Here is a 57671-nt window from a genome sequence, read left to right as displayed (position 1 = left end):
CCGCCAGGTCGGCAACGAGATCGATGAGTTCGTCACCGAAGCCCTGCGCAACAACCTGCTGGGCCTGCCGCTCGATCTGCCCGCCATCAACCTGGCGCGTGGCCGCGATACCGGCGTTCCGTCCCTCAACGCGGCGCGGCGGGAGTTCTATGGGCCCACCGGCGACGCTGAGCTCAAGCCCTACACGAGCTGGGCTGATTTCGTGCAGCACATAAAGCACCCGGAATCGCTGATCAACTTCATCGCCGCCTACGGCACGCATTCGAGCATCACCGACGCCCTCACGCTGGCGGACAAGCGCGCGGCGGCCTCGCTGCTGGTGCTCGGCGGTGCGGGTGCGCCGGCCGATCGTCTGGACTTCCTCAACAGCACCGGCGCCTGGACCAGCACCGCGGGTACCGACGGCGTTTTGCACACGGCAGACGATGTGACCATCACCGGCCTGGATGCGGTCGACTTCTGGGTTGGCGGGCTGGCCGAGGAGAAGATGCCCTTTGGCGGCATGCTCGGCTCGACCTTCAACTTCGTCTTCGAGAACCAGATGGAGAAACTCCAGGACGGTGACCGCTTCTACTATCTGGAGCGCACCGCCTCGATGGACTTTGGCGCCGAGCTTGAGAACAACACGTTCGCCTCGCTGGTGATGGCCAATACCGATGCCACACACCTTTCGGCCAGGGTCTTCCTGACGCCGGCCTACATTCTGGAGGTCAACCAGGCAAACCAGTACAACCCCAGTGTGATTGCCGGACCCGACGGCATTGTCGGCACCGCCGACGATCTGCCGGCCAATGCCGATCCATTTGGTCCGTCGGACCACCCGATCGGCTCACCGCGCACTGACTTCCTCACGCCGCTGGTGATCCGCGACAATCCCGCCACGACGGGTCCGGACACCAACTACCTGCACTACACCGGCGCCGATACGGTGGTGCTGGGCGGTACGGCCGGCAACGACATCCTCATTGCCGGTGACTCGGACGACGACACGGTCTACGGCGATGCCGGTAACGACCGGATCGATGGCGGCTACGGCAACGACCAACTCTTTGGCGGTACCGGTGACGACATCATCACCGACATGGGGGGCGACGACGTCATCCACGGCGAGGACGGCAACGACGTCATCCAGGGCGGCAACGGCCTCAACCTGATCCTCGGCCAGGCCGGCCAGGACTTCATCATCACCGGCGAAGACGCAGCCGACTCCAGCGGTGGCCTGGGCAACGACTTCATCCTCGGCAGCAAGGCGAACGAGTTCGCGCGCGGCGGCGAAGGCGATGACTGGATCCAGGGCGGATCCGCCGATGGCGTTGCCGGTGACAACTTCGACCCCTTCGGCAACGATCCGATCAATGGCAACGACGTCTTCCTGGGCGATGGCGGACCGGACAACTTCGACGGGGAGGGCGGCGATGACATCATGGTCGGCAGCCCCAGCGAGGCGGACCGTTTCATCGGGTTCTCCGGGTACGACTGGGCGACCTACAAGGATGATCCGAGCGGCGTGACCATGGACCTCAACTCCAGGCTGCGCTTCTTCGATCAACCGGCGGTGCCCGGTTCCAACGCGTCGATCCTTGCCCGGCTGGACCTGGTGGAAGGGCTGTCGGGATCGGCCCATGCCGACTTCCTCAGCGGCGATGACTCCACTGCCGACTTGCTCGCCGTCGCTGGCGCCAAGGGCAGCGTGCTCACCAACTTCGACCTCATCAGCGGCCTGCGGGATCTGGTCGGCAGCGCAGGAAACGGCGCGGATGGCATCGCCGGCACGGCCGACGACAAGTTCGACGGGGGCAACATCCTCCTGGGTGGCGCCGGCAGCGACATCATCCAGGGCCGCGGCGGCGACGACCTGATTGACGGCGACAAGTGGCTCAACGTGCGCATCAGCGTGCGGCAGAACATCGATGGCACCGGGCCGCAAATCGCTACCTTCGACAGCCTGACGCCCCTGGTTCCGCTCATGGTGAACGGCACCTATAACCCTGGCCAGCTCCAGATCGTGCGCGAAATCCTGACCGCGACCGGTCCCGACTTCGACACGGCGCTGTTCTCCGGCAATCTGGCGGATTACACCGTGGTGGAAAACGTCAACGGCACCTTTACGGTCACCGACAGTGTCGCTGGCAGGGACGGGACCGACACCCTCAGCCATATCGAGCGGTTGCAGTTCTCCGATCAGGCGCTCGTGCTCGGCGGTTTGAACGCGGCGCCAGTCGGTTCGCTGAGGATCGACGATCCCACGCCCGCCGTCGGCCAGCGGCTGACGGTATCGGCGGCAGACATCACCGATGCCAACAATACCGCGACCGGCGGCGCGATCACCGGGCCCATCAGTTTCTTCTGGCAGTTTGAAGCGCGTCCGGGCTCGGGTGTCTTCGAAGACATCACCTTCTTTGCCGCCGGCGAGGTCGCGCGCGCGGAGGGCACGACCGTCACGGTGGGCTCGGAACTCAGGGTCCCACCACCGGCGACCCTCATTGGCGCCGTACCGGCTATCCCGGAACTCGTCGTGGCAGCCGGGCTGGCTCTGCGCGTCAGGGCGGTCTACAAGGACGCCAATGGCGTGCTGGAGGAGGTGTTCTCGGCGCCGACCGCCCCGATCTCGGCGGCCGGTACCGGCACCGTCAATGTCCTGCCGGTTGGCACGGTGCTGATCAGCGATACGACCCCGGCGAAAGGCTCGGTACTCACCGCTACGGATGCGTTCACCGACGCCAACGGGACCACGACCTCGGTGATTGCCCATCAGTGGCAGGTGGGGAGCGGCGCGATCTTTACCGACATCGCCGGCGCGACGGGCACGACCTTCACGCCCGACCAGGCACAAGTCGGCCAGCAACTGCGTGTCGTCGCCAGTTACACCGATGACCTCGGCACACTTGAACGAGTCACCTCGGCTGCAACCACAGTGGTCAGTGATGTGTTTGTCGGTACCGCCGGTGTCGACCTATGGACCGGCACGGCGGGCGACGACGTGGCCAGCGGAGGTGCTGGCAACGACATCCTGAACGCCTTGGGCGGCAACGACATCCTCAATGGCGACGCGGGCAACGACTTCCTCAATGGCGGTACGGGCAATGACCAGATGGCGGGTGGAACCGGCAACGATACCTACCGCGTCGATTCAGTCGGGGATGTGGTGACCGAGTTGACGGGCGAGGGTCAGGATTCGGTACAGACCACGCTGGGCAGTTACACTCTGGGCACCAATGTCGAGCATCTGATCTACCTCGGAGCCGCCAACTTCACCGGCAACGGCAACGCGTTGAACAACGTCATCACCGGTGGGGTGGGTAATGACATCCTCAACGGCGGTGACGGCAACGACACGTTGATCGGTGGTGTCGGTAACGACGTCCTCACTGGCGGTGCGGGTAATGACGCAATGGTCGGCGGAGCCGGCAATGATACCTTCCGCGTCGACTCGGCCGGGGACCTGGTGACCGAGGCGGCGGGTGGGGGAGCGGACTCCGTACTAACGACGCTGAACAGCTACGCGCTGGGTGCCAATGTCGAGCACATGCTCTTCACCGGAACCGGCAACTTCGTCGGTATCGGCAACGCGCTGAACAACGTCATCACCGGCGGGGTGGGGAATGACACCCTCAACGGCGGTGACGGCAACGACACCTTGCTCGGTGGAGCCGGCAACGACTTCATCATGGGCGGTGCGGGCAATGACCGGATGGTCGGTGGCGTCGGCAACGACACCTTCCGCGTCGATTCAATCGGGGACCTGGTGACCGAGGTGGCAGGTGAGGGTGCGGACTCCGTACAGACGACACTCAACAGCTACACGCTGGGTGCCAACGTCGAGCACATGATCTTCACCGGAACCGGCAACTTCACCGGCAACGGCAACGAGCTGGCCAACATCATCACCGCCGGGGTGGGTAATGACACCCTCAGCGGCGGTGACGGCAACGACACCTTGCTCGGTGGATCCGGCAACGACTTCACCATTGGTGGTGCGGGCAATGACCGGATGGTCGGTGGCGTCGGCAACGACACCTTCCACGTCAATTCGAGCGGAGACCAGTTGGTCGAGACGGCCGGCGAGGGTGAGGACTCTGTACAGACGACACTCAACAGCTACACCCTGGGTGCCAACGTCGAGCACATGATCTTCACCGGCGTCGGCAACTTCGTCGGCACCGGCAACGCGTCGAACAACGTCATCACCGGCGGGGTGGGTAATGACACCCTCATCGGCGGCGACGGCGGCGACACCTTGCTGGCCGGTGCAGGCAACGACATCCTCGATGGCGGTGCCGGCAACGACGCTATGACGGGTGGTGCCGGCAACGACACGATGAATGCCAGCGCTGGCGACGATGTCTTCGTGTTCGGAGCGGCCTTCGGCAACGACCGGATCATCGGCTTCGATACCGACGCGGCGGGTGGCCAGGATCTGCTCAATATTGCCTCGTTGAACATCACGGCTGCGACCTTTGGCAGCAGCGTCAACGTCGTCGATCTCGGTGCGGATACGTTGGTCAACTTCGGTGCTGACTCCATCACCCTGGTAGGTGTGGCCGACGCAACAACCGTTACGGCCTCGGACTTCATCCTGGCCTCTTGAGATCCTGACAAGTCCTGTTGCAGGGAATGAGAAAGGGAGGGCACTGGATGCCCTCCCTTTCTCATTTTTTAATTATAAGTTGGAGTAATACTTCGATTAATAAATAGAAAATTGACTAATCATGGTCCCGGAACGAAAAATCATCCCCAGACCGGCGCCGCCAGAGCGCTGCGGATTTGCCGTTTCCCTCCTGCCAGAAAAATAACCAAAGGAGCCCGACCCATGAAGCCTCAAGCTTCGTCCCAGCCGCGCCGTGCGGCAGCCGCCGCCTTTATTGGCACCATGATCGAGTGGTACGACTTTTACATCTACGCCACCGCCGCCGCACTGGTGTTCGGCGCGCTGTTCTTCCCCTCCGACGACAAACTGTTCAGCACTATGGCCGCTTTTGGCACCTTTGCCGTAGGCTTCTTCGCGCGGCCGTTGGGCGGGATCGTCTTCGGCCATATCGGTGACCGCATCGGCCGCAAGAAGTCGCTGATCATCACCTTGTTGATGATGGGCGTGGTCACGGTGTGCATCGGCTTGCTGCCGACCTACGCGCAAATCGGCGCGGCGGCGCCGGTACTCCTTATTTTGCTGCGCATCGTCCAGGGCATCGCCGTGGGTGGCGAGTGGGGCGGGGCGGTGTTGATGGCCGGCGAGCATGCGCCGAAAGGCCGGCGCAATTTCTTCGCCTCGTTTGCGCAACTGGGCAGCCCGGCGGGATTGATCCTGTCGCTGCTGGCCTTCAGCGCCGTCACCCGTCTGCCGGAAGAAGACCTGATGAGCTGGGGCTGGCGCTTGCCGTTCCTCGCCAGTTCGCTGTTGCTGCTGGTGGGCCTGGCGATTCGCCTGGGGGTGAATGAGTCGCCGGAGTTCCTCGCCAGCCGCGAGCAGGCCAGTAAAAACCAGCGCAAGGAACAGGCACCGGTCATGGAAGTCCTGCGTACCGCGTGGCGTCCGCTGTTGTTGTGCATCGGCGCCAACACCCTGGGGATCGCCGGGGTGTATTTCACCAACACCTTCATGATCGCCTACACCACCCAGCAACTCTCATTGCCGCGCTCGCTGATTCTGGAGTGCCTGTTCTTCGTCGCGATCATCCAGTTCTGCATTCAGCCGTTGGCGGCGTGGGTCGCCGAGAAGATCGGCGCGACCCGCTTCCTGTGCCTGGTGTCGCTGCTGGCCATGGCCTCGCCATACCCGATGTTCGTGCTGGTCAGTTCGGCCCAGGCGCCGCTGATCATCCTCGGCATTGCCCTGGCGGTGGTGTGCATGGCGTCGTTCTACGCGGTGATCGCCGGCTACGTCAGTGGCATGTTCGAGACCCGCGTGCGCTACACCGCGATTTCCCTGGCGTACCAGATTTGCGGCGCGGTGGCCGGTGGCCTGACGCCGCTGATCGGCACGATGCTGGCCCACCGGTTCGCCGGCCAGTGGTGGCCGATGGCGGTGTTCTACAGCCTGATCGCCGCGACTTCGCTGCTGTGTGTGCTGTCCCTCGCCCGTCGCCATGCCAGCGCTGAACGCCTGGAACTGGCCAAGGCCTGAACCGAATTTTCCTGGAGAAACTCATGTTGAAGATTAATGGCGAACGCCTCTGGGCGAGTCTGATGGCAATGGCCGAAATCGGCGCCACCGCCCGTGGCGGCAGCTGCCGCCTGGCCCTGAGCGATGAGGACAAGGCCGGTCGTGAACTCTTTGCCCACTGGTGCCTCGAAGCCGGCATGACCCTGAGCGTGGATGCCATCGGCAACCTGTTCGCCCGTCGCGCCGGCACTGACCCTGACGCGGCACCGGTGATGATGGGCAGCCACCTCGACACCCAGCCCGAAGGCGGGCGGTTCGATGGCGTGTACGGCGTGCTCGCCGGTCTGGAAGTGGTGCGCTGCCTGAACGATCTGGGGATCCAGACCCGCAAGCCGCTGGAAGTGGCGGTGTGGACCAACGAAGAAGGTGCACGCTTCACCCCGGCGATGTTCGGTTCGGCGGTGTTCACCGGCATCATGACGCTGGACGCCGCGCTGGCGGTGCGCGACATCGATGGCATCAGCGTCGCCGAGGCACTGCAGCGTACCGGTTATGCCGGCGAGCGCCCGTTGGGTGGCGCGGTGGATGCCTACTTTGAAGCGCACATCGAACAAGGGCCGATCCTCGAAGACAACGCCAAGAGCATCGGCGTCGTCAGCGGCGGCCAGGCGATTCGCTGGCTCGACGTGCGGGTCGAAGGCATGGCGGCCCACGCCGGCACCACGCCTATGCCGCTGCGCAAGGACGCCTTGTACGGCGTGGCGCAGATGATCCAGGCCATCGAAGCCCTGGCGACGGACTTCGCCCCCGAAGGCCTGACCACCGTTGGCGAATTGAGCATCAACAAGTCATCACGCAATACCATTCCGGGGCTGGTGAACTTCACCGTCGATCTGCGTCATCACCGTGACGAAACCATCGAGGCGATGGAGCAACAGGTCCGTGCGCGGTTTCAGGCGATAGCCGACAGTCGCGGTTTGAAACTGGCGATCACCCCGCACTGGATCAGCCCGGCCACGCCGTTCGACGCGGACTGCGTGGCGGCGGTGCAACAGGCCGTGGATGGGCTGGGCTACGCTCAGCAATCGATCGTCAGCGGCGCCGGGCATGACGCGATCCACCTGGCGCGGTTCTGCCCGACGGCGATGGTGTTCATCCCGTGCGTGGGCGGCTTGAGCCACAACGAAGCGGAAGACGTGTTGCCTGAAGATGTGCGGCAGGGCACGGATGTGTTGCTCAACGCCGTGCTGTCTCGTGCCGAAATCATTGAATAAACACAAATCCCATGTGGGAGCGAGCCTGCTCGCGATTGCGGTGGATCAGTCGCCAACAATGTTGAATGTGCTGGCCTCATCGCGAGCAAGCTCGCTCCCACACTGATAGGTATTCATTCCATGCGCAGTTTTTTCCACCCCGAACAATTGCTCCACCATCCACGCAGCTACTACTCCCGTGGCCAGATGCGCACGCCGCAGGAAGTGCCGGAGCGTGCGCAGCGCCTGGTGCAGGCGTCTCATGCCTTGGGTTTCAAGGTCGAGCAACCGGCCGACGCCGGGCTCGCTCCGCTCCTGGCGGTGCACGGCGCACCGTACCTGAGGTTTTTGCAGGAAGCCCATCAGCGCTGGAAAGAGATTCCCGAGGATTGGGGCGATGAGGTGATGTCGAACATCTTCGTCCGCGAACCGAATGCCCTGCGCGGGATACTCGCCCAGGCTGCACGTTATCTGGCCGATGGCAGTTGCCCGGTGGGCGAACAGACCTGGCGTTCGGCCTACTGGTCGGCGCAAAGCGCCATCGCCGGCGCCCGGGCGTTGCTCGATGGCGAGCCGGCAGCCTATGCCTTGTGCCGTCCACCGGGCCACCACGCCCGGGCCGAAGCGGCGGGTGGTTTCTGCTATGTGAACAACGCGGCCGTGGCGGCCCAGGTATTGCGCGAAGGGTTCGCACGGGTGGCGGTGCTCGACACCGACATGCACCATGGCCAGGGCATTCAGGAGATTTTCTACGACCGTGACGACGTGCTCTACGTTTCGGTGCACGGCGATCCGACCAACTTCTATCCGGGTGTCGCAGGCTTTGCCGAAGAACGCGGTGCCGGGGCGGGCGAGGGATTCAACCTCAACCTGCCGATGGCCCATGGCGCCAGCGAGGCCGACTTCCTCGAGCAACTGGATATAGCGCTGAAGGCGGTGACGGACTTCGGTGCCGAGGTGCTGGTGCTGTCCCTGGGCTTCGATATTTTCGAACTGGACCCGCAAAGCAAGGTGGCAGTGACCCGCGAAGGGTTTGCCGTGCTCGGCGAGCGCATTCGCAGCCTCGGATTGCCGTGCCTGATCGTGCAGGAGGGTGGGTATCACCTGGAGAGTCTGGAGGATAATGCGCGGGCGTTTTTTGTTGGGTCAGAGGTTTGGCAGCTTTGAGTTGTGGCGAGGGGGCTTGCCCCCGTTGGGTCGCGAAGCGGCCCTAAAACCAGCGACCTTATACTCACGGAAATACGACGTTCGTCGGTTTACGACTGCTGCGCAGCCGAACGGGGGCAAGCCCCCTCGCCACAGGACTTGCCATAGCCCTTACGTTAACGTAAAGATTGCGGCAGGGCGCCGACGTATGAAGGCGCAAGGGCGGACGACCCGGAGCGCTTGATGACGCTAATAAAAACAAACTCCCCCAAACTGCATCGCGAAGCCCGGCTGGCCCGGGAAAAGCTGCACCTGGAAGGCGAAGTGCCGGATGGCGTCCTGCGTGCGGAAATCGATGCCTCGTGGCGGCGCAGCCTGAGCCATGGCGTGCATTTCAATGCCAAGCACGAGCTGGCGCTGGAATCGAGCGCCAGCCTGGACCTGTTGCTGGCCAGCAATCGCCTGCTGATCGACGCCGCGTTGCCGGCCATCGATTACCTGGCCGAGCGTCAAGGCAAGGAAGGGCTGATCATCCTCGCCAACTCCGACGCCACCATCCTCGCCGTCGAAGGCCGCGCCGACCGTCTCAAGGGCAGCGGCCTGCAGGACATCACCCTCGGCGCCTGCTGGAGCGAAGCGGTCCGCGGCACCAACGCCCTCGGTACGGCACTGGTGGAAGCGCGGCCGACCCTGATCGATTGCGGCGAGCATTATCTGGATCGCCTCAGTGATTTTTCCTGCACCTCGGTGCCGATCCATTGCCCACAGGGCGACATCCTCGGCGTCCTCGACCTGACCCGCGAAGGCCCGCTCGGCCGCGCCCACGACAGCACCGCGTTGCTGGCCATGGCCGTCAGCCAGATCGAAAGCCGGGTGTTCAACGCCAGTTACCCGGACGAGATCGTCCTCGCCTTCCACAGCCGTCGCCAATACCTCGAATCCCCGTGGCAAGGCCTGCTGGCGGTGAGCCTTGGCGGGCAGATCCTCGCGGTCAGCGCCCAGGCTTGTCAGTTGCTCCACGCCGAGCGCTCGGCCCTGGTCGGTCGGCGTTGCGAGGAGTTTCTCGGCGTCGACGGTCTGCAATTGTTGGCACGCCTGCATCAGGGCGGCACCGGCAGCCTGCAGACCGCCAAGGGTGAATTCTTCTATAAAACCCTACGCGCACCGCAACGCTCGATCAACGTCGGCAGCCCGCCGCGCACGGTCGCGAAACCGGTCAAGGCGCAACCGGATCTGGAAGCGCTCGCCGGCAGCAACAGCCGTTACGCCCGAGCCTTGCGCATGGCCCGTCAAGGGTTGGCCAACGAACTGCCAGTCCTGTTATTGGGCGAAACCGGCACCGGCAAAGAGGTGATCGCCCGCGCCCTGCACATGGCCGGAGCGCGCTGCGACAAACCCTTCGTGGCGGTGAACTGCGCGGCCATTCCCGAAGGCCTGATCGAGTCCGAACTGTTCGGCTACCGCGAAGGCGCGTTCACCGGTTCACGCCGGGGCGGCATGGTCGGGCGCCTGCAACAGGCCCATGGCGGCACGCTGTTCCTCGATGAAATCGGCGACATGCCCCTGGCCTTGCAGGCCCGACTGTTGCGGGTGTTGCAGGATCGCAAGGTCGCGCCACTGGGCGCTGGTGAAGAGCAGGACATCGACGTCGCGCTGATCTGCGCCACCCACCGTGACCTCAAGCGTCTGGTGGAAGATAAACACTTTCGCGAGGACCTGTTCTACCGGGTCAACGGCATCAGCGTGATGCTCCCGGCCCTGCGTGAACGCGAGGATTTCGCCGCGCTGGTCAGCCGCCTGCTGGCGACACTGGGCGCACCCGCCGTGGTCCTGCACGATGATCTCGATCGCTTGCTCAGCGGCTATCACTGGCCGGGCAACATCCGCCAGCTGGAGATGGTCCTGCGCACCGCGCTGGCCATGCGCGAACCGGGTGAAACCGTGCTGACCCTCGACCACCTGCCCGACAGCATGCTCGACGAATTGACCGCCGGCGAACGGCCCCAGGCCGGCAGCATCCGGGAAAACGAACTGGAGCTGATCCGTCAGTCCCTGGACACGCATCAGGGCAACGTCTCGGCCGCCGCCGACGCCCTGGGCATCAGCCGCGCGACCCTGTATCGCAAGCTCAAACAGTTGCGCTCCTGATGCAACGCCTGATCGTTCGGCTGATCGACAGCCAGAACCCCGAGGCCTTGCAGGCGTCGCTGCGCTGGCTGTACAGCTTCGTGCGCCCCCATCGCCTGGCGATTGCCGGGCTGCTGGGCTTGTCGGTCTGCGCTTCGGCGCTGGTGCTGGTGCAGCCGTGGCTGACCAAGCTGTTGATCGACGACGGCCTGCTGGCGCGAAACTTCCCGATGCTGGTGCTGATCGCCGGGCTGATGATCGTTGCCGGGCTGTTGGGCACGGCGCTTTCGGGCATCAACCGCTACCTGCACACGCGCCTGTCCGGGCGCATGCTGTTTGCCTTGCGCGATGACCTGTACCGGCATCTGCAATCCCTGTCGCCGAGCTTTTACGGTCAGCGGCGCATCGGTGACCTGATGTCGCGCCTTGATGGCGACGTCGCGGAGATCCAGCGGTTCGCCGTGGACTCGTTGTTCTCGGCGGTGTCGAGCGTGATTGGCCTGGTGGTTGCCATCGCGATGCTGGTGACGCTGTCGTGGAAGCTCTCGCTGCTGGCCCTGGTACTGATCCCCCTCGATGTCCTCTGGCTGCGCTGGATGCGGCGCAAGGTCGAGCGCGATGTGCGGCAGTTGCGCGAGCGTTCGGCGGACATGTCGTCGTTCATGGTCGAGACCTTGCCGGTGATGAAATTCATCCAGTCCGCCGGCCAGCAACAGCGCGAAGCGCGGCGCCTGGAAACGCTGGGGCAGGGCTACATGAGCCAGTTGCTGCGCCTGCAAGTCACCGAGTTTTTCACCCAGGCCGTGCCGGGCACACTGACCTCGCTGTCCCGGGCCTGCGCCTTCCTGATCGGCGGATACTGGGTGGTGCAGGGCACCTGGCAACTCGGTGCGCTGATTGCGTTTTCCACCTACCTGGGGATGGCCGTGGGGCCGGTACAGAGCCTGCTCGGGCTCTACGTGGCGATTCAGCGGATGACCGTCAGCCTCGGCCGGGTCATGGAGTTGCGCGGCGAACAGCCGACCGTGTCGACGCCTGCCAGACCTCAGCCGATGCCCAATGGCGGCGATCTCTGGTTCGACAACGTGCACTTCGCCCACCCCGGTCGCCAATCGACCCTGCGCGGCATCGAAGCGCGGATTCCCTACGGTTTGAAAGTGGCCCTCAGCGGCGGTTCGGGCGTGGGTAAATCCACCCTGATCGACCTGCTGCAACGGCATCACGACCCGCAATCGGGACGGGTCCTGCTGGGCGACGTCGATGTGCGCGAGCTGGATCTGTTCCAGTTGCGTCGACGCATTGCCATCGTCAGCCAGGACATCGTGCTGTTTCGCGGCAGCCTCGCCGACAACCTGGCTTACGCGGTGCCGGACGCCAGCCGCGAAGCGATTGCCGAAGTGGCGCGCCTGGCGCAACTCGACAGCCTGATCGAGTCCTTGCCCGAGGGCCTCGACAGTCCGCTGGGCGAGCGCGGCCAGCAATTGTCCGGTGGGCAGAAGCAGCGCATCGCGATTGCCCGGGCGCTGTTGCAGGACCCTTTGATTCTGGTGCTCGATGAAGCGACCTCAGCGGTGGACGAAGCCACCGAGCGCGAAGTCATCGACGCCATCGACCGCTTGTTTGCCGCACGCACGCGCATCCTGATCAGCCATCGCCCTTCAACCCTGGCCGATGCCGATCTGCGTTTCGAATTGCTCGACGGCGTGCTGACCTCGAAAACGGTGCTGCATGAAACCTGAGTTGCGCGTGGGTGTGGTGGACAGCGGCCATTCGGCGGCGCAACGGGTGCAAGTGATCGCCGGTCGGCGCTTTTCATTGCTCGAAGACGGCCTGGCCGAGGGCGACTTGCGCGAGGATCCGCTGGGGCATGGCAGTGCGGTGATCGAGGCGATTGGCCGGCGTGCACCCTCGGCGCTGTTTTGCGTGGCCCAGGTGTTCGACCAGCGCGGTGTCACCAGTGCCTTGCAGATCGCCACGGCGATTGACTGGCTGGTGGCGCAGAACGTGCGGCTGATCAATCTGAGCCTCGGCCTGCGCCAGGATCGCAGCCTGTTGCGCGCGGCCTGCGCGGCGGCGGTGGCCCGGGGCGTGCTGTTGTGTGCGTCGAGTCCGGCCCAGGGCGAAGGGGTGTTTCCGGCCAACTATCCGCAGGTGTTGCGGGTCACCGGCGATGCGCGCTGCGCCGAACAGGAATGGTCGTGGCTCAACAGCGCCCAGGCGGATTTCGCCGCCTGTGTGCATGGCACGTACCCGGGGCAATCCGGGGCGAGCCTCGGTTGCGCCGCGTTGAGCGGGCACATCGCCGGGTTCCTCGTGGAGCAGCCTGATGCCGGCAACGAGCAGATCATCGAGTGGTTGCGCGACAATGCCCGTTACCGTGGCCCTGAACGGCGCTTCGGGCCATGACGGACATCGTCATTCTTGGCGCCGGACCGGCTGGAGCCGCTGTCGCACTGGGGCTACGGCGGCTTGGCCATGGCGTCACGCTGATCAGCGAATGGCGCCGGTTTGCGGCGCTTGAAGGCGTGTCCGTGCGGGTACTGGATGCCTTGCGCAGCGCGGGCCTGCATCAGGCGTTGACGGAGGCGGCGCTGCCTTCTCAGCGCCAGGTGAGCTGGAACGGCCAGCACCATGCGCAGAACATCGAGTACTTGCTCGACCGTCCGGTGTTTGACCGAGGCCTGCGTGAAGATTTGCGCCAGGCGGGGGTCGAGCTGATCGAAGGCCGGGTGCTCAGGGTTCAGTCATCGGCCAATGGCCACCGAATCGAAATCGACGGACACGAAGCGCTGCTCGCGCCGTTTCTCGTGGAGGCCCGAGGACGCCAGGCTCCCGCTATCGGCAAGGGCTTGCGTGGCCCCGAGACCGTCAGTTTGCTCAATCGCTGGCAAGGTACGCCGGGCAGCACCGCCAGCGCCGTGGAAAGCCTTGCGGACGGCTGGGCATGGATGGCGCGCCGCGCCGACGGCCAGTGTTACTGGCAATGGACGGTGGACGTGGCCAGTGCCGGGTTGCCGGGCAAGGCGATGTTGCTCGATTACTGCCGGCAAAGACGTGGGGAGTCGGCAGTGGCCCGTGGTTTTTTCGGCGGCGAACCGGAGCTGGATTTGCAGCTGCATGCCCGCAGCAGCACGGCGATTCTCAACCCGCAGGTGTGCGGCGATAACTGGATTCGGGTCGGTGATGCGGCGATGGCTGTGGACCCGTTGTCGGGCAATGGCGTCTTTCAATCCCTCTCCTCGGCGTTGCAGGCGCCGACGGTGATCAACACGCTGTTGTGCAAACCTGAGCGAGCGGCTCTGGCCCGGCGTTTCCACCAGCAGCGGGTGGAACAGCTGTTCCTGCGGTTCGCGCGGATCGGCCGGGATTTTTATGCCGATGAGCAGCGTTGGCCAGATCAGCCCTTCTGGCAGGCACGACGGCAATGGCCGGATGCTGAAATCGCTCATGCCGAGGCCGATTTCAATGCCCTGAGAATCGAACGCGCACCGGTGCTGCGCGACGGATTTGTCGACGAGGCCGAGGTGGTGATCACGGCGGATCAGCCGCTGGGGATCTGGCATGTGCAGGGGGTGGAGGTGGCGCCGTTGGTGCGGCGGTTGCGCACGCAGCCGGCTGAGCAGGTGTTGGCCGGGTTGACCGTCGAACAGGGGAGGATGGTTCGCGGCTGGTTGTTGGCTCAGGGATACAAACCCTGATATTTGAGCCGTCTCGACCGGCCTCATCGCGAGCAGGCTCGCTCCCACAGTGGACTGGTGTTGAGCCATGATCCTGAGATCGACGCAAAATCCTGTGGGAGCGAGCTTGCTCGCGATGGCGGCCTAAAGAGCGCCGACTATCAAAGTTTGATCAACACCGACTTCAACTCGGTGTAATGCTCGATCGCCGCATACCCCATCTCACGCCCGACCCCGGACATCTTGTAGCCGCCGAACGGCAACGCCGGGTCCAGCGCGCTGTGGCAGTTGACCCACACCGACCCCGACTTGATGCGCGGAATCATCCGGTGCACCGCCGCCAGATCATTCGACCAGATGCTCGCCCCCAGGCCGTAGGGGCTGTCATTGGCCATGCGCAGGGCATCGGCCTCGTCATCGAACGGAATCGCCACCAGCACCGGGCCGAAGATTTCTTCCTGCACCAGTGAGTGCTTCTGATCGACATCGACAATCACCGTCGGCTTGACGAAGAACCCCGGGCCGAATTGCTCACCGCCGCAGGCGATGGTCGCGCCGCTTTCCCGGCCCTTTTCGATGTACCCGTAGACGCGCTCCTGCTGGCGCGCCGAGATCAAGGGGCCCATGTCGACGCTCGGGTCCAGGCCGTTGCCGAGTTTCATTGCGTTGGCGATTCCGGCGATGTCCGCCACCACATTGTCGAAATGCTTGCGCTGCACATACAGCCGCGAACCTGCGCAGCAGACCTGGCCCTGATTGAAGAAAATCGCGCTGGCGGCCCCGGCCGCGGCGGTTTTCAGGTCGGCGTCGGCCATGACGATGGTCGGTGATTTGCCGCCCAGTTCCAGGGTGACCCGGGTCATGGAGTCCATGGCGATCTTGCCGATCTGCTTGCCCACCGCGGTGGAGCCGGTGAAGGTCAGCTTGTCCACCAGCGGGTTGTGGGTCAGGGCGGAGCCTGCGGTGATGCCGGTGCCGGTGACCACGTTGAACACGCCTTCGGGATAACCGGCCTCCAGCACCAGCTCGGCGAGTTTCAGTGCGGTCAGTGGGGTTTCATCGGCCGGTTTGAGTACAACCGTGCAACCGGTGGCCAGGGCCGGGCCGAGTTTCCAGCAGGCCAGCAGCAGCGGGAAGTTCCAGGCAACGATCGCACCGACCACGCCCACCGCTTCACGACGGATGAAGCTGTGGAACTGATCGTCGGGCATCAGCGGTGCCGACACGTCAACCGTCGAGCCTTCGATCTTGGTCGCCCAGCCGGCCATGTAACGCAGGAAGTCGATGGCCAGTTGCACGTCCATCACCTGGGCCACGGCCGCGCTTTTACCGTTGTTCAGGCATTCCAGTTGCGCCAGCAGCTCGGCGTCGCGCTGCATCAGGTCGGCGAGTTTCCACAGCAGGTTCTGCCGCTCCCGGGGGCGGGTGCGGGTCCAGGACGAATCGTCGAACGCCTGGCGGGCGGCGAGTACCGCACGATCGACATCCTCCGGCGTTGCCCGCGGCACTACGCACAGCACCTCACCGGTGGCCGGATTGTGCAGGGGCATGGTCTGGCCGTCGGCGGCCTCGACCCAGTCGCCGCCGATGAGCATGCGCGGGGCGCGCTGGATGAATGCCGAAGTGGCGGGAAGCAGGTGTGGGAGCGACATGATGAAACCTCGTCTTGTTCGTGTGGCGAGGTCTTTCGCAATGGCTGTGCCAGTTGTGCTCGTTTGATTGGAACCCTGATCGGATGGGGCTCTTGGGTTATTTGCCCATGACAGGGGAACAACTGAGCGTCGCAAATTGCGACAGCGAGGATCAAAAGATCGCAGCCTGCGGCAGCTCCTACACAGGAGTCTGCGTTTACCTGTAGGAGCTGCCGAAGGCTGCGATCTTCTGATCTTGATCCTATGCTTGTCTCAGAGTGCAACAGATGTCGCGATATTAGACGCACGCCGATGGGTTTAGCAGTCGCCAATCACCCATTATTTCCACTAAATGATTGATAAAAAACACTATTCATAAGCTGGCACGCTCCGTGTATTGCTCATCGCAGACGTTTCTCTTGCCTCCGTCAGCGGTTCACCGCCGACGGCAGAAACCATAAAAACGATAAGCCACAACAATAAGAACGCACCGTGCGAGGTTCGACGTTGATGAAGAGAAAACTCCGATCAGGCATGAGCGCCAGCCTGCTGGCCGTAGCCGCTTGCGTAGCGCTGCATTCGCCTCACAGCCTGGCAGCCCGCGACGCCCAGACCATCCTCAAGGAAACCTGTCAGGGCTGTCATACCCCCGAAGCCGATAACGCCCTGAGCCGCATCAGCCACCAGCGCAAGACGCCGGAAGGCTGGCTGATGAGCATTGCGCGGATGCAGACCATGCACGGTTTGCAGATCAGCGACGACGACCGTCGCACGCTGGTCAAATACCTGGCCGACACCCAGGGCCTGGCGCCGAGCGAAACCGACGGCGTGCGTTATGCGCTGGAGCGGCGGCTCAATACCGTCGAGCAATTCGATGACCAGACCAGCCAGATGTGCGGCCGCTGCCACTCCGGTGCGCGGGTGGCCCTGCAACGGCGTCCGGCCCAGGAGTGGGAGCGTCTGGTGAACTTCCACCTCGGCCAATGGCCGTCGCTGGAATACCAGGCCCTGTCCCGCGACCGCGACTGGTTCGATCTGGCCCGCAAAGAGATGGTGCCGCTGCTGGCCAAGCGTTATCCGCTGGACAACCCGGCCTGGAAAAAATGGCAGAGCGCCGCACCGAAAAGCGAAGCCCTGGCGGGTGACTGGAGCTTCAGCGGCCACTTGCCGGGCAAAGGCGAGCTGGCCGGTGTCATGAGCGTAACCGCCGACGGCAGCGACACCTTCAAGGTCAACGTCAAAGGCCAGTATGCCGACGGCACGCCATTCAACGGCGACGGCAGCGCGATTCTCTACACCGGCTATGAATGGCGCGGCAACGTGACCATCGATGGCGTGACCATGCGCCAGGTGTTCGCCGCGCAAGGCAATGCCATGCAGGGCCGGATGTTCGAGGCCGAGCACGACGAACGCGGGCTGGACTTCGTCGCCGCCAAACAGGGTTCCCAGCGTTTGCTGGCGGTGCAACCGGGCTACGTGAAGGCCGGCAGCGAAACCGAAGTGACCCTGATCGGCAGCGGTCTTTCCGGCAAGCCGAATTTCGGCAAAGGCGTGGAAGTGGTCGAAGTCGTCTCGCAGAGCCCGGAGCAGATCAAGGTCAAGCTCAAGGCCGCCGCCAATGCCCAGCCGGGCGCGCGTGCGGTCACCGTCGGCACGCTGAAAGGCCCGAGCCTGTCGGTGTACAGCAAGATCGACGCAGTCAAGGTCGTGCCTGAATTCTCGGTGGCACGGATTGGCGATGGCGGTGGTTCGACGCCGAAAGTCCAGGGCCGATTCGACGCGGAAGCCTGGGGCAAAGGCGCCGATGGCAAACCGTATCGTATCGGCGTGTTCCCGGCGCAATGGAAGGTCGAAGCCTTCGACGACCGCGCCAAGGAGGACGAAGACGTCAAGTTCGCCGGCACCATGCAGGCCGACACCGGCGTGTTCACACCGGGCGATGCCGGGCCGAATCCGGCACGCAAGATGTCCACCAACAATGCCGGCAACCTCAAGGTGATCGCCGCCGTCGACGACGCAGGGAAATCCCTGACCGGCGAAGGCCACATGATCGTGACCGTGCAACGCTGGAACAATCCACCCATTCCATGAGTTGACTGATCTCTCACGGTTTCAGACATCTTTTTGGAATGACCGCAGGCCCCGCCAAGCGGGGCCTGCACAGGAGGTTGGCAATGGGCGCTATCTTGAATCTGGTCGAACGCAACCTGCACGAAGTGCAGGTCGATGCCGACCGCATGCTGTTTCACATCCCCAGCAGTTCGCTGTTCGCCAGCGATGAACTGACGGGCACCATCATCGATACTCTGCGCGGTCCCGGCTGCTCCTCGGACGACCTGATCCAGCGCCTGGCGGCGCGCTTCAACGGCGAGGAAATCACCGAGACCCTGCGCGAGCTGATGGCCCTGGAACTGGTCAGCGACGGCTCGCCGCTGACCCCGGACATCGCCACCAAACGGGTCGAGCGCACGGCGATCAACACTGTGGTGCTGAACGTCAACACCGGCTGCAACCTGAGCTGCACCTACTGCTACAAGGAAGACCTCGACAAGCCGTCAGCCGGCAAGAAGATGGACGTGGAAACGGCCATCGCCTCGGTGGAAATGCTGCTGCGCGAATCCCCGGACGAAGAGCGTTTCACCGTGGTGTTCTTCGGCGGCGAACCGCTGAGCAACCGCAAGCTGATCGAGTACATGGTCGATTACTGTGAGAAGCGTTTTCGCGAGGCCGGCAAGTTCGTCGAATTCGTCATGACCACCAACGCCACGCTGCTCACCGAAGAAACCGTGGACTACCTCAACGCCCACCGTTTCGGGCTGTCGGTGAGCATCGACGGGCCGAAAACCGTGCACGACCGCAACCGCATCACCGTGGGCGGGCAGGGCACCTATGACGTGGTACGGCGCAAGGCCGAGATGCTGCTGTCTCGCTACAACAGCCGTCCGGTGGGCGCGCGGGTGACCCTGACCACCGGCGTGACCGACGTTGAAACCATCTGGGATCACCTGTTCAACGAGCTGGGTTTCGCCGAAGTCGGCTTTGCCCCGGTGACGTCCGGCGACATCAGCACCTTCAACCTGACCAGCGACGAGTTGATCGAAGTCTTCGCCAATATGAAAAAACTCGGTCGGCGCTATCTGGAAGCGGCGCTGGAGCACCGCAACATCGGCTTCTCCAACCTGCACCAGTTGATCACCGACATCCACGAAGGCCACAAAAAGGCCCTGCCGTGCGGTGCGGGCCTGAAGATGCTGGCGGTCGATCACAAGGGCGAGCTGAACCTGTGCCACCGCTTTACCGGTTCGAGCCTGCCGACCTTCGGCAACGTCCACAGCGGCGTCAAGCAGGTGGAGTTGAACGACTTCCTGTCCCAGCGCCTGGACCGCACCAACACCGGTTGCGAAGACTGTCAGATCCGCAACCTGTGCTCCGGCGGTTGCTACCACGAGAGCTACGCCCGCTACGGCGACCCGACGCACCCGACCTATCACTACTGCGAACTGATGCGTGACTGGGTCGACTTCGGCATCGAGGTCTACACCCGGATCATGGCCCATAACCCTGCGTTCATCAGCAGTTACATCACTCCGCGCAAGGCTCACTGATATGAAACATCTCAAGGCAATCAATAACAAAGCGTTGAAGCTGGATCAGGCCGCGGACGAGAACCGCATTGAAGAAGTGGTGGCCATGAGCTCCGTGGCGGGCTGTGCCTCGACCACCGACCCGGGTTGGGAAATCGATGCATTTGGCGGTGTGTCGTCACTGTGCCAGCCGATGGAGGCCGACCTCTATGGGTGCTCCGACCCGTGCTGGTGGCCGGCCCAGGTGCCCGACATGATGAGCACCTACCCGGACTGGAACAAGGATGCCCAGGCGTCCAACGACAACTGGCGCAACCTCGGCACTGTCTTCCCCAAAGACAAGTGATCACAGAAGAAGGATTCCAGCATGCGTAACATCAAAGCCTGCGGCCTGGCCGCGTTCGCCGTCCTGAGCAGCTGTTCTGTCAGTGTTCTGGCCGATGAAAACACCGCGCTGCAAGTCGGTCACGAATACATGGTGACCACCAACTACCCGAACAACCTGCACGTGATCGACCTGGCCACCGACACCTTGTACAAAACCTGCAAGATGCCCGACGCTTTCGGCCCTGGCACCGTGCAATTGTCGCCGGATCGCAAGACCGCCTACGTGCTGAACAATCACTATGCGGACGTCTACGGCGTCGAACTGGACAACTGCAAACAGGTGTTCCACGCCAGCATCACCCAGAAGCCGGGGGAGAAGGCCAAGTCGATGTTCGCCTTCACGGTCAGCCACGACGGCAAGGAGCTGTACACCGTCGCCAACCCGACGCTGATGATGAACGACCGCTACGAAGTGCAGCAGCCTCGGCTCGATGTGTATTCGACCGACGCCGGGATGGATGCCAAACCGCTGCGCAGCTTCCCGGCGCCAAGGCAGCTGACCATCATGCAGAGTGGCGACGACGGCACTTTGTATGTGGCGGGGGCGGACGTCTACAAGGTCAATGTGCAGACCGGCAAGTTCGACGTGCTGATCCCCAGCCGTCACTGGAAACGCCCGAACTACAGCGCGCCGGACGTGCTCTACGTGTGGAACCAGCAGACCTGGCGGCATGACTTCTCGCTGCTCTATACCGCCGCGAAATTCAAGGACAAGAAGCAGGACCCGGCCACCGCCGAATACCTGTACGGCCTGTTCAGCGTCGACCTGAAAACCGGCAAGACCGAAACCACCGACTTCGGGCCACTGACGGAAATCTATTTCAGCGGCATGCGCTCGCCAAAGGACCCGAACCTGATGTTCGGCGTGCTCAACCGCCTGGCCAAGTACGACATCAAGGAGAAGAAAATGCTCCAGGCGGCGACGCTTGATCACTCCTACTACTGCATTTCCTTCAACAAGGACGGCAGCAAGATCTACCTGGCCGGGACGTTCAACGACGTGGCGATCTTCGATGCCGACAGCCTGAAACAGACGGGCAGCATCAAATTGCCAGGCGGGGACATGGCGATTACCACGGCGCAGATTTTCGTCCGGTAATTGCGGCGACTGAACCGACGCCTTCGCGGGCAAGCCCGCTCCCACAGTGGGTTTGTGGTGTGGTCACTATTGTGTGAACACCGCTGAACCCTGTGGGAGCGGGCTTGCCCGCGAAGAGGCCCTCAAAAACACTAAAAATCTTAAACCCCCGGCACCGGGCAACTCATATCCCCCTCCTGGCACTTCAGGTAGTTCTTGAACGTCTGCACCCGCGCCTTGGTCAATTGCGTCACGCAATTGCTGTAGATCAGCGGATACACACTCCCGCCTTCCACGCCGGACGCCGAGAACTTGCACTCGGCATCGCGGAACGCAACCCACGCCCGCTGCGCACCCACCAGCAGTTTCTTGTTGTCCGGGTTGCCTTTGAATCGCGAAGTGATCTGCTGGTACAGCGCATTCAATTCCTTGTCGGCGGCCGCATTCTGCTGCGCCGCGCACTGGTTCATCGTCGCCTGGTCGCTGGCGTTTTCGCAGTCCACGGCGACAGCCATGGAGGTGAACAGCAGGGGCGTCAATGCCAATAGTAAGCGTGGGTTCATGCCGGATTACTCGCTGTGACCGAATGTTGAGGTGCAGTGTAGCGCTGTGACGGATTCAGCCCGCTACGCTTGCCACTGCGAATGTTTCACCAGCGATTGTCATTCGATGCTGTTTCGCAGGAGCGCGTAAGCAGTTTCGAGCCTCTGACTTTGTGATTGCCCCAGAACTTATCCGCGCAAATGCAACCGAATATCTCAGGCATGGTTGATTGCGCATCCCGATTGGTACAACTTTAGGGTTGGTCTTGTGGTCTTACTGACCTACTGTTCAAGTACAGGAGGTGACTTATGAACCCAGCATCTGATCGCATCGAAAGGAAAATCCTGCTCAAGGCCAAACGTTCGCAGGTCTGGCGAGTGATAGCCCATGCCGAAGAGTTCGGACAGTGGTTTGGCGTGGCGCTGAAAGGCAAGCGTTTTGTGGCAGGCGAGTGGACCCAGGGGCAGATAACCTACCCCGGTTATGAGCATTTGCGCTGGAATGTCCTGGTGGAACGGGTCGAGCCGGAGCGGCTGTTTTCGTTTCGCTGGCACCCTTATGCGGTCGAGCCGGAGTTCGATTACTCCCAGGAACCCACCACCCTGGTGAAATTCGAGCTTGAAGACATGGATGACGGCACGCTTCTCAAGGTGTCCGAGTCGGGTTTCGACCACATTCCCCAGCATCGTCGCCTCAAGGCGTTCCGGATGGACAGCCGTGGTTGGGATGAGCAGATGAGCAACATCGAACAGTTTCTTGTGGAAAAGGCCAAGGCCCACGAGCTTCAGGGTGACTGACCAGGGCCTGGCAGTCGGAAGTCAGCTGGAAGTCGCGAAACTCGTGGCCTCCAGGCTCGACGACTGAGGCATCTAAGGGTTTTCGGAAGGTGGCTTATAGCGAATGTCTTACACGCGATGGTAGCGATATCGCCTGTTACAATTTGGATCCGATGCGTATTCTGGCCTCACCCACTGAAGCACAGGATGTGCTCAGGATCACGGATGATCGACCATATGCAAGGAACGCTGCGACAAGGAGTCGTCATGGTCTTGGAAAAACCCGCTTCGGCGGGTTTTTTTGTGGCCGCAGGAAAAGTCGGAGCGGCAGCAGGCGTGTTCCTGCCGCCACTTTTTTACTGACGATCGAGTTTCGCTGCCGCGCGCTCGGTGATTTCCGCCCGCAGCTTCAATGAGCCGGCAGCCCGCTGGCGAGCCTCTTCCAGCACCCTGGCCGGCGCCGTCTCGGGGCTGCCCGCCGTAAACGGCGGGGCCGGAGCGTATTCCAGTTGCAACTGCACCAGCTCGGCGGTGGCCGGGTCGAACAGCTCGGCGGCCAGGGTCAGGGCGAAGTCGATACCGGCGGTGATCCCGCCACCGGTCAACAGATTGCCGTCGCGAACCACCCGATCCTTCACCGGGATTGCGCCCAGCGGCTTGAGCAACTCGTGATAGGCCCAGTGAGTGGTGGCGCGTTTGCCCTTGAGCAATCCCGCCGCGCCCAGCACCAGTGCGCCGGTGCACACCGACGTGATGTACCCGGCGTTGGCGGCCTGGGCCCTGAGGAAGTCCAGGGTCTGGTCATCTTCCATCAAGGGCCCGACGCCACTGCCACCGGGTACGCAGATCACGTCCAGTGCCGGACAATCCTCGAAGGTGGTCGTTGGTTTCAACAGCAGGCCGGTGCTGGCGGTGACCGGCATCAGGTCCTTCCAGATCAGATGCACCTTCACATCCGGCAGCGAGGCCAGTACGTCATAAGGGCCGGTCAGGTCGAGTTGCTGAACCTGTGGAAACAACAGAAAGCCGATCTGCAACGTCATGGTGTTTTTCTCGTGAAGTGGGTGGACGGTTCAACTGTAGGCTCGTAGGATTTGGCGTATACGCCAATATCCCCACGAATTACGCCAAATGTCGAAAACCATCCATGTACTCGCGTTCGCCAACGTGCAATTGCTCGACGTCACCGGGCCGTTGCAGGTATTCGCCTCGGCCAACGACATTGCCCGCCAGCAAGGCCTGCCGCCACCCTACGCGCCGACGGTGATTGCCAGCGGCGGCGGGGCGGTGATGTCGTCGGCCGGCCTGGCGCTGTTGGCCGAACCCCTACCGGATGACGGCACTGACACCCTGATCATCGCCGGTGGCTGGGGTGTCTACGCGGCGGCGCAAGATGCGTCGTTGGTCGCCTGGGTGCGCGAGCATGCCAGTGGCTGCCGACGGGTTTCCTCGGTGTGTACCGGTGCGTTTCTGCTGGCGGCCAGCGGCTGGCTCGATGGCCGGCGCGTGGTCACCCACTGGACCCGCTGCGAGCAACTGGCGCAGCAGCACCCGCGCTTGCAGGTCGAACCCAACCCGATCTTCATCAACGACGGCCCGGTCTGGACCTCGGCCGGCGTGACAGCCGGCATCGATCTGGCGCTGGCCATGGTCGAACAAGACCTGGGGCGCAACATGGCCCTGGACGTCGCCCGGCAACTGGTGGTGTTTCTCAAGCGTCCGGGTGGCCAGTCGCAATTCAGCGTGACCCTGTCCCTGCAACAGGAAGGCCAGCGATTCGACGAACTTCACGCCTGGATCAGCGAAAACCTGACCAAGGACCTCGGCATCCCGACCCTGGCCTCGCAGGCCGGCATGAGCGAACGCAGCTTCGTGCGCCACTACCGCGCCGACACCGGCCAGACCCCGGCCCGGGCCATCGAACTGATCCGCGTCGAAACCGCACGGCGTCTGCTCAGCGATACCGGAGTGCCGATCAAACGGGTGGCGGTGCAATGCGGCTTCGGCAGCGAAGAAACCCTGCGCCGCAGCTTCCTGCGGGCCATGGGGGTGACACCGCAGGCTTACCGGGAGCGGTTTTCGGTCAGTGCCGGAGGAGATCCAGTAGTGCCTTGAGTGTTGCCTCTGGCGCTTCTTCTGGAATGTTGTGGCCAATGCCTGTCAGCACTCGACGCTCATAAGGGCCGGTGAAATGCCGGATATCTTCGTCGGTTTCTTGCGCAGGGCCGACACCGTCATCGGCACCGCACAGGGAAATCGTCGGCACGCTAATGGTTGGTTGTTTGCTCAGGGCCTGCTCCATCCATTCCAGCGCCGGATCGCCAAGGGCATACATGAAGCGGTGGCGGTAGGAGTGAATCACCACGTCGACAAAATCCGGGTTATCGAAGGCCGGGGCGCTCAACGGATAGCGTGCAGCGTTTTCGGCCCAGGTCGGTGACCAGAGCTTCCAGAGCAATTCGCACAAGGCGCGGCGATTTTCGGTCAGGCCTGCGACGCCACGAGGCGTGTGGAAATAGTACTGATACCAATAGCGATGCTCGGTGTCCGGAGCCAATGGCTGTGTCGAATGGGGGATGTCCTGAAGGTTATAGCCATCGCCCGTGACCAGGCAGCGCACCCGTTCCGGCCACAGCGCCGCCACAATGCACGCCGCCCGCCCACCCCAATCGTAGCCACACAGGGACGCCCGTTTGATGCAAAGGGCATCCATCAGGTCAAGCAAATCCTGGGCAAGGGCGGCTTGCTGGCCGGAGCGCAGGGTATCGGCGCTGATGAAACGGGTCGGGCCGTAACCCCGCAGATACGGGACGATCACGCGGTAACCGGTAGCGGCGAGAGCAGGGGCGATGTCGTCGTAGGCGCGCGGCGAATAGGGAAAGCCATGAAGCAGGATGATCGGGTCGCCGGTGGCGGGCCCGTGTTCTTCGTAGGCAATGTCGAGTTGTGTCGTGCGGGCGGTCTTTATTGGCTGCTCAATCATCATCCCCCCCTGACGCCGATAGTTGTGTCACCCGAACAGCACCCTTTGCCAGTGTTCTTCGCTGATGATCGCGATAGGAGCACCGCTCTCTCTCAGCTCAACCGCTTTTTTGATCTTGGTTCCATAAGTGCTATGAAGCCATTGATCGTTTCCGATGCTGCCGACCACCAGATAGTTGATTTTCTTGCTGACCGAACCTCCAATCAGGCCACCGCGTTCGACAATCAGCAATTCACATGCTTTGCGCGGGCCATAAGCCATGACTCCGGTGAACAGGAAAACCCGATCAACCCAGTTCAGCTCGGGTGCAGGGTTATCGAGTGGAAGACTGCAAGGCGTTGTGAAGACCTGGCCAGAGCCAACCGGCAGACCTGCAAACTGGTGCAGCATATCCAGTAGTTCAGCCGATTCTTCGGAGTCCAGCACGCCATCGCTCAACATGTCGGAGAGGCGTTTATAGAGGATGTTCACGACCGGATCACCCAGGTGACACACATGAGCTTCGATCCAGCTCTTGAGAAACTCGGCTTCCTGCTGGTTGATCTTGCCATCGGCAGCGAGTCCAGCCGCAATACCTGTCAACGCGTCGGCTGAACGTCTATCAATGCGTGCTTCGTGGAAGAATCCACTGTTTTGAAATTCCTGATGCAAATCGACCATCGTCCCTGCTCCTAGGATTCAACTTCCGCTACCTGATTGAAATACTTCGCCCGATCCGGTGTAAATGTCACCACCATGGCTGTCCGTGCACAGGTCAGCGCTCGTTCTTGCGCCAGGTCCACGTCCAGGTCTTCCCCGCGCAAGCCTTGCCACTGGGCGAGGTATTTGAGGGAGCCGTATTTTTCGGTTTTCTTCAGGCTGCGGCTGACGCCACCTTTCCAGCCCAGTACCGGCAACTCGCCGGAGAGGCACTGTCGGGCGAGGTCGGGGAAGCGGGCGGCGCGCTGGCGGCCGACTTCCCAGCATTTGATCAGGCCCTTGTCGTCGGCCTCCCAGAGTTCTTCGCGGTTCAAACCGGTTCGGAGCGGGGTGTCGATGCTGCGATGGATGCGTTGGGTCATTCTGGTTCCTTGAATTCGGGTGGTTCTGGACAGCTCCGCTGTACCCTTGATGGTCGATGTTAGGTGGGGATTTAACAGCCGGCAACTGGGTATTTTCGGGATGTTGCAAGCTGTTTTGTTTAAAAAATGTATGACTTGGATTGCACAAGACCTGTGGCGAGGGAGCTTGCTCCCGCTGGGTTGCGAAGCAAACCCAAAATCTGACAGTGCAGTTTGTCAGGCATCTGGCGTCTTTATGGTTTACGACTGCTGTGCAACCGAACGGGAGCAAGCTCCCTCGCCACAGGGATCAGGTTGTCTCTGAATTTGTGGTTAACACGACATCATGGCTGCCAGACGGTTTTCTCCCCACTCAACCTTCTATCCAGAAAACACGCCGCACTGATCAACGCCAGATGCGTCAGCGCCTGCGGCGTGTTGCCCATGTGCCGCCCATGGCTGTCGAACTCTTCGGCATACAACCCCAGCGGGTTGGCGTACCTGAGCAGCTGTTCGAACTCCAGGTGGGCCTTGTCGAGCTGGCCGGCGCGGGCCAGGCATTCGACGTACCAGAACGAGCAGGCGGCGAAGGCGCCTTCGCTGCCGGGCAGGCCGTCGATCCGGCTGTCGTCGTTGCGGTAGCGGTAGATCATGCCGTCGCGCACCAGGCTCTTTTCGATGGCTTGCAGGGTTGCCAGCCAGCGCGGGTCGCGGGCGCTGACGAAGCGCACCAGCGGCATAAGCAGCATCGAACCGTCCAGGCCGGTGCCGCCGATGTGCTGGACGAAGTGCCCGCGCTCCTCATTCCAGAAGTTTTCCCAGATGTCGGCATGGATCGCCTGGCGGGTCTGGTCCCAGCGGGCGAACGGGGCGGGCAGCGAGCGTTTGGACGCGAGGCGGATGGCGCGGTCCAGGGCGACCCAGCACATCAGCCGTGAATGCAGGAAGTGATACTGCTCGCCGCGCATTTCCCAGATGCCGACGTCCTTTTGCTCCCAGGTCTGGCAAACCTGGTCGATGACTTCCACCGTGTGTTTCCAGCCTTCATGGGAGATGGCTTCGCCGTACTTGTTGACCAGGTAAATCGCGTCCATCAGCTCGCCAAAGATGTCGAGCTGGACCTGTTGGTACGCCTGGTTGCCGATGCGCACCGGTTGTGCGCCACCATGACCGGACAGGTGCGTCAGCTCGATCTCCGGCAACTCCTGGCGACCGTCGATGGCATACAGGATGTTGAGTTTCATCGGCTTGCCCCGGCAGTCGCTGACCCGCCCGCGCAGCCAGCGCATGTAGGCGTTGGCCTCTTCGACGAAGCCCAGGCGCATGAACGCATAGACCGTGAACGAGGCGTCGCGGATCCAGGTGAAGCGATAGTCCCAGTTGCGCTCGCCACCAGGGCTTTCCGGGAGGCCGAAAGTAGCCGCGGCGAGAATGGCGCCGTGCTTGCGCGAGGTCAGCAGCTTCATGGCCAGGGCCGAGCGGTTGACCATTTCGCGCCAGCGCCCGCGGTAGTTGGACTGGCCGATCCAGTCGCGCCAGAACTTCAGGGTGCGTGTCAGGCACAGATCGGCGGCACCTTCCTTGAAGCGCGGATCGTCGAGGGCGCCGAGCAGGAATTCGCCTGTCTGGTCTTGCTCAAGGGTGAACTGCGCGACCGCCCCATTGGCATCAATGTGCATGGCTTGATCGGCGCACAGTCGCAGGGACGGCTGGTCGGCAGCCTCGAAGATCACGTCATCCTTATCCATGCACGCGCGGGTGTTGGCGCGGGCGTAGTCATGGCGCACCGCGCAACGCATGTGGAAGGTGGCGCGGCCGCTGACCACGCGGATCCGCCGCATCAACAGTGGCAGATCGTCCTCGGTGTCGCCGACGGGCAGCAGGTCGGTGACCTCGACCACCGCCCGGTCACTGAGCCAGCGGGTTTGCAGCACGTTGGTGTCGGGCAGGTAAATCTGTTCGCGGCGGGCGTCGGGCAAGTCCGGCGACAACTGAAAAATCCCCGCCTCGGCGGTGTCCAGCAGCGAGCAGAAGATCGACGGACTGTCGAACTCCGGCCAGCAGAAAAAATCTACGCTGCCCTTGTCGTTGACCAGCGCCGCACTGCGCATGTCGCCGATGATGCCGTGGGCGTCGATGGGGCTTTGGCGTTCGGGGTGATCAGCCATAGTCGCGCAACTCCGGGAGTCGGGGGCCTATTTAGCTGACTGGTCTGGGTGGTCGAGAGTTCATTTGGCGGGGGTGTGGGTTGTCTGTACTGGCCCCTTCGCGAGCAACCCCGCTCCCACATTGGACGGCGTACAGCGATCAACTGTGGGAGCGAGCCTGCTCGCGAAGGGGCCTTCACAGACAACCAACAAATTGCCGCTTCCCCCCCGATTCGCCGTTATGGCAACGTGCAGTCCCCTGATGAGACCTGACCCATGGCAAACCCCTATCGCGAGTTGTTCAAAGCCCCTGGCAGCGGCGCATTCGTACTGGCCGGCATGCTCGCGCGCATGCCGATTTCCATGACCGGCATCGGCCTGATCACCATGCTCTCGCAATTGCAGGGTGGCTACGGTCTGGCCGGTGCGGTGGCGGCGACGTTCGCCCTGGCCACGGCCTTTTGTGCGCCGCAGGTCTCGCGGCTGGTGGATCGGTATGGCCAGGGGCGGATTCTGCCGGTGGCTGCATTGCTGGGCGGTGGGGCGCTGTTGCTGTTGTTACTGTGCACGCGGTTGCAGGCGCCGCACTGGACGCTGTTTGTCTTCGCTGCGCTGGCTGGTTGCATGCCGAGCATGTCGGCGATGGTGCGGGCGCGTTGGACCGAGGTGTATCGCGGTCGCCCCGAGCTGCAGACTGCCTACGCCCTGGAATCGGTACTGGATGAAGTGTGCTTCATCGTCGGGCCGCCGCTTTCCGTTGGCCTGTGTGTGGTGGCGTTTCCCGAGGCCGGGCCATTGGCGGCCTTGCTGGCGCTGGCCGTCGGCGTCACTGCGTTCGTGTTGCAGCGCAGCACGGAGCCGCCGGTACATCCCCACGAAGATCACCATCAAGGCTCGATCATTCGCTCGCGCGACATTCAATTGCTGATGCTGTTGATGGTCGCCATGGGCACCATCGTCGGCGTGGTGGACGTGGTCAGCGTCGCCTTCGCCCAGCAGCAGGGTCAACCGGCGGCGGCGAGCATCGTGCTGTCGGTGTACGCCATCGGCTCATGCCTGGCCGGGCTGGCCTTCGGTGCACTGCGTTCGAAAGTACCGCTGGCGCGCCTGTTCCTGTACGGCGGCGTGGCAACGGCGGTGACCACCTTGCCGTTGTTGCTGGCGGCGAACATTCTCGGCTTGTCGCTGGCAGTGTTTGTCGCGGGGCTGTTTTTTGCCCCGACGCTGATCGTCGCCATGGCCCTGGTGGAGCAGATCGTGCCGCCGGCCAAACTCACCGAAGGCCTGACCTGGCTGGTCACCGGGCTGAGCATTGGCGTCGCGATCGGCGCCGCCGGATCTGGCTGGCTGGTGGACGCCTTCGGCGCGCGCAGCGGGTTCTGGCTGGCGATTGCGGCGGGGGCGGTGGTGCTCGGCTCGGCGATCCCGAGCTATCGCCATTTGAAATGAAGATCTGACTGCGGGGCATTTCCTTGTGGGAGCGAGCTTGCTCGCGATGGCGCAGTATCAGTCGGCATCATTGGTGTCTGACACGCCCCCATCGCGAGCAAGCTCGCTCCCACAGGGTTATTCATATGGCTAATTCTTTGGGCACCTCATCCGTTCTCCAAGCAGACAACTCTCGAGGAAAGCCCGGTGACCCCGCTGACATTGCTGTGCCTGCCCTATTCGGGCGCGAGTGCCATGGTCTATAGCCGCTGGCGGCGCAAGCTGCCGGAATGGCTCAAACTGCAACCGGTGGAATTGCCGGGGCGGGGCGCGCGCTATGGCGAGCCCCTGCACACCGACATGCGCCGCCTGGCGCTGCAACTGGCCCACGAACAGAAGGCCACGCTCAAGGCGCCGTATGCGTTGTTCGGCCATAGCATGGGGGCGTTGCTGGCCTGCGAGATGGCTCACGCGTTCCGCTCGCTGGGTTGCCCTGAACCGGTCGCGCTGTTCGCCTCGGGCACTGCCGCGCCGACCCTGCGCGCCGACTACGACCGCGGCTTTGCCCAGCCGAAAACCGATGCCGAACTGATCGAGCAATTGCGCACCCTCAACGGCACCAGTGAAGAGATCCTGGCCAATGAAGAGTTGATGAGCCTGACCCTGCCGGTGCTGCGCGCGGACTTCCTGTTGTGCGGGCGTTTTGCACCGATCCAGCGCCCGTTGCTCAAGTGCCCGGTGCACGTGCTCGGCGGCAAGGCCGACCGCGCCACCACCGAGCAATTGATCGGCTGGAGCCAGGAAACCCGCGGCAGTTTCTCGGTGGACATGCTGGCCGGCGGGCACTTCTTCATCCATGAGCAGGAGGCCAAGGTGCTGCGGGTGATCAAGGACCAGCTTGAGGGGCATCATCGGCGGCATGGGTTGATGGCTGTGAGCTAACTCTATTCTGAATTCACCACAAAACCTGTGGGAGCGAGCCTGCTCGCGAAAGCGATGTGTCAGACACCATTGATGTCGACTGACACGCCGTCTTCGCGAGCAGGCTCGCTCCCACAGTGGTTTTCATTGCGCTGTTTTCCGCGCTTCACCTTTCGCCTGATCCGCTAATTTTTCCCGCCTGCATTCGTTTTATAGGGACGACGCGCCCTTGCGCCTGCTGCCTACTGATGCGGATGCCGATAGATGAATGCTGAAGACTCCTTGAAACTTGCTCGCCGGTTTATCGGGTTGCCCCTGGAAAAGCGCCAGATGTTCCTCGCGGCCTTGCACAAGGAGGGCGTGGATTTCGCCCGTTTCCCAATCCCGGCCGGCATCGAGGCCGAGGATCGCCAGGCGTTGTCGTACGCCCAGCAACGCATGTGGTTCCTCTGGCAGCTGGACCCGCACAGCGGCGCCTACAACCTGCCGGGCGCGGTGCGGTTGGCCGGGCACTTGAACCTGTCGGCGCTGGAGCAGGCGTTCGCCAGCCTGGTGGCGCGGCATGAAACCCTGCGTACGGTGTTCCAGCGTCAGGCCGACGACAGCTTGCAGCAAGTGCCGGCCACGGCGCCGTTGTTGATCGAACAGCTGGATTTCAGCGCACTGCCCGCCGAGGAACGCGAACGGGCCGTGGCGCACACCGCTGAGCAGCAATCGATGCTGCCGTTCGATCTGGCGACCGGCCCGCTGCTGCGGGTCACCTTGCTCAAGCTCGCCGAACACGAGCACGTGCTGTTGCTGACCCTGCACCACATCGTTTCCGACGGCTGGTCGATGAACGTGCTGATCGACGAATTCATCCGCTGCTACGACGCTTTCGATGCGGGCATGCAACCGCAGCTGGCAGCGTTGCCGATCCAGTACAGCGACTACGCCCTGTGGCAGCGCCGCTGGCTGGAGGCGGGCGAGCAGGCGCGGCAACTGGCGTACTGGCAGACGCAACTGGGCGATGAGCATCCGGTGCTGGAATTGCCCCTGGATCATTCGCGCCCGGCCATGCCGAGCTATCGCGGTACCCGCTACGAATTCACGGTCCAAGCGCAATTTGCCGAACAACTGCGCAGCACCGCGCAGAAGCACAACATCACCCTGTTCATGCTGTTGCTCGGTGCCTTCAATGCGTTGCTGCATCGCTACACCGGGCAAACCGACATCCGCGTCGGCGTGCCCATTGCCAACCGCAACCGTGCGGAAATCGAAGGCCTGATCGGTTTCTTCGTCAACACCCAGGTACTGCGTACCCAGCTGGACGGCCAGACCCGGGTCGACGACCTGCTGCGCGCCGTCAAGGAAACCGCCCTCGGCGCCCAGGCCCATCAGGACCTGCCGTTCGAGCGCCTGGTTGAAGCGTTGAAACTGGAGCGCAGCCTCAGTCACACGCCGTTGTTCCAGGTGATGTACAACCACCAGCCGCACGTGGCCGACATGGCGTCGGTCAGCACCGCCTCCGGCCTGGTGCTGGGCAGCATCGACTGGCAAAGCCGCACCACCCAGTTCGACCTCACCCTCGACACCTGGGAGAAGGGCGGCAAGCTGCACGCCGCGCTGACCTACGCCAATGACCTGTTCGAAGCCGACACCATCGCACGCATGGCCCGGCACTGGACGCGCCTGCTGCAGGCGTTAGCCGACGACTCGACGCAAAAAGTCGGCGAGTTGCCGATGCTGAGCGCCGATGAGCAACAGGTGCTGGTGCAGGACTGGAACCGCACCGCCGAGGTCTATCCCGTCGAGCAGTGCATGCATCAGCTGATCCAGGCCCAGGCCCGACGCACGCCCGAGGCAACTGCGCTGGTGTTTGGCGAGCGCCAGTTGAGCTATGCGCAACTCGATGCCCGCACCAACCAACTGGCCAATTACCTGCGCGGGCAGGGCGTTGGCCCGGATGTACTGGTGGGGATCTGCGTCGAACGTTCGCTGGAAATGGTGATTGGCCTGTTGGCTATTCACAAGGCCGGTGGCGCTTACGTACCGCTGGACCCGGAGTACCCGCCCGAACGCCTGGCCTACATGATCGACGACAGCGCGATTGGCCTGCTGCTCACGCAGAGTACCCTGCTCGGCGCGCTGCCCACCGACGGCGTCAAGGTCATCGCCCTGGACCGGCAGCAAGACTGGCTCGACGGCTACAGCGACGCCTGCCCGCAGGTCGAGGTGCATCCGCTGAACCTGGCCTATGTGATCTACACCTCCGGTTCCACCGGTAAGCCCAAAGGCGCCGGCAACAGTCACGCGGCGCTGGTCAACCGCTTGTGCTGGATGCAGCAGGCCTACGGGCTCGATGGCTGCGATTCGGTATTGCAGAAAACCCCGTTCAGTTTCGACGTGTCGGTCTGGGAGTTCTTCTGGCCGCTGATGACCGGCGCGCGTCTGGTGGTGGCACCACCGGGCGCACATCGGGAACCGGCGCAGTTGATCCGCCTGATCGCTGACCACGGCATCAGCACGCTGCACTTTGTGCCGTCGATGCTCCAGGCGTTTATCCATGAGCCGGGTGTCGAGGCGTGCACCGGCCTCAAACGCATTGCTTGCAGTGGCGAAGCCTTGCCGCTGGATGCGCAATTGCAGGTGTTCAAAAAACTGCCGGGCGCCGGGTTGTACAACCTGTACGGCCCGACCGAGGCGGCCATCGACGTGACCCATTGGACCTGCGTCGATGAAGGCGCCGACAGCGTGCCCATCGGCCGGCCCATCGCCAACCTGCGCACCCATGTGCTGGATGCGCAATTGCTCCCGGTTCCGGCCGGCGTGGCGGGGGAACTTTACCTCGGCGGCGCCGGGCTGGCGCGCAGTTATCACCGGCGTCCGGCGCTCACCGCCGAGCGCTTCGTGCCGTGTCCGTTCCACGACGGCGCGCGCTTGTACCGCACCGGTGACCGCGTCCGGCAACGCGCCGATGGCGTGATTGAGTACCTCGGTCGTCTCGACCATCAAGTCAAATTGCGCGGCCTGCGCATCGAACTGGGGGAGATCGAAACCCGCCTGATGCAGCATGAGCTGGTGCGCGAGGCCGTGGTGCTGGTGCAGGGCGGCAAGCATCTGGTGGCATACCTGGTGCTGGAAAACGCCGACGCCGATGCGCAGTGGCCGCAAACCCTCAGGGCCTGGCTGCTCGGCAGCCTGCCGGAATACATGGTGCCCACGTACCTGATGCCGCTGGATGCCTTGCCGGTGACCGCCAACGGCAAGCTCGACCGCAAGGCCTTGCCGCCACCGGACGCCGCGCCGCAACAGGCGTTCGTCGCACCGCAGGATGCCATGCAGACCACGCTGGCGCAGATCTGGCAGGACGTATTGGGCACGCAACCGGTGGGCCTTGAAGACAACTTCTTCGAACTCGGCGGCGACTCGATCATTTCCATCCAGGTGGTCAGCCGCGCCCGCCAGGCCGGCATTCGTCTCAGTCCGCGGGATCTGTTCCAGTACCAGACCGTGCGCAGCCTGGCATTGGTCGCGACGTTCGATAGCCGCAGCAACATCGATCAAGGCCCGGTCAGCGGCGAGGTGATCCTGACCCCGGCGCAGCATTACTTCTTCGAACAGGCCATTGCCCAGCGTCAGCACTGGAACCAGTCGCTGCTGCTGACGCCCCGGGAAGCGCTGGATCCGCAAGCATTGGAAAGGGCGTTGGTCGCCATGATCAACTACCACGACGCCTTGCGTCTGCGCTTCATCGACGGTGCCCAAGGCTGGCAGCAACACCATGGGCCGCAGGTCGAATCCGCTGGGTTGTGGCTGCGTCGGGCGTCTTCCGCCGAAGCCCTGACTGCGCTGTGCGATGAAGCGCAACGCAGCCTCGATCTGGCCAACGGGCCGCTGCTGCGCGCCTTGCTGGTCAGCCTCGACGATGGCAGCCAGCGCCTGTTGCTGGTGGTCCATCACCTGGCGGTGGACGGCGTGTCGTGGCGGGTGTTGCTCGAAGATTTGCAGCAGGCCTATCGGCAAGTGGCGCTGCCCGAAAAAACCAGCGCTTATCAAGCCTGGGCCGCGCACCTGCAACAGCATGTCGGCACCTTGTCTGGGCAACTGCCGTACTGGCAGGCGCAGCTGGCGGATGCCCGGGACCTGCCGTGTGAGCAGCCGCAGGGCAGCTTGCAGCAGCGCCACGGGCACAAGATCGAATCGACACTGGATGCCGAACTGACCCGCCAGTTGCTGCAACAGGCACCGGCGGCCTATCGCACCCAGGTCAATGACCTGTTGCTCACGGCGTTGGCGCGGGTCATCTGCCGCTGGAGCGGGCAGGGCTCGACGCTGATCCAGCTTGAAGGCCACGGTCGCGAAGACCTGGCCGACGACCTCGACCTGAGCCGCACCGTCGGCTGGTTCACCAGCCTGTTTCCCGTGCGCCTGCAACCCGAGGCCGGGGCGGCGAATTCGATCAAGTCGATCAAGGAACAACTGCGCGCCATTCCCGGCAAAGGCCTGGGTTATGGGTTGCTGCGCTATCTCGGCGAACCGGCACAGCGCAAGTTTCTGCAAGACCTGCCGGCGCCTCGCATCACCTTCAATTACCTGGGGCAGTTCGACCGTCAGTTCGATGAGGCTGCGCTGTTCGTCCCGGCCGTGGAAAGTGCTGGCCAGGCCCAGGGCGATGATGCGCCGCTGGCCAACTGGCTGACCGTGGAAGGTCAGGTGTATGGCGGGCAGCTCTCGCTGCAATGGGGTTTCAGTCGCGACATGTTCGCCGAGTCCACGGTGCAGCGACTGGCCGATGCCTACACCGAAGAGCTCAAGGCACTGATCGAACATTGCTGCGCGACAACGCCAGGCCAGGTCACGCCGTCGGACTTCCCGCTGGCGCGCATCACCTGGGCGCAACTCGATGCCTTGCCTGTCCCGGCACCGGCCATCGAGGACGTTTACCCGCTGACGCCGATGCAGCAGGGCATGCTGTTCCACACCCTGTACGAGCCCCAGGCCGAGGCCTACATCAATCAGTTGCGCCTGGACATCCAGGGGCTGGAACTGGCGGCATTCGGCCGGGCCTGGCAGGCGGCGATCAACCGACACGACATCCTGCGCAGCAGCTTCCACTGGTTGGGACTTGAATGCGCGCATCAGGTGATTCATCGCCAGATCGACCTGCAACTGCAAGTGATCGAAGCGGCCGATGTCGACCTCGATGCACTGGCTGCCGAAGAGCGCAGTCGCGGCTTCGAACTCAGCGCCGCGCCGTTGTTCTGCCTGGTGCTGGTGCGCCGAGGCACTGAAGACTGGCACCTGATCTACACCAGCCATCACATCCTCATGGATGGCTGGAGCAACGCGCAATTGCTCGGCGAAGTGATTCAGCATTACGCCGGCCAGACGCTGGCCAGGCCGTTGGGGCAATACCGCGATTATCTGGGCTGGATTCAACAGCAGCCGCTGCTGGCCGCCGAACAGTTCTGGAAGCAAGCGCTGGCGCCACTGGAAACGCCGACGCTGCTGGCGCAAGCCTTGCCGGCACCGGTCGAAGGGCGCGGCATGGGCGAGCATCAATTGACCCTTGAGGGCGCCGCGCTACAGCGCCTGGGCGATTTCGCCCGCCAGCAGAAAATCACCCTCAACACCTTGCTGCAAGGCGCCTGGGGCCTGCTGTTGCAGCGCTACACCGGCCAATCCTGCGTGGCGTTCGGCGCCACCATGGCCGGACGCTCCGCGCCGCTGCCGGGCATCGAGCAGCAGTTGGGGCTGTTCATCAACACCTTGCCGATCATTGCCGCGCCGCCGGCAGGGCAGTCGGTGGCCCAGTGGCTCAACCACCTGCAAGCACTGAACCTGAGCCTGCGCGAGTTCGAACACGTGCCGCTGTACGACATCCAGGGCTGGGCCGGGCAACAGGGGGCGTTGTTCGACAGCCTGCTGGTGTTCGAGAACTTCCCGGTGGCCGAAGCCCTCAAGCAAGGTGCGCCGGCGGGCCTGACCTTCGGCGCGCTGCGCAATCACGAAATCACCAGCTACCCGCTGACCCTCGGTATCGAAGTCGGCGCCACCCTGCGTGTGGATTTCAGCTTCGACCGCAGCCGGTTCAGCGCGGCGCAGATCAGCCAGTTGGGCGCCAGCCTGTTGCAGGTGCTGGAGCAATTCGTCGCGCAGCCACAACAGGCATTGGGCGCAGTCAGCTTGCTCGATGCACAGGCTCAAGCCAAGGTGTTGGCCGGTTCGCGTCCGCCCGCGCCGCCACTCGACAGCCCGTTGCTGGCCCATCAGCGTTTCGAGCAACAGGCGGCACGCACGCCCGATGCACTGGCGGTGATGGTCGGCGACGAGTGCCTGACCTACGCCCAGCTCAATGCACAAGCCAACCAGCTCGCCCATCGCCTGCGCGCCCTGGGTGTGGCACCGGGGCAGCGGGTCGGCCTGTCGGTGCGGCGCAATGCGCAGATGATCGTCAGCCTGATGGCCATCCTCAAGTCCGGTGCCGGTTATGTGCCGCTCGATCCGGATTACCCGGCCGAGCGACTGGCCTACATGATCGAAGACAGCGGTATGGATCTGCTGCTGGCGCAAGCGGGCTTGCTCACCGATGTAGCGCTGCCGCAAGGTTTGCCGCGCCTGGCGCTGGAGGCGAGCGTTGACGGTTACTCCACCGAAAACCCGGAAAACCTCGCCAGCGCCGAAGACCTCGCCTACCTGATCTACACCTCCGGCTCCACCGGACGCCCGAAAGGCGTGTGCCTGGCCCACGCCGCGCTGCGCGAGTTTTGCGTGATCGCGGCGGACTATTCACAACTCACAGCGCAAGACCGTGTGCTGCAATTCGCCACTTTCAGCTTCGACGGCTTTGTCGAGCAGTGCTACCCGCCGCTGTGCGTGGGCGCGGCGCTGGTGATGCGCGGTGATGAGTTGTGGGACACCGACACCCTTTATCGGCAGATCATCGCGCACGGCGTGACCCTGGCCGACCTGCCGGCCGCCTACTGGTTCTTGCTGGCCCAAGAGTGGGCTGCGCAACCGCAGCGTGAGAAAGGGCGCTTGCGTCAGGTCCACGTCGGTGGCGAGGCCATGTCGCTGGAGGGCCTGAAGTTGTGGCATGCCGCCGGTCTGGGCGATGTGCGCCTGCTCAATACCTATGGGCCGACCGAAGCCACGGTCGTTTCCAGTACCCACGAATGCACCCTGGCCGATACCCGCAACCCCATTGGCGTGCCGATTGGCCGCGCGCTGCCGGGGCGTGCGTTGTATGTGCTGGACAGCGAAGGCCACCTGCTGCCGACCGGTTGCGTCGGCGAGTTGTGCATCGGCGGTGACGCGGGCCTTGCCCAGCGCTATCACCAGCGTCCGGGTTTGAGCGCCGAGCGTTTCATTGCCGATCCGTTCTCCGCCACACCGGGGGCGCGGCTGTACCGCAGCGGCGACCTGGCGCGCTATCGCGAGGACGGTGCACTGGAATACCTGGGGCGTATCGATCACCAGGTGAAAATTCGCGGATTCCGCGTCGAACTGGGTGAGCTGGAGGCGCACCTGCAAGGCCTGCCGATGATCAGCGAAGCCGCAGTGCTGGTGCACGACGGCGTCGGCGGCAAGCAGTTGATCGGCTACGTGGTGCCGGCCTCGGATGAACAGCTGGACGCCGATGCGCGGCAACTCACCGACACCGTGCGCCGCGCCTTGGGCGAGCGCCTGCCGGACTACATGCTGCCGACGCAACTGGTGGTGCTGGCCGCGTTGCCCCTCAACCGCAACGGCAAACTCGACCGCGCCGCATTGCCGGCCCCGCCAGTCTGGGAGGCCGCAACCGGTAGCGCACCGCAGGGGGCAGTGGAAATCCAGTTGGCGCAGATCTGGCAGCAGGTGCTGCAGGTCAATCGCGTCGACCGCGAAAACAGCTTCTTCGAATTGGGCGGGCACTCCTTGCTGGCGACGCAAATCGTCTCGCAGATCCGCCAGCGCATGGGCCTGTCGGTAAGCCTGCGCAGCCTGTTCGAACAGCCGCGCCTAGAGGATTTCGCCGCACAGGTACAGACACTGCAACACCGCTGTGAACGCCCGGCGCTGGTGGCGGACACCTCCGGCGAACGCCAGCCGCTGTCCTTTGCCCAGCAGCGCCTGTGGTTCCTGTGGAACCTGGAGCCGGACAGTTCGATGTACAACATGCCGGGCGCCTTGCGCCTGCGCGGCGAGCTGAATCTCGACGCCCTGCGCCAGACTTTCGAAACCCTGGTGCAACGCCACGCGGTGTTGCGCACCACCTTCTACGAAGAAGACGGCCAGACCTGGCAGCGGGTACACCGGCAATTGCCGTTGAGCTTCGAGGCCGGCGACCTGCGGCATCTGCCGGCGCCGGACGTCGAGGCGCAGCACCTGGCCCGCGAGGAGGTCGCGCGGCCATTCGACCTGCGCCACGGCCCGTTGCTGCGGGTGCGGGTGCTGCGGGTCGCGGATGACCAACATGTGCTGTTGCTGACGGTGCATCACATCGTCGCCGATGACTGGTCGTTCCGCGTGCTGATCAATGAATTCGTCACGCTCTATCCAACCTTCAACCGTGGCCAGACCCCGCAACTGCCGGCGCATAGCGTGCAGTACGCCGACTTCGCCAAATGGCAGCGCCAGTGGCTGGAGCAGGGCGGCGAGTTGCAACGCCAGCTCGACTACTGGCAGCAGCGCCTTGCCGAGCCGCAAGCCGTGCTGGAGCTGCCCGCCGATGGCGACCGACGCACGGCGCAAGAAGGAGCCAGCGCGCATTTCACCTTCAGTGCCGAACTCAGCCAGCAGTTGCGCGACTTTGCCCAACAGCGCGATCTGTCGCTGTTCATGCTGCTGCTGGCCGGTTTCACCCTGGTGTTGCACCAGCGTACCGAGGTCGCTCGGGTGCGCATCGGCACCGATATCGCCAACCGAAATCAAGCCGAGCTTGAAGAAATGGTCGGCTTCTTCGTTAACCAACTAGTACTGCAAGTGGAAGTCGATGCCGGGCAGCCGGCAGCGCAATTGCTGGAGGCCTGTCGCCGGGCGGTGCTGGAGGCTTCGGACCACCAGGACCTGCCGTTCGAGCGCCTGGTGGAGGCCTTGCGCTTGCCGCGCCGGGCCGGCCGTTCGCCGCTGTTCGACATCAAGCTGATTTACCAGGAAGGCGTCGGTCGCTTGCCCTCGATGGATGGGTTGCACGTGGAGGATTTCCCCTCCGGGCGTCAGGCCGCCGAGATCGGCATGGTCGCTGCGTTCTACAACGACGCGCAGCACATCCACCTGAGCTTCGAGACACCGGCCGGCCAGTACCTGCCGAGCACGCTGGAATGTCTGTTCGAACAGATCCGGGCGGTGCTCGAGGCGTTGGTAGGCGCTGAGCCGTTGCAGGTCGGTGAGTTGCTGAACCTGGCCAGCGATGTCCAGCGCCGTGCCGATGCGCGCTTGAACGAGCAACGCAAGGCCCTGCTCGGCGGTGCCATGGCGATCAAGCGCCGCTCGGCGAACCGGGGCGCGTCGACCGTGCCAACCGCAGCGGACTGATTCAGGCGGCGGCGTCCTTTAGCGCCGCCGTCAACATTTTCTGGAGGGGTTTATGACCGTTTCAACGACCAAGTCCATTCCCAAGATGGGTCGTGGTGCCCGCAAAAGCCTGTCCACCGATCCGACGCGGCTGGTGAGTTTTGCGCCGATGTTCGAAGCCCACAGCATGCCGCTGGTGTGCCGTCCGGCCGTGTCCGGCGTGAACCTGGTGGAATGGGCGAGCCAGAATCGCGCGCTGATCGAAAGCAAGCTGCTGGAGCACGCGGTGATCCTGTTCCGTGGCTTCCAGGTGGCCGATATCGGCGAGTTCAACCGCTGCGTCGATGCGATATCCGGCGGTGCGCTGGAGTACCTGTTCCGCGCCTCGCCACGCACCCAGATCACCGGTCAGTTCAAGATCTACAGCTCCACCGATTACCCGGCGCCGGAGAAAATCTTCCCGCACAACGAACACTCCTATTCGCCGGTGTTCCCGCGTCACCTGTATTTCTACTGCGACACCCCGTCGGCCACCGGCGGCGAAACACCCTTCGGCGATACCCGGCAGATCCTCGCGCGGATCGACCCGGCGGTGCGCGAAGAGTTTGCCCGTAAACGCATCATGTACGTGCGCAACTACGGCGACGGCATGGGGCTGCCGTGGCAGACCGTGTTCCAGAGCGAGGACCGCGCCGAGGTCGAAGCCTACTGCGCCAAAATCGGCATCCAGGCCGAGTGGAAGTCCGGCAACCGCCTGCGCACGCGGCAGAACGGCCCGGCCATCGTGCGCCACCCGCTGACCGGCGAGCGCATCTGGTTCAACCACGGCACCTTCTTCAACGCGCTGACCCTGCCGGACAGCATCCGCGACAACCTGCTGCGTGAGTTCGGCCCGCAAGACCTGCCGCAGAACACCTTCTTCGGCGATGGCTCACCGATTCCCGACGACGTGATCCGTCACCTGCAAGGCATCTACCGCGAGGTGATGGTCGAGTTCGCCTGGGAGAAGGGCGACGTGGTCCTGCTCGACAACATCCTCAGCGTGCATGCGCGCAACGAATTCACCGGCTACAGAAAAATCCTCACGGCCATGGCCATCGCGCAGAAAAGCGCCGACCTGGATCAGGAATAAGGACACCCGACATGAACACCACCGCCCTCGAACCTTCGGTAGACGTCTTCCAGACTTCGGCCCAGCAGGCCTTTTATTTGCGCGTCCAAGAACTGGGCGCCCGGCCGCTGTTCGCCGCCCTGACATTGCCGGTCGCCAGGCCGGTGGATGCCCGGGCGTTACGGGCGGCGCTGGAGACACTGGGCCAGCGTCACGAAACCCTGCGCACGGTGTACCGCCGCTTGCCGGGCATGAAGTGGCCGGTGCAGAGCCTGTGCGAAGCGCTGCCACTGACAGTGCTGGGCGACCAGCCTTCGGTGGCCGAGGCCTTGAGCCGCAGCCGTGAAGTCTTGGTTGAAGATTCGAATCAAGTGCTGGTGGTGGCACAGGTCGAGGGCGAAGCAGGGCAATCCATCGTCACTCTGCTGACCCCGGCGTGCAGCTTCGACCAGGCCTCGTTGCGGGTACTGTCGGCTGAACTCGCCAGTCTGTTGCGCGGCGAAACCCTGGTCGAAGACGAGGAGGCGCTGCAATACCTGGACTACAGCGCCTGGCAGCAAGCGCTGCGCGAAGAAGACATCGGCCACCAGGGCGCCGCGTTCTGGCGCAACCTGCAACAGCAGTTCGCCGTGACCCACCGCTTGCCCTTCGAAAAAGCGCTCGATGTCACCTTGGTTCGTCATCAGGCCACCTTGATTGACGGCCCATGGTTGGCTGGCGTGCAACGGGCCGCTGTTGACGCGGGCGTTGAGTCGGAGCAATTGGCGCTGTTGCTGTGGACCGCGTTCGTTGCACGCATCGGCCAGCAGGAAAAGCTGCTGATGGGCTGGCAGGTGGACGGTCGTAACGAGCAGACCGCCGCCACCCTCGGCCGATTCGCCCGGCGTCTGCCGGTGGCCTTCGAGCACCGTAGCCAGCAGACACTGACGCAAGCCTTGGCCACCTTTGCGGCCAGCGTTGAGCAGTCGCTGTCCTGGCTCGACTGCCTCAACGAGTTCGAACTGAGCGCCGAAGGCACCGCGCCGCTGCGTTACGGCTTCGTCTATCAAGCCGCCATTGATGCCGACATCGAGGTGGACGACGCCAACCCCGAAGTCCTGCGCCTGCGTGTTCAGGGCGAACAGTTGCAGCTGTCGTGTCTCGACGGTGCGCTGCCGGAATCGATGTTGACCGAATGGCTGGAGCAGTTTGTCGAGTTCAGCCGTCAATTGTTGGCATCGCCCGAGCTGACCCTGGCTCAGGCAAATCTGCTCAATGCGGCACAGCTGACCCGCCTGATCGAGGGCTTCAACCCGAACGCCACCGGGCAGGCCTTGCCATGCCGTTTCCTGCAGGAATTGTTCAGCGAGCAGGCGCGCCTGCATCCACAACGCATCGCCCTGAGCATCAACGGTCAGCGCCTGACCTATGCCGAGCTGGATGCGCGTGCCAACCAGGTGGCCAATACCTTGCGCGCCCAAGGCGTGGCGGCGGATGAAATCGTCGCGGTCTACGGCCAGCGCTCGCTGGAAATCGTCATTGCCTTGTTGGGTACGCTCAAGGCCGGCGCTGCGTACTTGCCGCTGGACCCGAACTACCCGATCGAGCGCCTGGCGTTCATGCTCGCCGATACCGGCGCGCGCCAGCTGCTGGCCTGCCAGCCGCTGCCGGACGCTTTGCGTCATGAGCGGATAATGTCCCTGATGCCGGGGGCCGACGTCTGGGCCGCTGCGCAAACCGAACCTGCGCCTCAGGGCGACAGCGCCAACCTGGCCTACGTCATCTACACCTCCGGCTCCACCGGTAAACCCAAGGGCGTGATGATCAGCCATGCCAACGCCGTGGCCTCGACCCTGGCGCGCACTGGGTTCTATCGCCAGCCGCTGCGCGCGTTCCTGATGCTCTCATCGTTCTCCTTCGACAGCTCGGTGGCCGGGGTGTTCTGGGCGCTGGGGCAGGGCGCGACGCTGTGCCTGCCGGACGAGGACAGCTACAAGGATCCGGCGCAACTCGCGGCACTGATCCAGCGCGAAGAGATTTCCCACTACCTGACCTTGCCGTCGTATCACGCACAGATTCTCGAACACCTCGATCCACAGGCCCTGGCCTGCGTCATCGTTGCCGGCGAAGTCTGCAGCAACGCCCTGGTGCAGCGACATCGCGAGGCATTGCCGGGGGTGGCACTGGTCAACGAATACGGCCCGACCGAAGGCACCGTGTGGTGCTCGGCCTGGGAGTTGCCACTCGGCCAGGACGCCGACAGCATTCCGATCGGCCAGCCGATCGCCGGCATGCGCATTCATGTGCTCGGCCCGGACCTGCAACCGGTGGCCGTGGGCGTCGAGGGTGAACTCTATGTCGGCGGTGCCGGCATTGCCCGGGGTTACTTGCAGCGTGCCACGCTGACGGCCGAACGTTTTGTCCCCGACCTGTTCGCGAACGCGGCGGGCCAACGCCTGTACCGCACCGGTGACCTGGCGCGCTATCGCGCCGATGGCGTGCTGGAGTATCTGGGCCGGGTCGATCACCAGGTGAAAATCCGCGGCTTCCGCATCGAGCTGGGCGAAATCGAAGCGGCCATGCGCAGCGCGCCGGGCATCGAGGACGCCGCCGTCATCGCCCGGGAAACCCCGACCGGCCCGCAACTGCTGGGCTTCGTGGTGTCCCCGGCGGACACCGCCGACATCCGCCTCAACGAATTGCGCAGCCATCTGGCCGAGGCGCTGCCCGAGCACATGCAGCCGGCGCGCTTGCAGGTGCTGGAAGGTTTCCCGCTGATGCCCAACGGCAAGCTCAATCGCCAGGCCTTGCTCGATCTCGATGTGCGTCGCAGCGCCTTCGTCGCGCCGCGCAACGACCTGGAAAAAGCCCTGGCGGCGATCTGGGCCGAAGCGCTGCATGTCGAGCGCGTCGGCGTGCACGACAGCTTCTTCGAACTCGGCGGGCACTCGCTGCTGGCCACGCGCATTCGCGCGCGGATTCAGGACGAACTGAACCTGGCGATCCCGCTCAAGCTGTTTTTCGACGGCGACACCCTGGAACGCCTGGCGGCACAGATCGAGCAGTTCCGCGAGCAAAGTGAACACCAGGAAAACGATGTAGACGCCCTCGAAGCGTTGTTCGACGAAGTGGATGAGGAACACGCGCAATGAGTGCTGCACCGGACAGAATGATGACCCTGGCCCAGCGTTTCTGCGGCTTGAGCGCGGACGCCCGGCGTGCGTTGCAACAAAAGATGCACGCTCAGGGGCTGACCCTGGAATTGCTGCCGATCCCGCCACGGGACCGAACCATCGACACGCTGCCGGCGTCCTACGCGCAGCAGCGCTTGTGGTTCCTCTGGCAGATGCAGCCCCAGGCCACGGCCTACAACCTGACCGGTGCCTTCCGCCTCAATGGCGAGCTGAACCGCGATGCATTGGCGCAGACCCTGGCGACACTGGTGCAACGTCATGAGGTGTTGCGCACCACGTTCGTCTTCGACGAACAGCAAGTGCTGCAGCACATCCACCCGCAGATGGACACTCCGCTGGTCGAGGTCGCTGCCGCCGACGACAGCGAACTGCAACGCCAGATCGCCCTCAACGCCGAGCAGCCGTTCGACCTGCAGCACGGCCCGTTGATGCGCTGCCGCTTGATCCGCCTCGATGCCCGGCAACACGTGCTGGTGCTGACCTTCCACCACATCGTCACCGATGGCGGCTCGCTGCCGATCCTGTTGCAGGAATTCACCCGGGTCTACGGGCAATTGAGTGCCGGGCAGGCCGTGCAGCTAGCGGAACCGGGCATTCAATACGCCGACTTCGCACGCTGGCAGCGCCTGTGGCTGGAGGCCGGTGAAGCCGAGCGTCAGCTCGATTACTGGCGCGATCAGCTGGGCAACGAGCATCCACCGCTGAACCTGCCGACCGACCGCCGTCGCCCGGCGATCCCGAGCCAGCAGGGCGCCAGTGTCGAGTTGAAAATTCCCGCTGCGTTGACCGCTCAACTGCGCGAGCTGGCCCGCCGCGAAGGCTGCACCCTGTTCATGCTGCTGATGGCAGCGTTGCAGACGCTGTTGCATCGCTACAGCGGCGAGCAGGACATCCGTGTCGGCGTGCCGATTGCCAACCGCACCCGCCAGGACGTGGAAAACCTGCTGGGCTTTTTCGTCAACACCCAGGTGCTGCGCAGCCAGCCCCGAGCCGACCAGCCGTTCGTGCAATTGCTGGCCGAGGTCAAGTCCGCGGCACTCGGCGCACAGGCCCATCAGGATCTGCCGTTCGAGCAACTGGTCGATGGCCTGGGCGTGGAGCGCAGCCTGAGCCACACGCCGCTGTTCCAAGTGATGTTCAACCACCAGCGCGACAGTGGCGACCCGCAACGCTGGGACTTGCCGGGCCTGAGCGTCGAACTGCTGATCTGGGACGAAAAGACCACCAAGTTCGACCTGATGCTCGACACCGTCGAAAGCGACGAGGGCATCCACGCGTCGTTCGTCTACGCCACCGAACTGTTCGACGCCGCGACCATCGAGCGTCTCGGCCGGCACTGGCTGAACCTGTTGCAGGCCATCTGCAGCGACCCAGGTGTGGCCTTGGCCGACCTGAGCATGCTCGACGCTGCCGAACAGCAGGCCACCTTGCTGGACTGGAATCGCAGCGCCGAAATCAACGCGGCTGAAACCGCGAATGCCCTGTGTGCCCATCAACTGATCGAAGCCCAGGCCGCCGCGCACCCGCACAACATTGCCGTGACCTGCGAGGGCATCACCCTCACTTACGCCGAACTGAACAGCCGAGCCAACCGCATCGCCCATCGTTTGCGCGAACGCGGGGTCGGCCCGGACGTGTTGGTGGGCATCGCCCTGGAGCGCTCGCTGGAGATGATCGTCAGCCTGCTGGCAATCCTCAAGGCCGGTGGCGCCTATGTGCCGCTGGACCCGGATTACCCGCAGGATCGCCTGGCCTACATGCTCGCCGACAGCGGTACGCGCCTGTTGCTGACCGATTCGGCCCTGATGCCGCGCCTGCCGTTGAACGAAGGCATTGAAGTGATCTGCCTCGATCACGCCAGCGACTGGCTCGAGGAGGCCAGCGCCGACAACCTGCCGAACCTGACCGCTGCCGCGAACCTGGCCTACGTCATCTACACCTCCGGTTCCACCGGCAAACCCAAGGGCACGCTGCTGCCCCACAGCAACCTGACCCGCCTGTTCAGCGCCACCGGGCACTGGTTCGGTTTCAATGCGGACGACGTCTGGAGCCTGTTCCATTCCTACGCCTTCGACTTTTCCGTATGGGAAATCTTTGGCGCGCTGTTCTACGGCGGCAAGCTGGTGGTCGTGCCGCACGCGGTCAGCCGCTCCCCGGAAGACTTCGCCCGCTTGCTCAGTGATGAAGGTGTCACGGTACTCAACCAGACCCCCTCGGCCTTCCGCCAGTTGATGCCGTTCGCCTGCGCCAACGCGCCAGGATTGGCCCTGCGTTACGTGGTGTTCGGTGGCGAGGCGCTGGACGTGGCCAGCCTGCGACCGTGGTACGACGCTTTCGATGACCGGCAGCCATTGCTGATCAACATGTACGGCATCACCGAAACCACGGTGCACGTGACCTACCGCCCACTGTCCCGCGCCGACCTCGATGGCGCCAACAGCTCGCCGCTGGGCGAGCCGATCACCGACCTGCGCTGGTACGTGCTCGACCCGCGCCTGAACCCGGTGGCCAAGGGTTGCGTTGGTGAGCTGTACGTCGGCGGTGCCGGTCTGGCCCGGGGTTATCACCAGCGTGCCGACCTGACCGCCACGCGCTTTGTGCCGGACCTGTTCGCCACTGAGCCGGGCGCACGCCTGTATCGCACCGGCGACCTGGCGCGTTATTGCGCCGATGGCAGCATCGAGTACGCCGGGCGTATCGACCATCAGGTGAAGATCCGTGGCTTTCGCATCGAACTGGGGGAAATCCAGGACCGCCTGCAAAGCCACCCGGCCATCGAGCAAGCGCTGGTCCTGGCACCGCAGGTCAACGGCAGCCAGCAACTGGTGGCGTGGTTCACCGCGACCCACGACGACAAGGATTTGCGCCAGTCCCTGCGCGAACATTTGCAGGGCGGTCTGCCGGACTACATGGTGCCGGCGCACCTGATCAGACTCGAGCACTGGCCGCTGACCAGCAACGGCAAACTGGATCGCAACGCACTGCCCAAGCCTGATGCGGCGCTGGCGCAGCAGGCTTACACGGCGCCGATGGATGAGCTGCAAACCGAGCTGGCGGCGATCTGGCAAGACGTGCTCAAGCTCGAGCGCGTAGGCATCGATGACAACTTTTTCGAGCTGGGGGGCGACTCGATCATCTCGATCCAGGTGGTCAGCCGCGCGCGTCAGGCCGGGATTCGCATCACCCCGCGCGACCTGTTCCAGCACCAGACCGTGCAGAGCCTGGCGAAGGTTGCTGTGCGCAGTGCGGGACTGGTCATCGATCAGGGGCCGGTGCGCGGTGACGTGCTGCTGACGCCGATCCAGCACTGGTTCTTCGAACAAAGCATCGAGGCTCGTCATCACTGGAACCAGTCGGTATTGCTGGAACTGCGCGAGCCGCTGGACAGCGGCTGCCTGCAACAGGCGCTGGCGGCATTGCTGGAGCATCACGACGCATTGCGCCTGCGTTTGCATCAGGTCGATGGTGTCTGGCAACAGGCACAAGCCGAGCAATGGAGCAGCGCTGATGTGCTGTGGCAGCGCGAGGCGGCGAACGCCGTTGAGTTGCTCGACTTGTGCAACGCCGCACAGGCGAGCCTGAACCTGCAGGACGGCCCGCTGCTGCGTGCCTTGCTGGTGGACATGGGCACGGCTGGCCAGCGCCTGTTGCTGGTGGTGCATCACCTGGCGGTGGACGGCGTTTCCTGGCGTCTGCTGCTCGAAGACCTGCAAGCCGCCTACGCTCAGGCACGTCAGGCCGAGCCGCTGCGCCTGCCGGCCAAGACCAGCGCCTATCAGGCCTGGGCCGCACGTTTGCAACGGCATGCGCAAAGCCCGGCGCTGGCACAGCAAGCCGCTTACTGGCAAGCCCAATACCAGGATGTCGTGGTGCAACTGCCGGCGGATAACCCGCAAGGCAGCCTGGCCAGCCGGCACGCCGTCAGCGTGGAAACCGTGCTCGACAGCACCTTGACCCGCCAACTGCTGCAAGACGCCCCGGCGGCTTACCGCACCCAGGTCAACGACCTGTTGCTGACGGCGCTGGCGCGGGTACTGGGCCAATGGACCGGTCAATCCTCGACCCTGGTCAAACTGGAAGGCCACGGCCGTGAAGACCTGTTCGATGACATCGACCTGACCCGCACCCTGGGCTGGTTCACCTCGATTTTCCCGGTCAAGCTCACCCCGGCCGACGACCTGGCCGCGAGCATCAAGGCGGTCAAGGAACAGCTGCGCGCCGTGCCCGACAAAGGCATCGGCTTCGGTATCCTGCGCTATCTGGCCGACGTTGGCCTTGAGGCGCTGCCGTCACCCCAGGTCACCTTCAACTACATGGGCCAGTTCGACGCCAGCTTCGACGAGCAGGCGCCGTGGCGTCCGGCGAAGGAAAGCGGCGGCGCCGAGCAGGGCGCCTCGGCCGAGCTGGACCGGGGCCTGAGCATCAACGGCCAGGTCTACGCTGGCCAACTGCGCTTGAGCTGGACCTTCAGTAGCGACCTGTTCAAAGCGCAAACCGTGCAGGACCTGGCAGATGCCTATGCGATGGAGTTGCAACGGCTGATCGAACATTGCCTGAGCGGTGCCGGCGGCTTGACCCCGAGCGACGTACCGCTGGTGCGCGTCGATCAGGCACAACTCGATGCCTTGCCGCTGGCGGCCAGCCGCATCGAAGACATCCTGCCGCTGTCGCCGATGCAGCAAGGCATGCTGTTCCACAGCCTGTTCGCCCCGGATGCCGGTGCCTACGTGCCGCAGATGCGCGTGGATGTACAGGGGCTCGACGTCGAGGCATTCCGCAACGCCTGGCAGCAGACGCTGGCGCGCCATGAAGTGCTGCGCGCGGCGTTCTTCAGCGAAAGCAATGGCTCGCGGCCGCTGCAAGTGATCCTGGCCGACGCCACGTTGCCAATGAGCCTGCTCGACTGGCGCGACCGGCCTGATCTGCCGCACGCGCTGGAGCGACTGGCCGAGGACGATCGTCTGCGCGGTTTCGACCTGACGGCGGCGCCACTGCTGCGCCTGACCCTGGTGCAGACTGCCCATGACAGCCATCACCTGATCTTCACCAACCACCACATCCTGCTGGACGGCTGGAGCACCTCGCAGTTGTTCGGCGAAGTGCTGCAACGCTACTGCGGCGTCATGCCGACGCCGAGTGTGGGTCGTTATCGCGACTATATGAGCTGGCTGGGTACTCGCGACCGCGCTGCGTGCGAAGCGTTCTGGCTGGAGCAATTGCAGGCGTTCACCGAGCCGACCCGTCTGGCCGGCGCTTTGCCGGGGCCGGTTGCAGGGCAGGGCAACGGTCATCGCACCCAGCACCTGAGCCTGGACCGCGCGGCCACCGAGCGCCTGAGCGGCTTCGCCCGCCAGGCCCGCGTCACGCCCAACACCCTGCTGCAAGCCGCATGGCTGTTGATATTGCAGCGCTACACCGGCCAATCGACGGTCGCGTTCGGCGCCACGGTGTCGGGGCGTCCGAGTGAACTGCAAGGCATCGAGCAGCAGATCGGGTTGTTCATCAACACCTTGCCGGTAATCGCCACGCCGCACCCCGAGCGCACGGTCAGCCAATGGATCGATGAAGTCCAGGCGCTCAACCTCAGGTTGCGCGAAGTCGAGTACACGCCGCTGGCGGACGTGCAGCGCTGGGCCGGTCATTCCGGCGAGGCGCTGTTCGACACCCTGCTGGTGTTCGAAAACTACCCGGTGGCGCAAGCGTTGGAGGAGGGTAACAGCAGTGCGCTGAAATTCTCCGGCATCAGCAACCACGACCAGACCAGTTTCCCGCTGGCCATTGCCGCCGAGCTGGGCGAATGCCTGGACCTGCGTTTCAACTACGACACGGCGCTGTTCAGTGCCGAAGCCATCGAAGGTTTGAGCACTCGGCTGGTGGCGTTGCTCGATGCCATGGTCTGCGCGCCGCAGCAGCCATTGGGGCGCTTGAGCCTGCTCGATGCTGTGCAAACGGCGCAGCAGGTCGAAGACTTCAACCGCACGGTGCAGGACTGGGCGGATGTGCGCCCGGTCTACCAGTGCTTCGAAGCCCAGGTGCTGCAAACCCCGGAGGCCCCGGCCCTGGTGTTTGCCGGCCGGACCCTGAGTTATCGCCAGCTCAATCAACAGGCCAACCGACTGGCGCACCTGTTGCGCCGCCAGGGTGTGGGCGCCGAAGTGTTGGTGGGCATCGCTGCCGAGCGTTCACTGGAACTGGTGATCGGTTTGCTGGCGATCATGAAGGCCGGTGGTGCCTACGTGCCGCTGGACCCGGACTACCCGCGCGAACGCCTGGAACACATGTTCGACGACAGTGGCGTGCACTTGCTGCTGACCCAGGGTCATCTGCTTGAGCAGTTGCCGATTCCGGCCGCCACCACGGCGATCTGCCTGGACGACATGGCGCCGTTGCTCGAAGGGCTGAGCGAGGAAAACCTGCCCTGCGTGGTCGAGCTGCAATCGCTGGCCTACATGATCTACACCTCCGGTTCCACCGGCAAACCCAAGGGCGCGGCCAACCGTCACGATGCCTTGTACAACCGCCTGGCGTGGATGCAGGGCGCCTATCCGCTGGACGGGCGCGACACCGTCTTGCAGAAAACCCCGTTCAGTTTCGACGTGTCGGTCTGGGAGTTCTTCTGGCCGCTGATGACCGGCGCACGGCTGGCCGTGGCCGAGCCGGGTGCCCATCGCGATCCGGCGCAACTGGTCAGCCTGATCGAGCAATACCGGGTCAGCACCCTGCATTTCGTGCCGTCGATGTTGCAGGCGTTTGTCCAGGGCGAAGGTTTCGAGCGTTGCGCCAGCCTGCGGCAGATCATGTGCAGCGGCGAAGCCTTGTCGGCAGACTTGCAGCACAGCCTGTTCCGCGTCCTGCCGGACGTCGCCCTGTACAACCTGTACGGCCCGACCGAAGCGGCGATCGACGTGACCCACTGGACCTGTGTCGATGACGGCGGGTTCAGCGTGCCGATCGGTTATCCGATTGCCAACCTGGTGACCTACATCCTCGACGACAGCCTGCAACCGCAGGTGCAGGGTTGTGTGGGCGAGCTGTACCTGGGCGGCATCGGCCTGGCCCGTGGTTACCACAACCGTGCGGACCTGACCGCCGAGCGCTTCGTCGCCAGCCCGTTCGCTGAGCTGGGCGAGCGCCTGTACCGCACCGGCGATCTGGCGCGCTACCGCGAGGACGGCGTGATCGAATACGTCGGTCGCATCGACCATCAAGTGAAGATCCGCGGCTTGCGCATCGAACTGGGGGAAATCGAAGCCTGCCTGCTGGAGCATCCACAGGTGCGCGAAGCCGTGGTGATCGCCCTGGACGTTGGCAAGTCCAAGCAATTGGTGGCTTACGTCGTCGGTGATGCCGCTGTTGATCGTCTCAAGCAACACCTGCGCAACGCGCTGCCAGAGCACATGCAGCCGAGCCACGTGTTGTTGCTCGATCAGTTGCCGGTGACACCCAACGGTAAGCTCGACCGCCGCGCATTGCCGCAGCCGGACCAGCAAGTACGCGAATACGTGGCGCCACGTAATGCCGTGGAATCGACGTTGCAAGCGGTGTGGCGGGCGTTGTTCGAAGTGCCGCAAGTGGGCATGCACGACAACTTCTTCGAACTGGGCGGCGATTCCATCGTCTCGATCCAGGCCGTCAGCCGCGCACGCAAGGCCGGCTTGAGCATTTCGCCCAAGCATGTGTTCAGCCATCCGACCCTCGCCGAACTGGCGACGGTCGCCCAACCGGTCGAGGCGGATCAAGCCGTGCCGACTGTGGTTGCACCGGCAGCAAAAATCGAGCTGAGTGAAGCGCAATATCAGGCGCTGGCATTGACAGCGGACGAAGTCGAGGACGTTTATCCGCTGTCGCCGATGCAGCAAGGCATGCTCTTCCACTCGGTGCAGGACGGCGACTCGGGGCTGTACGTCAACCAGATCGAAGTGGGCGTGCGCGGCGTGGATGGCGCGCGCTTCCGCGAAGCCTGGGCCGATGCCGCCCGGCGTCACGGGATTCTGCGCACTGCATTCCTCTGGGAAGGCGACAAGGAGCCGCTGCAAGTGGTGCGGCGCGATGCGCCTGCGCTGCTGACCGAGCTGGACTGGCGCGGGCTGGATGATCAGCCTGAACGCGTCCGCCAACTGGCCCTGGAGGAGCGTGAACGCGGATTCTCGCTCAATCGCGCGCCCTTGTTGCGCCTGTTGCTGGTGCGTCTGGAAGACGACCGCTATCGCCTGATCTGGACCTACCACCACATCCTCATGGACGGCTGGAGCGTGTCGCGCCTGATCGGTGAAGTGCTGCGCCATTACAGCGGCGATGAGCACGAGCCGGTGGCTGCCTATCGCGACTACATCGACTGGCTCGGCCAGCAAGTCGCCGAGGCCAGCGAGGCGTTCTGGAAAGGCAAACTCGCCAACCTGGAAGGCGCCACGCACCTGGCCCGTGCCTTGCCGGTCAAGGCGCCGCAAGCGGGTTACCACGCGATCTATACGCACCTGAGTACCGGGCAGACCGCGCGTTTGCAGGCCTTTGCCCAGCAACAGCAGGTGACGCTCAACACCCTGGTGCAAGCCGCGTGGTTGCTGCTGTTGCAGCGCTACACCGGCCAGCGCACAGTGACGTTCGGCGCCACCGTGTCCGGGCGGCCGGAAACCCTCAACGGCGCCGAGAACATGCTCGGGCTGTTCATCAACACCTTGCCGGTGGTCAACAGCGTGCCGACCGAGGCCAGCGTCGGTGACTGGCTGCGCGAGATCCAGGCCTGCAATCTCGACATCCGCGACTTCCAGCAAACCCCACTGAGCGATATCCAGCGTTGGGCCGGGCAGGGCGGGCAGTCGTTGTTCGACAGCATCATCGTCTTCGAAAACCAGCCGGTGGACCGCACTCTGCGCGAATGGAACGGCGACTCGCTGCGCTTCGAAGACGTGTCCGACTTCGGCCTGACCAGCTTCGCCATGGACCTGATGGTCAGCCTCGACGAGGGGCTGCGCATCGAGTACATGCACCAGCGCGACCAGTTCGATCTGGCGACCGTCGAAAGCCTGCGCGGCCACATGGAAAGCCTGATGCAGCGCCTGTGTGAAGACGCCGGGCGTGCCGTCGGCGAGCTGGGCCTGCTGACCCTGGACGAAGGCCGGGCGCTGGACGGCGAACTGCAAGTGGTGGCGGACGGTGACGAGACACCGGTGCACGAGCTGATCCGTCAGCGTGCGCGACTGCAACCGGATCACACGGCGCTGGTGCTCAGCTATGCCGAGCGCGACGCCGAGCACCTGAGCTACGCCGAGCTGGATCGGCGCTCCGATGCCTTGGCGGTGCATCTGCTGGAACAAGGCGTGCAGGCCGAAGACGTGATCGGCGTGTTCATGGAGCGTTCGCTGGAGCTGGTGGTGTCGCTGCTGGCGGTGATGAAGTGTGGCGCCGCCTACGTGCCGCTGGACCCGCAATACCCCCAGGAACGCCTGCGCTACATGATGGCCGACAGCGACATGCGCCTGCTGCTGACCCAGGAACGGCTGCGCGACACAGCGCAGTTGAATCCGGGCACGGCGATGGTCGCGGTGGACCGATTGAACCTCGACGTCGAGGTGCCGGCACCGCAACGTGCTGTGCACGCCGAGCAACTGGCCTACCTGATCTACACCTCCGGTTCGACCGGCAAACCGAAGAGCGTCGCCGTCGCCCACGGACCCCTGAGCATGCACGTACAGGCCATCGCCGAGCTGTACGAAATGGACCCGGGCAATCGCGAACTGCACTTCATGTCGTTCGCCTTCGATGGCGCCCATGAACGCTGGATCACCGCGCTGATCAGCGGCTCGACCCTGGTCATTCGCGACAATACGTTGTGGACCGCCGAGCAGACCCTGGCCGTGCTGCACCGCCAGCGCATCAGCGTCGCCTGCTTCCCGCCGGCGTACCTGCTGCAACTGGCCGAGCACGCCGAACTGCAGGGCGGTGATCCGCCGCCGGTGCGCATCTATTGCTTCGGTGGCGATGCAGTGCCGGACGCCACGTTCGAGCGGGTCAAGCACACACTCAAGCCGCAATACCTGGTCAACGGCTACGGTCCGACGGAAACCGTGGTCACGCCGCTGCTGTGGAAGATCGCCGCCGACGGCCATTGCCAGGCGATGTACGCGCCGATTGGCCAACGCGTCGGCAGCCGCAGCCTGCATGTGCTGGACATGGACCTCAACCCGCTGCCGGTGGGCATGGTCGGCGAGCTGTACATCGGCGGACGGGGTGTCGCGCGCGGTTACCATCGTCATCCGTGGCAGAGCGCCGAGCGCTTCGTCGCCGATCCGTTCAGCCCTGAAGGCGGGCGCCTGTACCGCACCGGTGACCTGGTGCGCCGCCGCGAAGATGGCGTGTTCGACTACGTCGGGCGCATCGACCATCAGGTCAAGGTGCGCGGCTTCCGCATCGAACTGGGCGAAATCGAAGCCCGCTTGCGCGAGCAGGCCGGGGTCAACGATGCGCTGGTGGTCGTGCGGGACAACGGCCAGGGGCCGCAACTGGTGGGCTATGTGGTGGCAGCTGCAGACGATGGCCTCGGCCCGCGTTGCCAGGCGGCATTGCGCGAAAGCCTGCCCGACTACATGGTGCCGACGCAGGTCGTGGTGCTGCCGCGCTTCCCGCTGACGCCCAACGGCAAGCTCGACCGCAAGGCCCTGCCGGATCCGGCCTTCACCGGCCGTGACTACGTGGCCCCGCGCACGCTGCTGGAATGGGCGCTGGCGGACATCTGGCAACAGGTGCTGGGCATCGAGAAGGTCGGCATCACCGACAACTTCTTCGAATTGGGCGGTGATTCGTTGCGCACCCTCAAGGTGATCTCGAAAGTGCGTGCGCTGAACGCGCCGGATTTCCAGATCAAGCTGCGCGACATGATGGCCAAGCCGACGATTGCCGGGTTGTCCGGTGTCGACGAGCAGCCCGCGCGCCAGAGCCCGCAACCGCTGTTGCTGCTCAATCAGCAGGTGACGGATCAGCCGGCACTGTTCTGCCTGCACGCCGGTTTCGGCACGGTGTTCGACTACGAACCGTTGGCCCGGCGCCTGGACGGTGAGCGCACGGTGTATGGCGTGCAATGCCGGATGCTGCTCGACCGGCAGTGGCACGACACCTCGCTTTCGCAGATGGCCGCCGACTACGTCGAGGCGATCCGCGCCAGACAACCCCAGGGGCCGTACCACGTGCTGGGCTGGTCACTGGGCGGGGCCTTGGCGTTGCTGGTGAGTGAGCTGTTCGAACAGCAGGGCCAGCGTGTGGCGTTCGTCGGTCTGGTGGACAGCTTTGTACCGACCCAGGCCAATGCCGTTGCCAGTGCGGATGAGTGGCGTGTGGATCTGGCGGAGTTCCTCGGTGCAGCCCTGGGCATGGATGGCGAGGTGGTCGCCCGGGCGCTGAGTACCGAGGCGGCGGGGGACCACGATGCCGTGGCGCGGATCATTCGCGCGGTGATCGACAGCCAAAGCGATCAGGCCAGCGGTTATGCGCTGCTCGGTGCCGATGAGCTGGCCCAGACCTTCATGGTCAGCACGCGCTTGAAGGCCCTGTCGCGGCAGGTTGACACCCTGCCGATTCCGCAAGCCGGGCTGCATTGCTGGTGGGCCGATGGCAACCCGACCGCCGAACGCGCCACGCTCGAACGCCAGCAACCGCGGTTGCGCCAGGTGCAAACGGTGACGGCCGGGCACTTCGATATCCTGCAGCAGGATGAGTGCCTGGATGCCGTGGTGGCGCTGCTTGGCCGGGAGGTGGTGCCACAGATCTAAGCCGATAATTTGTGGCTAGGGGCTTCCCTGTGGTGAGGGGACTTACCTGTGGCGAGGGAGCTTGCTCCCGCTGGGTCGCGAAGCGGCCCCAAAACCAGCGATCGCGGTTAGCCAGACATACCGCGTTGTTTGGGTTTGCGACTGCTTCGCAGCCGAGCGGGAGCAAGCTCCCTCGCCACAGGTTTTCCGTTCGGCTTGGCAGGGTCTTCATTGAGCCCTAATGAACGACCCTCCCGGTTCGTTTACCAGGGCAAGCCTGTTTATTTTTTGGAGACTACCGCCCATGGCATTGCACCCGGACATCGAAGGTTTTCTGGAGCTGGCCGAGTTCGGCCGCCTCAGCGGCAAAAGCCAACCCATGCATGAGCTGACGCCTGACGAGGCCCGGCAGCAATTCGAACAGACCTCGCAGTTGCTCGATGCCACCCCGACGGGCGCGTTGACGGTGACGGCGATCAGCCTGCCTGCGCGGGACGGGCATGTGCTCAACGCGCGGCTGTACGCCAAACCGCAACCGGACAACGAACCACGCCCGGTGTTGTTGTACTTCCATGGCGGCGGCTACGTGGTGGGCAGCCTCGATTCCCACGACACCCTGTGCCGGCGTCTGGCGCTGGCAGGGGAATTTGCCGTGTTGTCGGCGGATTATCGACTGGCGCCGGAACACCGTTTCCCCACCGCTTACAACGATGCCGAAGACGTGACGCGCTGGCTGGCTGTTACCGGTGCTCAGGCCTTGCGGCTGGACGCGAGGCGCATTGCGCTGGCAGGGGACAGCGTCGGCGGCAGCCTGGTGGCGTCGCTGTGTATCGCTATTGCCCAGGACCCGCTGGGATGGCCGCTGGTGCCGCGCCTGCAAGTGTTGCTCTACCCGGTGATCGACGCGGTAAAAAAACGCCCGTCGCTTGAGCGATTCGCCGAAGGCTATCTGCTGGAAGCCACCACGCTGGAATGGTTCTACCAGCAATACCAACGCAGCGAAGCGGATCGTGCCGACTGGCGTTTTTCACCGCTGTACGCGGAGCGCGTGGAAAGCCTGACGCCGACGGTGCTGTGGCTGGCCGAGTACGATCCATTGCTCGATGAAGGTTTGGCCTGGGCCGAAAAACTGCGGACCGCGGGGCAACCCCTGGTGCTGGACGTAAAGGCCGGCATGACCCACGACTTTGCGCGCATGGGCGAGATGGTCCAGGAAGTGCCAGGGATGCTGGTGCAACTGGCGGCGCAGATCCGCGAAAGCCTGGTCTGATTTGCCCTGAGATCGATCAGTCAAGCACAACCCCTGTGGGAGCGAGCTTGCTCGCGATAGCGGTCGTACACTCAACAT

Annotated in this window: 29 protein-coding genes (1 of these 29 running past the window's edge); 22 read left to right on the top strand and 7 right to left on the bottom strand. The window is 63.8% G+C overall.

What is annotated here, in order from left to right; genetic code table 11:
- The 8 genes from AC07YV_RS17900 to qhpG form a co-directional block, all read left to right on the top strand.
- Positions 1 to 4588, top strand: the 3' portion of a protein-coding gene (locus tag AC07YV_RS17900; RefSeq protein WP_494990335.1) for a peroxidase family protein. 6362 nt of this gene lie to the left of the window's left edge; 4588 of the gene's 10950 nt are visible here — the last part of the coding sequence; the start codon falls outside the window, past its left edge; it ends in the stop codon at positions 4586 to 4588.
- Positions 4589 to 4810: 222 nt separating this feature from the next.
- Entirely contained in the window at positions 4811 to 6121 is a 1311-nt protein-coding gene (locus tag AC07YV_RS17895; RefSeq protein WP_102701359.1) for an MFS transporter, read from the top strand.
- A gap of 23 nt (positions 6122 to 6144) precedes the next feature.
- Positions 6145 to 7374: a Zn-dependent hydrolase gene (locus AC07YV_RS17890; protein ID WP_102701358.1), complete on the top strand. Its 1230-nt coding sequence runs from the start codon at positions 6145 to 6147 to the stop codon at positions 7372 to 7374.
- A 120-nt stretch (positions 7375 to 7494) separates the two neighbouring features.
- A complete protein-coding gene (locus tag AC07YV_RS17885; protein WP_102701357.1) occupies positions 7495 to 8520 on the top strand; it encodes a histone deacetylase family protein in 1026 nt (341 codons plus the stop codon).
- 222 nt (positions 8521 to 8742) lie between these two features.
- Positions 8743 to 10647, top strand: a complete 1905-nt coding sequence (locus AC07YV_RS17880) for a sigma-54-dependent Fis family transcriptional regulator (RefSeq protein WP_102701356.1) — start codon at positions 8743 to 8745, stop codon at positions 10645 to 10647.
- Positions 10647 to 12365, top strand: a complete 1719-nt coding sequence (locus AC07YV_RS17875; protein WP_102701355.1) for an ABC transporter ATP-binding protein — start codon at positions 10647 to 10649, stop codon at positions 12363 to 12365. The genes AC07YV_RS17880 and AC07YV_RS17875 overlap by 1 nt, the downstream gene beginning before the upstream one ends.
- On the top strand, positions 12355 to 13032 hold the full coding sequence (gene qhpE / locus AC07YV_RS17870; protein WP_102701354.1) for a subtilisin-like serine protease QhpE: 678 nt from the start codon (positions 12355 to 12357) through the stop codon (positions 13030 to 13032). Before AC07YV_RS17875 ends, qhpE begins: the two co-directional genes overlap by 11 nt.
- On the top strand, positions 13029 to 14324 hold the full coding sequence (gene qhpG / locus AC07YV_RS17865) for a flavin-dependent monooxygenase QhpG (protein WP_102701353.1): 1296 nt from the start codon (positions 13029 to 13031) through the stop codon (positions 14322 to 14324). Before qhpE ends, qhpG begins: the two co-directional genes overlap by 4 nt.
- A 140-nt stretch (positions 14325 to 14464) precedes the next feature.
- Here the strand turns inward: qhpG and AC07YV_RS17860 are convergent, their stop codons facing one another.
- Positions 14465 to 15955: an aldehyde dehydrogenase family protein gene (locus AC07YV_RS17860; RefSeq protein WP_102701352.1), complete on the bottom strand. Its 1491-nt coding sequence runs from the start codon at positions 15953 to 15955 to the stop codon at positions 14465 to 14467.
- Positions 15956 to 16444: 489 nt separating this feature from the next.
- Between AC07YV_RS17860 and peaA the strand changes: the two genes are divergently transcribed.
- The 4 genes from peaA to peaD all read left to right on the top strand — a co-directional run bounded on the left by peaA (position 16445) and on the right by peaD (position 21004).
- Positions 16445 to 18025, top strand: coding sequence for a quinohemoprotein amine dehydrogenase subunit alpha (peaA, locus tag AC07YV_RS17855; protein ID WP_102701351.1), 1581 nt, complete (start codon positions 16445 to 16447; stop codon positions 18023 to 18025).
- An 83-nt stretch (positions 18026 to 18108) separates the two neighbouring features.
- Complete coding sequence (peaB, locus tag AC07YV_RS17850) at positions 18109 to 19539, top strand: quinohemoprotein amine dehydrogenase maturation protein (RefSeq protein ID WP_102701350.1); 1431 nt, start codon at positions 18109 to 18111, stop codon at positions 19537 to 19539.
- Between the two features lies 1 nt (position 19540).
- Positions 19541 to 19864 (top strand): quinohemoprotein amine dehydrogenase subunit gamma, encoded by a 324-nt coding sequence (gene qhpC, locus AC07YV_RS17845; protein ID WP_008016081.1) that lies wholly within the window; start codon positions 19541 to 19543, stop codon positions 19862 to 19864.
- Between the two features lie 21 nt (positions 19865 to 19885).
- The gene (peaD, locus tag AC07YV_RS17840; protein ID WP_102701349.1) at positions 19886 to 21004 is read left to right on the top strand and encodes a quinohemoprotein amine dehydrogenase subunit beta; all 1119 of its coding nucleotides are present in this window, start codon (positions 19886 to 19888) and stop codon (positions 21002 to 21004) included.
- A gap of 140 nt (positions 21005 to 21144) precedes the next feature.
- On the opposite strand, the gene AC07YV_RS17835 is transcribed toward peaD, so the two are convergent.
- Positions 21145 to 21546 carry a lysozyme inhibitor LprI family protein gene (locus tag AC07YV_RS17835; protein WP_102701348.1) on the bottom strand — a complete coding sequence of 134 codons (402 nt, stop codon included), beginning with the start codon at positions 21544 to 21546 and terminating at the stop codon, positions 21145 to 21147.
- 288 nt (positions 21547 to 21834) lie between these two features.
- Here AC07YV_RS17835 and AC07YV_RS17830 point away from each other — a divergent pair, with 288 nt between their 5' ends.
- Positions 21835 to 22323, top strand: a complete 489-nt coding sequence (locus tag AC07YV_RS17830; protein WP_102701347.1) for an SRPBCC family protein — start codon at positions 21835 to 21837, stop codon at positions 22321 to 22323.
- Between the two features lie 204 nt (positions 22324 to 22527).
- Positions 22528 to 22665 carry a hypothetical protein gene (locus AC07YV_RS17825; protein ID WP_158248458.1) on the top strand — a complete coding sequence of 46 codons (138 nt, stop codon included), beginning with the start codon at positions 22528 to 22530 and terminating at the stop codon, positions 22663 to 22665.
- Here AC07YV_RS17825 and inhA read toward each other — a convergent pair.
- A complete protein-coding gene (gene inhA / locus AC07YV_RS17820; RefSeq protein WP_102701346.1) occupies positions 22659 to 23345 on the bottom strand; it encodes an isonitrile hydratase in 687 nt (228 codons plus the stop codon). The genes AC07YV_RS17825 and inhA overlap by 7 nt on opposite strands.
- An 88-nt stretch (positions 23346 to 23433) precedes the next feature.
- Here inhA and AC07YV_RS17815 point away from each other — a divergent pair, with 88 nt between their 5' ends.
- Positions 23434 to 24417 carry a GlxA family transcriptional regulator gene (locus AC07YV_RS17815; protein ID WP_102701345.1) on the top strand — a complete coding sequence of 328 codons (984 nt, stop codon included), beginning with the start codon at positions 23434 to 23436 and terminating at the stop codon, positions 24415 to 24417.
- On the opposite strand, the gene AC07YV_RS17810 is transcribed toward AC07YV_RS17815, so the two are convergent.
- From AC07YV_RS17810 to AC07YV_RS17795, 4 genes are all read right to left on the bottom strand, one after another.
- Entirely contained in the window at positions 24386 to 25288 is a 903-nt protein-coding gene (locus AC07YV_RS17810; RefSeq protein ID WP_102701344.1) for an alpha/beta fold hydrolase, read from the bottom strand. The two genes, AC07YV_RS17815 and AC07YV_RS17810, sit on opposite strands and share 32 nt — an antisense overlap.
- A gap of 24 nt (positions 25289 to 25312) precedes the next feature.
- Positions 25313 to 25945: a BRCT domain-containing protein gene (locus AC07YV_RS17805; RefSeq protein WP_102701343.1), complete on the bottom strand. Its 633-nt coding sequence runs from the start codon at positions 25943 to 25945 to the stop codon at positions 25313 to 25315.
- An 11-nt stretch (positions 25946 to 25956) separates the two neighbouring features.
- Entirely contained in the window at positions 25957 to 26346 is a 390-nt protein-coding gene (locus AC07YV_RS17800; RefSeq protein WP_102701342.1) for a hypothetical protein, read from the bottom strand.
- 323 nt (positions 26347 to 26669) lie between these two features.
- Entirely contained in the window at positions 26670 to 28493 is a 1824-nt protein-coding gene (locus AC07YV_RS17795; RefSeq protein WP_102701341.1) for a glycoside hydrolase family 15 protein, read from the bottom strand.
- A 255-nt stretch (positions 28494 to 28748) separates the two neighbouring features.
- Here AC07YV_RS17795 and AC07YV_RS17790 point away from each other — a divergent pair, with 255 nt between their 5' ends.
- From AC07YV_RS17790 to AC07YV_RS17760, 7 genes are all read left to right on the top strand, one after another.
- On the top strand, positions 28749 to 29921 hold the full coding sequence (locus AC07YV_RS17790) for an MFS transporter (protein ID WP_102701340.1): 1173 nt from the start codon (positions 28749 to 28751) through the stop codon (positions 29919 to 29921).
- Between the two features lie 186 nt (positions 29922 to 30107).
- Entirely contained in the window at positions 30108 to 30842 is a 735-nt protein-coding gene (locus AC07YV_RS17785; protein WP_102701339.1) for a thioesterase II family protein, read from the top strand.
- Positions 30843 to 31085: 243 nt separating this feature from the next.
- Positions 31086 to 40319, top strand: a complete 9234-nt coding sequence (locus tag AC07YV_RS17780) for a non-ribosomal peptide synthetase (RefSeq protein WP_102701338.1) — start codon at positions 31086 to 31088, stop codon at positions 40317 to 40319.
- Between the two features lie 52 nt (positions 40320 to 40371).
- The gene (locus tag AC07YV_RS17775; RefSeq protein ID WP_102701337.1) at positions 40372 to 41430 is read left to right on the top strand and encodes a TauD/TfdA family dioxygenase; all 1059 of its coding nucleotides are present in this window, start codon (positions 40372 to 40374) and stop codon (positions 41428 to 41430) included.
- An 11-nt stretch (positions 41431 to 41441) separates the two neighbouring features.
- Positions 41442 to 44540: a non-ribosomal peptide synthetase gene (locus AC07YV_RS17770; RefSeq protein ID WP_102701336.1), complete on the top strand. Its 3099-nt coding sequence runs from the start codon at positions 41442 to 41444 to the stop codon at positions 44538 to 44540.
- Positions 44537 to 56344 (top strand): non-ribosomal peptide synthetase, encoded by an 11808-nt coding sequence (locus tag AC07YV_RS17765; RefSeq protein WP_102701335.1) that lies wholly within the window; start codon positions 44537 to 44539, stop codon positions 56342 to 56344. The genes AC07YV_RS17770 and AC07YV_RS17765 overlap by 4 nt, the downstream gene beginning before the upstream one ends.
- Positions 56345 to 56627: 283 nt before the next feature.
- The gene (locus tag AC07YV_RS17760) at positions 56628 to 57593 is read left to right on the top strand and encodes an alpha/beta hydrolase (protein ID WP_102701334.1); all 966 of its coding nucleotides are present in this window, start codon (positions 56628 to 56630) and stop codon (positions 57591 to 57593) included.
- Positions 57594 to 57671: the final 78 nt, after the last annotated feature.

The sequence above is a fragment of the Pseudomonas sp. GW456-E7 genome, assembly GCF_059424105.1.
Note: the sequence above shows the minus strand (reverse complement) of the source record. Positions and strands in the feature narration are given on the sequence as shown.

What these genes read in the sequence shown, in the direction of transcription:
- AC07YV_RS17815 (WP_102701345.1), top strand. Translation starts at nt 23,434, where the DNA reads ATGTCGAAAACCATCCATGTACTCGCGTTCGCCAACGTGCAATTGCTC.
- AC07YV_RS17835 (WP_102701348.1), bottom strand. Translation starts at nt 21,546, where the DNA reads ATGAACCCACGCTTACTATTGGCATTGACGCCCCTGCTGTTCACCTCC.
- AC07YV_RS17860 (WP_102701352.1), bottom strand. Translation starts at nt 15,955, where the DNA reads ATGTCGCTCCCACACCTGCTTCCCGCCACTTCGGCATTCATCCAGCGC.
- AC07YV_RS17790 (WP_102701340.1), top strand. Translation starts at nt 28,749, where the DNA reads ATGGCAAACCCCTATCGCGAGTTGTTCAAAGCCCCTGGCAGCGGCGCA.
- AC07YV_RS17760 (WP_102701334.1), top strand. Translation starts at nt 56,628, where the DNA reads ATGGCATTGCACCCGGACATCGAAGGTTTTCTGGAGCTGGCCGAGTTC.
- peaB (WP_102701350.1), top strand. Translation starts at nt 18,109, where the DNA reads ATGGGCGCTATCTTGAATCTGGTCGAACGCAACCTGCACGAAGTGCAG.
- qhpG (WP_102701353.1), top strand. Translation starts at nt 13,029, where the DNA reads ATGACGGACATCGTCATTCTTGGCGCCGGACCGGCTGGAGCCGCTGTC.
- AC07YV_RS17890 (WP_102701358.1), top strand. Translation starts at nt 6,145, where the DNA reads ATGTTGAAGATTAATGGCGAACGCCTCTGGGCGAGTCTGATGGCAATG.
- AC07YV_RS17800 (WP_102701342.1), bottom strand. Translation starts at nt 26,346, where the DNA reads ATGACCCAACGCATCCATCGCAGCATCGACACCCCGCTCCGAACCGGT.
- peaA (WP_102701351.1), top strand. Translation starts at nt 16,445, where the DNA reads ATGAAGAGAAAACTCCGATCAGGCATGAGCGCCAGCCTGCTGGCCGTA.
- AC07YV_RS17770 (WP_102701336.1), top strand. Translation starts at nt 41,442, where the DNA reads ATGAACACCACCGCCCTCGAACCTTCGGTAGACGTCTTCCAGACTTCG.
- AC07YV_RS17765 (WP_102701335.1), top strand. Translation starts at nt 44,537, where the DNA reads ATGAGTGCTGCACCGGACAGAATGATGACCCTGGCCCAGCGTTTCTGC.
- qhpE (WP_102701354.1), top strand. Translation starts at nt 12,355, where the DNA reads ATGAAACCTGAGTTGCGCGTGGGTGTGGTGGACAGCGGCCATTCGGCG.
- AC07YV_RS17885 (WP_102701357.1), top strand. Translation starts at nt 7,495, where the DNA reads ATGCGCAGTTTTTTCCACCCCGAACAATTGCTCCACCATCCACGCAGC.
- AC07YV_RS17805 (WP_102701343.1), bottom strand. Translation starts at nt 25,945, where the DNA reads ATGGTCGATTTGCATCAGGAATTTCAAAACAGTGGATTCTTCCACGAA.
- inhA (WP_102701346.1), bottom strand. Translation starts at nt 23,345, where the DNA reads ATGACGTTGCAGATCGGCTTTCTGTTGTTTCCACAGGTTCAGCAACTC.
- AC07YV_RS17810 (WP_102701344.1), bottom strand. Translation starts at nt 25,288, where the DNA reads ATGATGATTGAGCAGCCAATAAAGACCGCCCGCACGACACAACTCGAC.
- peaD (WP_102701349.1), top strand. Translation starts at nt 19,886, where the DNA reads ATGCGTAACATCAAAGCCTGCGGCCTGGCCGCGTTCGCCGTCCTGAGC.
- AC07YV_RS17775 (WP_102701337.1), top strand. Translation starts at nt 40,372, where the DNA reads ATGACCGTTTCAACGACCAAGTCCATTCCCAAGATGGGTCGTGGTGCC.
- AC07YV_RS17780 (WP_102701338.1), top strand. Translation starts at nt 31,086, where the DNA reads ATGAATGCTGAAGACTCCTTGAAACTTGCTCGCCGGTTTATCGGGTTG.
- AC07YV_RS17825 (WP_158248458.1), top strand. Translation starts at nt 22,528, where the DNA reads ATGATCGACCATATGCAAGGAACGCTGCGACAAGGAGTCGTCATGGTC.
- AC07YV_RS17895 (WP_102701359.1), top strand. Translation starts at nt 4,811, where the DNA reads ATGAAGCCTCAAGCTTCGTCCCAGCCGCGCCGTGCGGCAGCCGCCGCC.
- AC07YV_RS17880 (WP_102701356.1), top strand. Translation starts at nt 8,743, where the DNA reads ATGACGCTAATAAAAACAAACTCCCCCAAACTGCATCGCGAAGCCCGG.
- qhpC (WP_008016081.1), top strand. Translation starts at nt 19,541, where the DNA reads ATGAAACATCTCAAGGCAATCAATAACAAAGCGTTGAAGCTGGATCAG.
- AC07YV_RS17830 (WP_102701347.1), top strand. Translation starts at nt 21,835, where the DNA reads ATGAACCCAGCATCTGATCGCATCGAAAGGAAAATCCTGCTCAAGGCC.
- AC07YV_RS17875 (WP_102701355.1), top strand. Translation starts at nt 10,647, where the DNA reads ATGCAACGCCTGATCGTTCGGCTGATCGACAGCCAGAACCCCGAGGCC.
- AC07YV_RS17795 (WP_102701341.1), bottom strand. Translation starts at nt 28,493, where the DNA reads ATGGCTGATCACCCCGAACGCCAAAGCCCCATCGACGCCCACGGCATC.